54 protein-coding genes and 1 riboswitch (2 of these 55 running past the window's edge) are annotated in these 57,671 nt (G+C 36.8%); of the genes, 46 read left to right on the top strand and 8 right to left on the bottom strand.

Annotated features, from left to right (window positions below; genetic code table 11):
• The 4 genes from SLH51_RS05715 to SLH51_RS05730 form a co-directional block, all read left to right on the top strand.
• Window positions 1-7 carry the 3' end of a MetQ/NlpA family ABC transporter substrate-binding protein gene (locus tag SLH51_RS05715; protein ID WP_335959819.1) on the top strand. The gene continues 812 nt to the left of window position 1, outside the view, so only the last 7 of its 819 coding nucleotides appear in the window; the start codon falls outside the window, past its left edge; it ends in the stop codon at window positions 5-7.
• Window positions 8-74: 67 nt separating this feature from the next.
• Window positions 75-1,088: a methionine ABC transporter ATP-binding protein gene (locus SLH51_RS05720; protein ID WP_335959821.1), complete on the top strand. Its 1,014-nt coding sequence runs from the start codon at window positions 75-77 to the stop codon at window positions 1,086-1,088.
• Window position 1,089: 1 nt separating this feature from the next.
• Complete coding sequence (locus SLH51_RS05725; protein ID WP_335959822.1) at window positions 1,090-1,761, top strand: methionine ABC transporter permease; 672 nt, start codon at window positions 1,090-1,092, stop codon at window positions 1,759-1,761.
• Between the two features lie 14 nt (window positions 1,762-1,775).
• Window positions 1,776-2,885 carry an alpha-hydroxy-acid oxidizing protein gene (locus SLH51_RS05730; RefSeq protein ID WP_335959823.1) on the top strand — a complete coding sequence of 370 codons (1,110 nt, stop codon included), beginning with the start codon at window positions 1,776-1,778 and terminating at the stop codon, window positions 2,883-2,885.
• A 222-nt stretch (window positions 2,886-3,107) separates the two neighbouring features.
• Here SLH51_RS05730 and SLH51_RS05735 read toward each other — a convergent pair whose 3' ends face one another.
• Window positions 3,108-4,262 carry an acyl-CoA dehydrogenase family protein gene (locus SLH51_RS05735; RefSeq protein WP_335959825.1) on the bottom strand — a complete coding sequence of 385 codons (1,155 nt, stop codon included), beginning with the start codon at window positions 4,260-4,262 and terminating at the stop codon, window positions 3,108-3,110.
• An 81-nt stretch (window positions 4,263-4,343) separates the two neighbouring features.
• Window positions 4,344-4,838, bottom strand: coding sequence for a L,D-transpeptidase family protein (locus SLH51_RS05740; protein ID WP_335959827.1), 495 nt, complete (start codon window positions 4,836-4,838; stop codon window positions 4,344-4,346).
• Window positions 4,839-5,313: 475 nt separating this feature from the next.
• On the opposite strand from SLH51_RS05740, the gene SLH51_RS05745 reads away from it, so the two are divergent.
• The 3 genes from SLH51_RS05745 (at window position 5,314) to SLH51_RS05755 (ending at window position 8,674) form a co-directional block, all read left to right on the top strand.
• Window positions 5,314-5,460, top strand: coding sequence for a YycC family protein (locus SLH51_RS05745; protein WP_335959829.1), 147 nt, complete (start codon window positions 5,314-5,316; stop codon window positions 5,458-5,460).
• A gap of 333 nt (window positions 5,461-5,793) precedes the next feature.
• Window positions 5,794-6,486: a response regulator transcription factor gene (locus SLH51_RS05750; RefSeq protein WP_335959831.1), complete on the top strand. Its 693-nt coding sequence runs from the start codon at window positions 5,794-5,796 to the stop codon at window positions 6,484-6,486.
• Window positions 6,464-8,674: a sensor histidine kinase gene (locus tag SLH51_RS05755; protein WP_335959832.1), complete on the top strand. Its 2,211-nt coding sequence runs from the start codon at window positions 6,464-6,466 to the stop codon at window positions 8,672-8,674. Before SLH51_RS05750 ends, SLH51_RS05755 begins: the two co-directional genes overlap by 23 nt.
• 236 nt (window positions 8,675-8,910) lie before the next feature.
• Here SLH51_RS05755 and SLH51_RS05760 read toward each other — a convergent pair whose 3' ends face one another.
• The 3 genes from SLH51_RS05760 to SLH51_RS05770 all read right to left on the bottom strand — a co-directional run bounded on the left by SLH51_RS05760 (window position 8,911) and on the right by SLH51_RS05770 (window position 13,361).
• Window positions 8,911-10,728 carry a dihydroorotate dehydrogenase gene (locus SLH51_RS05760; RefSeq protein ID WP_335959833.1) on the bottom strand — a complete coding sequence of 606 codons (1,818 nt, stop codon included), beginning with the start codon at window positions 10,726-10,728 and terminating at the stop codon, window positions 8,911-8,913.
• 556 nt (window positions 10,729-11,284) lie between these two features.
• Window positions 11,285-12,247, bottom strand: a complete 963-nt coding sequence (locus SLH51_RS05765; RefSeq protein ID WP_335959834.1) for a D-2-hydroxyacid dehydrogenase — start codon at window positions 12,245-12,247, stop codon at window positions 11,285-11,287.
• Between the two features lie 253 nt (window positions 12,248-12,500).
• The gene (locus SLH51_RS05770; RefSeq protein WP_335959835.1) at window positions 12,501-13,361 is read right to left on the bottom strand and encodes an MBL fold metallo-hydrolase; all 861 of its coding nucleotides are present in this window, start codon (window positions 13,359-13,361) and stop codon (window positions 12,501-12,503) included.
• A 207-nt stretch (window positions 13,362-13,568) separates the two neighbouring features.
• Between SLH51_RS05770 and gloA2 the strand changes: the two genes are divergently transcribed.
• The 3 genes from gloA2 to SLH51_RS05785 all read left to right on the top strand — a co-directional run bounded on the left by gloA2 (window position 13,569) and on the right by SLH51_RS05785 (window position 14,893).
• The gene (gene gloA2, locus SLH51_RS05775) at window positions 13,569-13,952 is read left to right on the top strand and encodes an SMU1112c/YaeR family gloxylase I-like metalloprotein (RefSeq protein WP_335959836.1); all 384 of its coding nucleotides are present in this window, start codon (window positions 13,569-13,571) and stop codon (window positions 13,950-13,952) included.
• A gap of 184 nt (window positions 13,953-14,136) precedes the next feature.
• Window positions 14,137-14,343, top strand: a complete 207-nt coding sequence (locus SLH51_RS05780) for an alpha/beta-type small acid-soluble spore protein (protein WP_335959837.1) — start codon at window positions 14,137-14,139, stop codon at window positions 14,341-14,343.
• Window positions 14,344-14,470: 127 nt separating this feature from the next.
• Window positions 14,471-14,893, top strand: a complete 423-nt coding sequence (locus tag SLH51_RS05785; RefSeq protein ID WP_335959838.1) for an organic hydroperoxide resistance protein — start codon at window positions 14,471-14,473, stop codon at window positions 14,891-14,893.
• Between the two features lie 107 nt (window positions 14,894-15,000).
• On the opposite strand, the gene SLH51_RS05790 is transcribed toward SLH51_RS05785, so the two are convergent.
• Window positions 15,001-15,789, bottom strand: a complete 789-nt coding sequence (locus tag SLH51_RS05790; protein WP_335959840.1) for an alpha/beta hydrolase family protein — start codon at window positions 15,787-15,789, stop codon at window positions 15,001-15,003.
• 740 nt (window positions 15,790-16,529) lie between these two features.
• Here SLH51_RS05790 and SLH51_RS05795 point away from each other — a divergent pair.
• The 4 genes from SLH51_RS05795 to sigF all read left to right on the top strand — a co-directional run bounded on the left by SLH51_RS05795 (window position 16,530) and on the right by sigF (window position 19,428).
• Window positions 16,530-17,690, top strand: a complete 1,161-nt coding sequence (locus SLH51_RS05795) for a D-alanyl-D-alanine carboxypeptidase family protein (protein WP_335959841.1) — start codon at window positions 16,530-16,532, stop codon at window positions 17,688-17,690.
• A 166-nt stretch (window positions 17,691-17,856) separates the two neighbouring features.
• A complete protein-coding gene (gene spoIIAA / locus SLH51_RS05800; protein ID WP_335959842.1) occupies window positions 17,857-18,207 on the top strand; it encodes an anti-sigma F factor antagonist in 351 nt (116 codons plus the stop codon).
• A gap of 3 nt (window positions 18,208-18,210) precedes the next feature.
• Window positions 18,211-18,651, top strand: coding sequence for an anti-sigma F factor (gene spoIIAB / locus SLH51_RS05805; RefSeq protein ID WP_335959844.1), 441 nt, complete (start codon window positions 18,211-18,213; stop codon window positions 18,649-18,651).
• Window positions 18,652-18,663: 12 nt separating this feature from the next.
• Entirely contained in the window at window positions 18,664-19,428 is a 765-nt protein-coding gene (sigF, locus tag SLH51_RS05810) for an RNA polymerase sporulation sigma factor SigF (protein WP_335959846.1), read from the top strand.
• Between the two features lie 181 nt (window positions 19,429-19,609).
• On the opposite strand, the gene mtnA is transcribed toward sigF, so the two are convergent.
• Both mtnA and mtnK read right to left on the bottom strand, forming a co-directional pair.
• On the bottom strand, window positions 19,610-20,650 hold the full coding sequence (mtnA, locus tag SLH51_RS05815) for an S-methyl-5-thioribose-1-phosphate isomerase (protein WP_335959848.1): 1,041 nt from the start codon (window positions 20,648-20,650) through the stop codon (window positions 19,610-19,612).
• Window positions 20,643-21,860 carry an S-methyl-5-thioribose kinase gene (gene mtnK / locus SLH51_RS05820; protein ID WP_335959850.1) on the bottom strand — a complete coding sequence of 406 codons (1,218 nt, stop codon included), beginning with the start codon at window positions 21,858-21,860 and terminating at the stop codon, window positions 20,643-20,645. The genes mtnA and mtnK overlap by 8 nt, the downstream gene beginning before the upstream one ends.
• Window positions 21,861-21,976: 116 nt before the next feature.
• Window positions 21,977-22,086: riboswitch (SAM riboswitch) on the bottom strand.
• Window positions 22,087-22,349: 263 nt separating this feature from the next.
• Between mtnK and SLH51_RS05825 the strand changes: the two genes are divergently transcribed.
• From SLH51_RS05825 to SLH51_RS05980, 32 genes are all read left to right on the top strand, one after another.
• Window positions 22,350-23,546: a 2,3-diketo-5-methylthiopentyl-1-phosphate enolase gene (locus tag SLH51_RS05825; RefSeq protein ID WP_335959852.1), complete on the top strand. Its 1,197-nt coding sequence runs from the start codon at window positions 22,350-22,352 to the stop codon at window positions 23,544-23,546.
• Window positions 23,543-24,196 carry a 2-hydroxy-3-keto-5-methylthiopentenyl-1-phosphate phosphatase gene (locus SLH51_RS05830; protein WP_335959853.1) on the top strand — a complete coding sequence of 218 codons (654 nt, stop codon included), beginning with the start codon at window positions 23,543-23,545 and terminating at the stop codon, window positions 24,194-24,196. Before SLH51_RS05825 ends, SLH51_RS05830 begins: the two co-directional genes overlap by 4 nt.
• Window positions 24,193-24,816, top strand: a complete 624-nt coding sequence (locus SLH51_RS05835) for a methylthioribulose 1-phosphate dehydratase (RefSeq protein ID WP_335959854.1) — start codon at window positions 24,193-24,195, stop codon at window positions 24,814-24,816. Before SLH51_RS05830 ends, SLH51_RS05835 begins: the two co-directional genes overlap by 4 nt.
• Window position 24,817: 1 nt before the next feature.
• Window positions 24,818-25,357, top strand: a complete 540-nt coding sequence (locus SLH51_RS05840; RefSeq protein WP_335959855.1) for a 1,2-dihydroxy-3-keto-5-methylthiopentene dioxygenase — start codon at window positions 24,818-24,820, stop codon at window positions 25,355-25,357.
• A gap of 253 nt (window positions 25,358-25,610) precedes the next feature.
• A complete protein-coding gene (gene asnB, locus SLH51_RS05845) occupies window positions 25,611-27,521 on the top strand; it encodes an asparagine synthase (glutamine-hydrolyzing) (protein WP_335959856.1) in 1,911 nt (636 codons plus the stop codon).
• Between the two features lie 367 nt (window positions 27,522-27,888).
• Window positions 27,889-28,353, top strand: coding sequence for a stage V sporulation protein AC (spoVAC, locus tag SLH51_RS05850; RefSeq protein ID WP_335959857.1), 465 nt, complete (start codon window positions 27,889-27,891; stop codon window positions 28,351-28,353).
• Window positions 28,354-28,419: 66 nt separating this feature from the next.
• Window positions 28,420-29,424 (top strand): stage V sporulation protein AD, encoded by a 1,005-nt coding sequence (spoVAD, locus tag SLH51_RS05855; protein ID WP_335959858.1) that lies wholly within the window; start codon window positions 28,420-28,422, stop codon window positions 29,422-29,424.
• Between the two features lie 2 nt (window positions 29,425-29,426).
• A complete protein-coding gene (spoVAE, locus tag SLH51_RS05860) occupies window positions 29,427-29,780 on the top strand; it encodes a stage V sporulation protein AE (protein WP_335959859.1) in 354 nt (117 codons plus the stop codon).
• Between the two features lie 5 nt (window positions 29,781-29,785).
• The gene (gene spoVAEA / locus SLH51_RS05865) at window positions 29,786-30,361 is read left to right on the top strand and encodes a stage V sporulation protein SpoVABEA (protein ID WP_335959861.1); all 576 of its coding nucleotides are present in this window, start codon (window positions 29,786-29,788) and stop codon (window positions 30,359-30,361) included.
• Window positions 30,345-31,832 carry a spore germination protein gene (locus SLH51_RS05870; RefSeq protein ID WP_335959863.1) on the top strand — a complete coding sequence of 496 codons (1,488 nt, stop codon included), beginning with the start codon at window positions 30,345-30,347 and terminating at the stop codon, window positions 31,830-31,832. Before spoVAEA ends, SLH51_RS05870 begins: the two co-directional genes overlap by 17 nt.
• A 413-nt stretch (window positions 31,833-32,245) precedes the next feature.
• Entirely contained in the window at window positions 32,246-33,565 is a 1,320-nt protein-coding gene (lysA, locus tag SLH51_RS05875) for a diaminopimelate decarboxylase (protein WP_335959865.1), read from the top strand.
• A 130-nt stretch (window positions 33,566-33,695) separates the two neighbouring features.
• Window positions 33,696-34,547, top strand: coding sequence for an AraC family transcriptional regulator (locus tag SLH51_RS05880; protein ID WP_335959867.1), 852 nt, complete (start codon window positions 33,696-33,698; stop codon window positions 34,545-34,547).
• A 131-nt stretch (window positions 34,548-34,678) separates the two neighbouring features.
• Entirely contained in the window at window positions 34,679-36,184 is a 1,506-nt protein-coding gene (gene melA, locus SLH51_RS05885) for an alpha-glucosidase/alpha-galactosidase (RefSeq protein ID WP_335959868.1), read from the top strand.
• A gap of 187 nt (window positions 36,185-36,371) precedes the next feature.
• The gene (locus SLH51_RS05890; RefSeq protein WP_335959869.1) at window positions 36,372-37,346 is read left to right on the top strand and encodes a sugar-binding protein; all 975 of its coding nucleotides are present in this window, start codon (window positions 36,372-36,374) and stop codon (window positions 37,344-37,346) included.
• Window positions 37,336-38,799 (top strand): sensor histidine kinase, encoded by a 1,464-nt coding sequence (locus SLH51_RS05895; RefSeq protein WP_335959870.1) that lies wholly within the window; start codon window positions 37,336-37,338, stop codon window positions 38,797-38,799. The genes SLH51_RS05890 and SLH51_RS05895 overlap by 11 nt, the downstream gene beginning before the upstream one ends.
• Complete coding sequence (locus SLH51_RS05900; RefSeq protein ID WP_335959871.1) at window positions 38,792-40,354, top strand: response regulator; 1,563 nt, start codon at window positions 38,792-38,794, stop codon at window positions 40,352-40,354. The genes SLH51_RS05895 and SLH51_RS05900 overlap by 8 nt, the downstream gene beginning before the upstream one ends.
• A 242-nt stretch (window positions 40,355-40,596) precedes the next feature.
• Window positions 40,597-41,679, top strand: a complete 1,083-nt coding sequence (gene chvE, locus SLH51_RS05905; protein WP_335959873.1) for a multiple monosaccharide ABC transporter substrate-binding protein — start codon at window positions 40,597-40,599, stop codon at window positions 41,677-41,679.
• A gap of 295 nt (window positions 41,680-41,974) precedes the next feature.
• On the top strand, window positions 41,975-43,063 hold the full coding sequence (gene chvE, locus SLH51_RS05910) for a multiple monosaccharide ABC transporter substrate-binding protein (protein WP_335959875.1): 1,089 nt from the start codon (window positions 41,975-41,977) through the stop codon (window positions 43,061-43,063).
• 67 nt (window positions 43,064-43,130) lie between these two features.
• A complete protein-coding gene (gene mmsA / locus SLH51_RS05915) occupies window positions 43,131-44,660 on the top strand; it encodes a multiple monosaccharide ABC transporter ATP-binding protein (protein ID WP_335959877.1) in 1,530 nt (509 codons plus the stop codon).
• 5 nt (window positions 44,661-44,665) lie between these two features.
• Window positions 44,666-45,826 carry a multiple monosaccharide ABC transporter permease gene (gene mmsB / locus SLH51_RS05920; protein WP_335959878.1) on the top strand — a complete coding sequence of 387 codons (1,161 nt, stop codon included), beginning with the start codon at window positions 44,666-44,668 and terminating at the stop codon, window positions 45,824-45,826.
• Between the two features lie 244 nt (window positions 45,827-46,070).
• Window positions 46,071-47,114: an aldose epimerase family protein gene (locus SLH51_RS05925; RefSeq protein ID WP_335959879.1), complete on the top strand. Its 1,044-nt coding sequence runs from the start codon at window positions 46,071-46,073 to the stop codon at window positions 47,112-47,114.
• Between the two features lie 283 nt (window positions 47,115-47,397).
• A complete protein-coding gene (locus SLH51_RS05930) occupies window positions 47,398-48,501 on the top strand; it encodes a GntR family transcriptional regulator (RefSeq protein ID WP_335959881.1) in 1,104 nt (367 codons plus the stop codon).
• 99 nt (window positions 48,502-48,600) lie between these two features.
• Complete coding sequence (locus tag SLH51_RS05935) at window positions 48,601-49,809, top strand: sn-glycerol-1-phosphate dehydrogenase (RefSeq protein ID WP_335959883.1); 1,209 nt, start codon at window positions 48,601-48,603, stop codon at window positions 49,807-49,809.
• 164 nt (window positions 49,810-49,973) lie between these two features.
• A complete protein-coding gene (locus SLH51_RS05940) occupies window positions 49,974-50,747 on the top strand; it encodes a DeoR/GlpR family DNA-binding transcription regulator (protein WP_335959885.1) in 774 nt (257 codons plus the stop codon).
• A gap of 253 nt (window positions 50,748-51,000) precedes the next feature.
• On the top strand, window positions 51,001-51,762 hold the full coding sequence (gene kduD / locus SLH51_RS05945; protein ID WP_335959887.1) for a 2-dehydro-3-deoxy-D-gluconate 5-dehydrogenase KduD: 762 nt from the start codon (window positions 51,001-51,003) through the stop codon (window positions 51,760-51,762).
• Window positions 51,763-51,797: 35 nt separating this feature from the next.
• Window positions 51,798-52,628 carry a 5-dehydro-4-deoxy-D-glucuronate isomerase gene (gene kduI, locus SLH51_RS05950; RefSeq protein WP_335959889.1) on the top strand — a complete coding sequence of 277 codons (831 nt, stop codon included), beginning with the start codon at window positions 51,798-51,800 and terminating at the stop codon, window positions 52,626-52,628.
• 186 nt (window positions 52,629-52,814) lie between these two features.
• A complete protein-coding gene (gene uxaC, locus SLH51_RS05955) occupies window positions 52,815-54,233 on the top strand; it encodes a glucuronate isomerase (RefSeq protein ID WP_335959891.1) in 1,419 nt (472 codons plus the stop codon).
• Between the two features lie 144 nt (window positions 54,234-54,377).
• Entirely contained in the window at window positions 54,378-55,121 is a 744-nt protein-coding gene (locus tag SLH51_RS05960) for an NAD-dependent epimerase/dehydratase family protein (protein ID WP_335959893.1), read from the top strand.
• 205 nt (window positions 55,122-55,326) lie between these two features.
• Window positions 55,327-55,617 (top strand): SGNH/GDSL hydrolase family protein, encoded by a 291-nt coding sequence (locus SLH51_RS05965; protein ID WP_335959895.1) that lies wholly within the window; start codon window positions 55,327-55,329, stop codon window positions 55,615-55,617.
• A gap of 63 nt (window positions 55,618-55,680) precedes the next feature.
• A complete protein-coding gene (locus SLH51_RS05970) occupies window positions 55,681-55,815 on the top strand; it encodes a hypothetical protein (protein ID WP_335959896.1) in 135 nt (44 codons plus the stop codon).
• 53 nt (window positions 55,816-55,868) lie between these two features.
• Window positions 55,869-56,144 carry a hypothetical protein gene (locus SLH51_RS05975; protein WP_335959898.1) on the top strand — a complete coding sequence of 92 codons (276 nt, stop codon included), beginning with the start codon at window positions 55,869-55,871 and terminating at the stop codon, window positions 56,142-56,144.
• A gap of 245 nt (window positions 56,145-56,389) precedes the next feature.
• A protein-coding gene (locus tag SLH51_RS05980) for a helix-turn-helix domain-containing protein (protein WP_335959899.1) crosses the window boundary here: on the top strand, window positions 56,390-57,671 show its 5' portion. It continues 1,019 nt past the right edge of the window; the window shows 1,282 of its 2,301 coding nt (coding positions 1-1,282); the start codon lies at window positions 56,390-56,392; the stop codon falls past the right edge of the window.

Here is a 57,671-nt window from a genome sequence, read left to right on the forward strand (position 1 = left end):
ATGGTAAGATAAAATAAGAAGAAGAGCGGGTGACTACTAAAGTCGCCCTCTTTTCTATTAAGGAGTTGTCGAATATGATCGAATTGAAGAAGGTTTCAAAAACATTTGCATCTAAAAAATCGAATGTAAAAGCGTTAGATGATGTTTCGCTTCATGTGAAAAAAGGTGAAATTTACGGAGTAATTGGCTATAGCGGTGCAGGAAAAAGCACGCTTATCCGTTGTGTAAATATGTTAGAAAAACCGAGCGAAGGCGAAATCGTCGTTAATGGAATTACAATGACAGGTCTACCTACTAATAAATTGCGGGAAGCACGTCAAAATATTGGGATTATTTTCCAAGGATTCAATCTTTTAAAAACTGCCACAGTTTATGAAAATATTGCGATCCCTTTAAAATTAACCGGTATCGCCAAAACAGAAATAGATGAACGAGTAAAAAAATACTTAGCAGTCGTTGGATTAGAAGAGAAAGCTGATTCATATCCAGGACAATTATCAGGTGGACAAAAACAGCGAGTGGCAATTGCACGTGCTCTTTCTCATGAGCCCGATGTTTTATTAAGTGATGAAGCGACAAGTGCCCTTGATCCAGAAACGACAGAATCAATTTTAAGTTTATTGCTAAAAATTAATAAAGAGTTTGGGATCACCATCCTGCTTATTACGCATGAAATGCATGTCGTGCAGAAGATTTGTGATCGTGTTGCTGTGATGGAAAATGGACGAGTGATTGAAGAAGGCAAAGTTATTGATATTTTCTCGAAAAAAACATCGGAGACAACAAAGAAATTTATTAATAGTTTATTTCCTGAGGATATCCCAGAAGAAGTGATCAGTTCTCTAAGTGAACAAGGACCAGTCATACGGCTTTCGTTTGTCGGTGATTCTACAGGAAAGCCAGCTCTAGCAGAAGTAGCAAAGAAATATGATGTCTACACAAATATATTATCAGGGAATATCGTTCAATTAAAGAACGAACCTTATGGCCGTATGGTTATACATTTACAAGGAACAAATGATCAAACAGAGGCAGCAATTGCTTATTTAGAAGCAGAGGGCGTCCACATAGAAAGGGTGAAGTTGTAGGATGTTACAAGTAATAGAGTTTTTTGATCGTTGGGGAGATCCAATTTGGAAGGCGACAATTGAGACGTTTCAAATGGTGTCTATTTCTCTAATCATATCCATCATCATTGCACTACCATTAGGTACATTATTAGTTTTAACTAGACCGAATAAAAGTCTTGAAAATAAATATGTATATCAAGTATTAAATGTTGTTATTAATATTACTCGATCGATTCCATTCATTATTTTACTGTTCTTCATTTTACCTTTTACAAAATTTATTGTCGGCACGTCAATGGGAGTAAAGGGAGTTATTGTTCCACTTGTTGTGTATACAGCTCCATATATTGCTCGTTTAATGGAGTCTGCTTTACTTGAAGTGGATAAAGGAGTTCTAGAAGCGTACGAAGCAATGGGGATTAAAACTAGACATATCATCTGGCATGTTATGGTTCGCGAAGCACGTCCATCTCTAATTCTAGGTCTTACGATTGCGACGATTGGACTAATAGGAGCAACGGCAATGGCCGGACTTGTTGGAGCTGGTGGATTAGGGGACTTAGCCTACCGATTTGGTCACCTTCGTTATGAGCCAGAAGTGATGTATGCAACCGTCATTCTTTTAATCATTCTCGTACAAGGCATTCAATCACTTGGAAATCGTTTTGCATCTAAATTGAAAAAAGATTAAGTGAGGTGTTGAAAATGTCTCTAAACATCGGTTTTAGATCACCTGAACAATGGGAGCAATTAGCCAAGGCTCATTTAGATAAAGGTGCTTTTGATTATATTCAAACTGGTGCTGGTGCTGAGGAAACACTTCAAGCGAATATAGATGGATTTAAACAATGGAAAATTGTTCCGCGTGTCATGCGTGATGTTTCAAGTGTTGATGTTTCGACTTCTATCTTTGGAGAAAGAGCTTCTATGCCTGTATCACTTGCCCCCGTTGGCTTTCAAACAATCATTCATCCAGATGGAGAACTTGCAGCAGCTAAGGCAGCAGCTGCTCAGCAAGTTCCATATACGGTCAGCACGGTCTCGACGTATTCAATGGAAGAAATTGCAGAAGCAATGGGAAATGCTCCAAGGTTTTTTCAGCTGTATTGGCCAAGTGATGATGACATCGCCCTAAGTTTTATAAGGCGTGCTGAGCAAAATGGCTTTTCAGCAATATTTGTAACCGTTGATACGCCTATGCTAGGATGGAGAGAGCAAGATAAACAAAATCAGTATTTTCCTCTCCGTAAGGGAGAAGGACTTGGAAACTATTTGACAGACCCTATTTTCACAGAGAAAACACTCGCATCGAGAGAAGGAACAGAGCAGACTATAGCGGAGGTAGCTTCGCGTCTTTTTAACCGCTCGCTTACATGGGAAAAAATAAACTGGCTTCGTAAACAAACGAAATTACCGATTGTTGCAAAAGGTATCGTTCATCCAGAAGATGCCAAGTTAGCTGTGGAAGTTGGATTAGACGGTCTTGTTGTCTCAAACCATGGTGGAAGGCAGTTAGATGGTTCAATCAGCAGTATTGAGGCACTCCCTGCTGTGAAAGAGGCGGTTGGAAACGACATTCAAATTTTATTTGATGGCGGGATTAGAAGAGGTGCAGATATTGTAAAAGCTCTTGCTCTCGGTGCTGATAGTATCTTAATTGGGCGCCTTTATGCATATGGTCTTATAAATGGACAAGCAGGGGTAATGCATGTCATTGCTCAGCTAAAGGAAGAATTGGAGACCTCTCTTGTTCTAACAGGAGAATCCTCCCTAGCTTCACTTCAACAAGCAACTCTTGTAAGAGCACAGAAATAAATCTAGTGTGGGTACTTTCCATTTTATCTATAGATAATCATATTGAGTGTACATCCTTTGACAATATGGTTATGAAAGATTAAATGAAAAGTGCCCTTTTTTTGTTGGAGAACTTGTAAAGTTCCCTTTTAGCTAGTAAAAATATTGTCCATCAAGATCTAACAAGAGAGCATGAAAGTCGGTCAAATGAAATCAGACTTAGTCCAGACAGTAAGTCCTTAGTTACGAATTGCTATGATGGAAAGCTTGAGAGGCGAGTAAGAGCAATGTCCCATCATCCATTGGAGGGTTGTGAAGACCTGCACGAACATCACGATAATATCGCTGTATAGGATTTTGTTTAAACAAACTTTGTGCACCAACAACACGCATAGCTCGGTCGACAACTGTATTTGCTGTGTTCACAACCTGATATTTTACAGACCCGAGTTCAGGTTGTAATTGCTGCCTCTTTTGCTTAGAGCTTGTATCCCATTTTGCAGCGACACTATACAGGAAGTGTCGTGCCTGTAGCAAATCAGCTTCATTTTCACCAATTTTCATTTGAACATTTGGTAAGTCTTTAATTGGTGAAGGGAGACTATTCGGTGAATAGGTACTAGCAAATTCAATTGCAAAATTTTGAGCAGCTTGTGCAATACCTAAGTAGCAGGCAGGAATATGTAAGAGCCACCCCGCAGGGCTTTTGTTTCCGGGGGTTATCGTCTCAACAAAGTGAGCATCAGGAATTAATACGTCCTCTAAAAGAAGGTCATGGCTAGCCGTCCCTCTCATTGAAATCGAATTCCAAGTCTCTTTAATATAGACTCCTTTATCAGCGCGAGAAATTAAGAAGTTTCCAACATTCCCATCTTCCATTGTTGCTGAAACGAGAAAATAATCAAGTGCGGGTGCCATTGAGGTGAAGCTTTTACGCCCTGTAATGACCCATCCTGTTTCAACTTTTCTAGCAAGGGTCGTTGGTTTCCCTCCTCTTGTCGGACTGCCTGTTTCGGGTTCAGATGCAGCTGCATTTAGCAAAGCCCCATTTTGAACAACATCAGTGAAAACTTGATCTAGAGTTTCTTTTGGCCAGTCTTCTCTCTCTCTTAGTTGTGAAATGATACCCATATGCCAACCAATTGATAAGGCGGTTGAACCGTCAAATTCAGCGATTATTTCTTGGAGAGGCAGCCATTCAGATAAAGAAAGACCTAGTCCACCATATGTTTTTGGGACCGTAAGAGAGTGGTAGCCAATTTGCCTTAAATCATGAATGTTTTCAATTGGGAATGAATTATCTTCATCATGTTTTTCTGCACGTTGAGAAAAGGCTACAGCTATTTGTTTAACGATGTTTTGCCGTTCTTTTGTTGTAGTTGTTGTTTGGAGTTGCATAAATTGTATCCTCCAATTCATTGTTTTTTTTATTAGTTTATCATAAAGGGTGAGAGATTAAAGAATGAATGCCTAATCACGCTAAGGTCTAATGGACACAGAGGTTCCAATTGGGATGGTTCGTGCTAATTCTTCTACGTCATCATTGAACATCCGTATACATCCAAGCGATACATAGTGCCCGATGGAAGCTGGGTCATTCGTGCCGTGAATACCATAGGATTTCTTAGATAAGCTCATCCACATAGTTCCAAAAGGTCCGCCTGGATTGGGTGCTTTATTAATAATAATAAAATCACCTACAGGAGTTTCATGAAGCATTCTCCCAACACCGACTGGATACACTTTTTGAATTTGACCTTGATACATGAGTGTAAGAGTTCGATTGGCTAGTGAAATATGAATGGAATAAGGGATTGTGTTTGGAGAGGGAAGACCGGGTATAACGATTGATTGTCCTACTAAGATCATGTTTGGGTCAATATTGGGATTTGCTGTAACTAAAGCTTGAAAAGGGATACGATAATCTTCGGAAATGGAAAATAATGTTTCACCTGCTTGAACAGAATGGATCATATAAATACCTCCATTTTTATTTTGTATTAAAGTATGTAGATTCGTCTTGACTGGTTAATAAAGCATATAAGTAATGCTGTCACGCTAGTCCAGATTGCTATTATTTGAGGAGTTTCGATTTTACTATGATGAAATCGTATGTTATGAAAAGCAAATATATGGAGATAATTCTAGTAATAAGGAAAATTGCGGATAATAACTTTACTTCGAATGCTATCGAAAACAAGTTTGATAAAACGATTGGATCGGTGTTCTAATGAAAAAGTATATGATGAAAATTTTTTGTCATTGGACAATAGTGTTAGTGTTCTTCTATCTTTTAGTTGTTGGAATCATTATTTTATCAATCATATTTTTAGCGACATGAAAGAAAACATGGTGATTGTTTAGCTTTCTGAATAGACTTTATCATTATTCCCTTCATTGATTAAGTATGTTTTAATAAAAGGAGTATAAAACACTAGGGGGATTATAAATGAAACCATTGCAAATATCTGCTGAGACCGCTCAAAAACTTTCTAAATCATTAAATGTGCCGATTGAACAAATTATGCACATGCCACAGCATATTTTACTTGCTAAGCTTGCTGAACTACAAAAAGAAGAAAAGAAGGATCAGTAACTTCCTTCAAGTGTTTTGTAAGCTAACTCAAAGACTATTATAAAACCAATAGAAAAAGAGACACAAATTTGTTAATTTGCTGTCTCTTTTTCTATTGGTTGGTCGTGTGAATTTTTTGAACCGGTGAATGGGCAAGGAGTAATAAAAGCAGCGTTCGATTTTTCTTTCGTTCGAACGTTTCTTTCTCTTGTTTTGTTTTTACTAAAGGGACTAGGTGGAAATTAAGAAATTCTTAAGATTTGTGACTACTGAATGTTAAGATTTCTTGTCTACAATGAAGTTAGTTCAGCAGAGTTCTTTAATTATATATAATTTTGAAAGGGGGGAATGTTTGTGGATAATTATTATGTGTTAGTCGTTGATGATGACAAAGAAATTCGTGAAGCGATTGAAATATATTTGAGAAATGAAGGCATTACCGTAATTCAGGCGAAAGACGGAATTGAAGCGATTGAGAAGTTAAATGAGCATCAAATACATTTGATAGTTCTAGATGTCATGATGCCACGAATGGATGGGATCGCAACCACGTTTAAAATACGTGAAAATAAGAATATACCAATTATTATTCTAAGTGCTAAAAGTGAGGATACAGATAAGGTATTAGGACTACAGGTTGGAGCAGATGATTATGTAACAAAACCGTTTAACCCGCTTGAACTGATTGCAAGAGTAAAGTCACAGCTTAGAAGGTATGTGTCTCTTGGTACTTATGAAGGGGTCAAGAAAGTGATCGATTTACATGGACTAACATTAGATCAGTCAGCAAAAGAGGTAACTGCGCATGGGGAAGCGGTCAAGTTAACCCCAATTGAATACAAGATTGTAGAATTACTTATTACAAATGCAGGACGAGTTTTCTCGATCCATGAAATATATGAAAGAGTATGGAATGAACCATGTTACAACGCAGAAAATACAGTTGCCGTTCATATTCGAAAAATACGAGAAAAGATCGAAATTGATCCGAAAAATCCAAGATATTTAAAGGTGGTGTGGGGAGTTGGATACAAAATGGAAAAATAGAGCAAAAGTTCTAGGATGGCTTGTATTGTTTACTCTTGGAGTCAGTGGTCTACTATCGGGATGTAACCAAGGATTCGGTTATATGACTAAGAATTATTTTCAAACGGACCAGTTTACTTATCAATATGAGGACTTTGTTGATCAGCTAAGTGTGTTTGAATTAAATCAGATGACAATGGAAGAAGCAATCGCTGTATTAACAGTATCAGAAGATGAAGTTAATGAGCATCGATATCGCTATGGAGACCTAGGAGAACAAATAGCAAACATACAAAGGCAATACGAAGGCCGGATTCAAAATGCATTAGATGCAGAGAACGAAGAAGTTGCGGAAGCATACACTACAGAAAGAGATCAGAAAATAGATGACATTACAAAGAATTTTACAGATGATGATCACATCCGTGAGAAAATCATCGAAGAGAAAGAAAAACGAGTTGAAGAATATTTTAAAGAAAAAGAGCAGTCTCGTTCAAGTTTTATACGTACAGAATCAGGATTTTATTACTATTTAAGGGATATTCATACAGGAGAAATTTATACGAATGTGACTTTAGAGAGCGATGAAATAAATAATTTCTTTTCAAGTCGAGAGACGCTTTTTATGCAAAACTATCCATCTGAGCAGCAAGGATATCTAACAACTGATCGGTACCATATGTTTATGGATGATGAGCTAGCATATATATTATCAGAGGAGGTTCGTACGTACGAGGGGAAAATTGCTGTCCCAAAATCAGTCGAAGGAAACAACCCGATTGTGAGCTCTTACCAAGATTTTCAGCAAATAAAACGAAATTATTATCTTTATACGATAGCAGGAGGAGTTGCTTTTCTTGTCAGTTTGTTTATCTATCGACGAAACCCCATCATTAATAGAGTTAAACTATCAAAATGGAGACCGTATTATTCGAGAATCCCACTAGATGTAAAGTTATTTATATTGCTAATGAGTGTTTTTTTAACAATGAATCGATTATCCTATTTGAATCATATTCCATATCAATCAACAAACGGATTTATTCAGGTAAGAGATCTATTAATTGATCTATCTATCGCAACAATAGTTTTAACAGTCACACTTATGCAGCTGTTCTTTTTATATGACCTACTAAAGGATAAATCTCAAATCGCTACCGAATGGAATCGATCATTTACAAATCGAAGTTATCGAGCCATTCAAGAAGCTTTCTTAAATAGAAGTACAGGGTTTCAAATGTTGGTTCTCTTAGCGAGTGTATTTGTGTTTGGGGCAGGTGCCGTTTTAGTGTTGCTTAACCCAATTATTTTAATCCCATATAGTTTTAGCTTCTTTGTCGTTGGGATTCCAACGTTAATTATCATTGTGAAGAGGATTGGTTATTTTAATCGAATTGTTGAAAATACCAACGTTCTAGCAAAAGGAAGCTTCACTGAAGATTTACCGATTCAAGGAAAATCGGTGTTGGCTAATCTAGCAAGAGATATTAATACGTTAAAATATGGTGTGAAAACATCAAAGAAAGAACAAGCGAAAAGTGAAAGACTGAAAACAGAACTTATTACAAATGTAAGTCATGATCTTAGAACACCATTAACTTCCATTATTACGTATACAGAATTATTAAAAGCACCTGATATATGTGAAGGAGATAAAGAGGCTTATATTCAAATCATTGATCGAAAATCAAAACGATTAAAGGTACTTATTGATGATTTATTTGAAGCTTCTAAGATGGTAAGCGGAAACATTGAGCTTGTAAAAGAAAGAGTCGATATTGTTCAATTGCTACAACAGGCACTAGCTGAACACAATGAAAAGATAGATGAATCCACTTTGCAATTTCGTGTATCGGCACCAGAACCCCCTGTTCACGTCATTGTTGATGGGCAAAAATTGTGGCGAGTATTTGATAATTTAATTGTCAATATCCTTCACTACTCATTAGAGAATACGCGAGTGTATATCTCAGTGAAGGCAGACGAGAATAAAGTTGTTATTACTTTTAAAAATGTGACCAAATATGAGCTTGGTGATAATGTAGATGAGCTGTATGAACGATTTAAGCGTGGCGATGCTTCTCGTCATACTGAAGGGTCTGGACTCGGACTTGCTATAGCCAAATCAATAATAGATTTACATGGAGGAAGTCTAGATATAAAGGTTGATGGCGATCTATTTAAAGTCATTGTTGCGATTGAAAGATAAGGAATTGGATGTTTTACACAAGAGATTCATAGAAAGGATTAGCCGTATTCTAGTTGCTAGAATACGGCTAATCTTTATTCAGTTAAGAATCTGTAGCTTGGCCCTTACTGGTGTTCGATGTTTCGATTCTAGAATTTCTTCAGAATAGCCAATTAAAAGCAAACCTATAGCCTTTTCATTATCGGCATTACCAAGGTTTTTCTTAAATGCTTCACTGTTTATGAAACCACTCGTTTTCAGTACTTTTCTAAATGAAAATAGCGATACGATAAACTTAATCCAACTAAGTATAAGAACAAAGCAAAATAAGCTGGTAAAAGGTGAATGAATGTCGTATAACCAATAGCAAAATGTATAGCAATGCCACTTATAAAAGCAGGTAGACCTCCTAATAGCAAAGTCCACCAGACCCACTTGCTTCCTTGCTGGAATCCCCATAAAGAAACCATTAATACTAAAAGACCAACACTTAAAAGGGCACTGCCAAATCCTGCACGATCATGAGCAATGACTGGAATTAATCGCTCGTTAAATTCATCAAGCATTTCTTGTGGCATACATAAATAAAGTAAATCAGTAGCAACAAATGTAGTCGTTATTCCAATATAGGATATGACGATGCCTCCAATAACAAATGAGAACCCTAATACGACAAAGGAAAATTGCCCATACAAACTAAGTTTCCAAAACCGATGATTCGTTCTGTTTTTAGAAGACGGGGCTTCCTTCAGGTTTCTTGTTTTTATAAAACCAATTAAATAGAATGGCAATAAAATGAGCCAAAACAAGAGGTGAAGCCAGTCAAAGTACCCATATCCAATAAAGAGAAAAATTCCTAAGAAACCAATAATCGCAGCAGTATCAGTCGCTTGTTTTGTCCAAAGTATCCCTCTTCTAATACCGTAACGTGCCAAAAACATATAGATAATACCACCAGAAACCATGGTCCCAGCGAGTGTCATACGATCATGCGCCATAAAATACAGAATCCGTTCATTAAAAAGGGAAATCGCTTCTTTTCTCATATTTAAGAAGGACTCATCGTAGGGAAGGATAATCGTTGTCATGCTCAGAAAGAGAGCGATCAATCCACCTATAAAAATCGAAAATCCAAACAGCCAATACCATCCCCAGCCTTTCTTTGATACTTCACTCTCAAGATCCATCTCATCAAGCTGTGCTTCTTTAATCCGCTTTGGTAAGCCAGGACCGGAAAAGACATATCCTTGAGACAGAATGATGAGATCAGCACCCTCGTTTAGTAAGGAAAGTGCATGGCTTGGTCCTGAAACACCTCCAACTGTAACGATAGGGAGAGAGAAATGGTGTTTTTTTAAAAACTTTATGGCCTTCAGGTGTGATTGATTGATTACTGTTTCAGGTTGATTAGTGCCTTCATCCAGAACAATTCCAGCAAAGGTTGACTGAATTTCTGCCAAAGGCAGTGATGGAATGTGATCAGTTGGAATAGCAAGAAATATGGGCTTTTTGACATCTTGCATCAGCTGAAGCAAGGTCTTATGTATGGGATCGACATTTTCAAGGATGAACGCGTCTGCAAAAGGCAGGAGTGCATTCGCCATTTCGAGCTGTTCATCCATGGTGCCTGTTAACCGAATGAAAAGAGGGTGGGTGATGTTTCTATGTTTTATTTTCTGAATGGTTTGAGCTAAGCCGATAGATTCATAGTTTTCATGAAACGTAATCTGATTGGTCGAATGATTTATCCTAGGCGGCACAGCTTTTTCTTGAGTCTGCATGGTGACAGGTCCGATTTCGATAAAACCAAACCCTAAGTTGGCAAAGGCTTGAGTGCCAGATAAATGGGGGTCTAATTTACCAGAAAATCCAATGGAATTTGAAAAGTACAAAGGATCAATTTTTTTTTCTAAACGTTTGGAGGATTCTTCTCGTCCTAAGAAATTGATTACATGCGTGCCACCAGGTATTGAAGCAATCCTATTCATGTTTTTATGAATGAATTCCCGAGACATGTTCGCAGGAAGCCGTGATAAAAGTGGTTTAAATAATGCATGATAGGACCAATCTGGCATTTTGATTCCTCCTGTTTGTTTCTATAATGACTTACTTTATTTTAGCATTTTTAGAAAAAGATCTGAATGGTGATTCCAATTAAAGATGGATATAATTAATAAAATAATATATATTTTATATGATTCAGGTGAAGAATGGGGGAAGACATTGGTGCATCTATGATCTATGTTCCAGCGCTTACGGTGATTCTATTGCTAGGGCATGCTCTTGCAAGAAAAGGGAAAAATGTAACAGATGAACGGTGATATGAATGAAGAATAAAAAGGTTTAAGCTAGCAAGAAACATTAGAAGGGAATATTCCTACGAAGGGATTCAAAAGAGTGTAAGGGGGATTTCGTTATTTTCATTATGAGTGAGTCATAGATCTTATTACAACCCTTCATTGTATTTGCGTATTTTTTTTTAAAAAATTCTCTATTCCAAAAATCCAAAGCGTAAAAATAAACATAGGAAATCAAGTTATCATTGCGATATGATACTTGATTTCCTATGTTATTTTTATTGCTTCTTCAGTTATAGGATCTTAAAGTTAATCTGGATGCTAATTCCCTTTATTAGTACCCCTTCTGATAGTCAACTAAGTTAATTGAAAAAGGTTCAGCTTCTAAATAATTCTTAAGGTTGGGTATAAGTATGTCTTTTACGACTCGTTCATCGTAATACTCTGTTGAACCTGAAGTGTGAGGCGTAACAATGACGTTTTCAAGTTCCCATAAAGGACTTTCTTCTTGTAATGGTTCTGTTTCAAACACATCTAACCCTGCACCTGCTATTCGCTCGTGTTTTAGTGCACGAATTAATGCTTTCTCGTCAATTACTTCTCCTCGACTAATATTGATGAGAAAGGAAGAGGATTTCATTCGTTCGAATTGTTCAGCTCCAAATAACTGGTATGTTTGTTTGGTGAGAGGCAATGTTATCACGACGTAGTCCAATTTAGGAAGAATGTCATTCATATTCGTTGTTTTATACATTTCATCAACGTACTCTGCTGGTTTTCCCGAATGTCGAAATCCGATTACTTTCATACCGAATGCTTTGGCGATTTTGGCTGTTTCTTGCCCAATTGCGCCCACTCCAAAGATTCCAACCGTCTTCCCATGAAGTTCTAGTTTCATCCCAGAATGGTGCCACATTTTTGTTTGTTGATTTCTCACATAAGTATGTATTTTTCTTGTCAGGCTGAGCATAAGTGCAAAAATTGTTTCTGAAATAGGGTACGCATGGACACCATTCGCGCTTGTAATCTGAATGTCTTGTGCTTGTAAATCTGTTAAGGGCAGGCTGTTCACACCTGCAGACCACGTTTGCACCCAGCGAAGCGAAGATTCTCCTTGAAGAACTAATTCTTTCATTTCTTTTTTCCAGCCGGCAATCACTTCGGCTTCTTTTAGATGCTCTTCCCAAACAATTCGATCTCGCCCTACGATAAGTTCCCAATTGGGAATAAGTGATTGAATCTGTTCAATGTACCTCTTATCTAAATTTTGAGTAATAATCATTCTCCGTTGCTTCATAAAATCCCTCCATTCTTCGTTACTATTGATATTATCAGATATTTCAGGAAAAAGGGTAGCGATTTCAGTCTTAAGCAGGAGAGTATACTTATGAGCGCCAACTGTTTATTTACTTTTTGACAACATTTCGAATGCAAGTAAAGGCTTGAAGAAAAAGCATAAAATAGAATAGAAGAATGAAGAGATCATGTAAAATGATAAATGAGTTAAACCAAAAGCTGTTGAGATTCTCAACAGCTTTTGAATGTTAGGTTTAGTGAGTATTTCGATCAACATAACGGCCGTAATCAGGAATCGCGATTTTATCAAAATCTTGTGCAAGCTTGTCTAAGCTTTCCGTTAATTCAACTCCGTACATAGGTGGTCCATGTCCTGTGATTGCTACTGTAGGTTCAAGGTGTTTTATAATGCCGACTGACTCCCAGGCAGCTTCCCAATCGGTTGTTAAGTAACGAGGGGGGCCGTTAATTTCTTTTTCCTGGGTTAAGACTTTATAAAGTGAATCTTGTTTAACGGTAACAAAGGCATCCCCAGCGATGAGAACATTGTCATCAATACGAATAAATGAAACATGTCCAGGAGTGTGTCCTGGTGTATGAATCCATCTCCATCCGGGCATTTCAGGGATTCGATGGTCATTAGGAAGTTCTTTGAGCCTGCTTCCTAATTGGATAGGTTCATTTGGGAAAAAGGAAGACATTTTTGCAATAAGTCCTCCTTCAACACTAGTATCTGGTTCAGGATAACTTTGTTTTCCAGTTAAATAAGGAAATTCGGCTGAATGCGCATAAATCGGAACATCCCATTTTTCAGCTAGTTCGATAATGGCGCCAACGTGATCAAAATGACCATGTGTTAATAAAATGGCACGTGGTGCTTCAGCCGAGCCGAATTCTTCAGTTAATGCTTCGATAATATCATCGGCAGATTTAGGCATTCCTGCATCTACAAGAATCCATTCGTTTGCTTTCCCTGGATTGCCAACAAAGCACACATTGACAACTTGAATAGGTAAACAATAAACCTCTTGTGCTACGGCTTGTATAACGCCATTAGTGATTGACGTTATTGGAATGAATTTATTATCTGTACTATCATGCATTTCTTGGTCCAATTTTACCCCTCCTTTAAAAAGTTCTTCTTCCTATACATAGATAGTGTTTATCCATTTTTAGGATTTATGTAGGAAAAACGCAAAACTTAGTTAAGAGCTTTTTTAGTTCTCAGTTAAATTATGGTTATCTTTAAACAAATTTCGGGCATTTGTTCAATTAAAAGTTATAATGAATAAAGTAGAGGCTTAAATAGGAGAGTGATTCATTTGTTCAAAAAGATCCATCATGCAGCAATAATTTGTTCTAATTATCAGGTGTCTAGGAAATTTTACGTTGATGTACTAGGCTTAAAGGTAATAAATGAATTATATCGAGAAGAGCGACAATCGTATAAATTAGATTTAGCAATTGAAGGAGGTGGGCAAATTGAACTTTTCTCTTTTCCAAGCTCTCCTGAAAGACCTAGCTATCCTGAGGCAAGGGGACTCCGTCATTTGGCGTTTGAAGTCGATAATGTAGAGGCGTGTAAAAAAAGCTTGGAAGCTAAACTGGTTGAAGTAGAAGATGTACGTATCGATGAGATAACGGGTAAAAAATTCACTTTCTTCTCTGATCCAGATGGTCTGCCTTTAGAGCTCTATGAGGCATAAATAGTGGTTGCTCCCAAATGGGAAACTCCCTTAGCCCATTATGAGAATTCCACTCTTAAAAAGGCTAAAGTTTCAGCAGAGGTACTACTCTTTTCTACAAAATGTTTCCTGCTAAAAAGTTGCATATGTTTGTCTCGTTTTCACACAATAGGTACTGACAAAGAACAAAGTGAGGTGAACAGAAATGGCAAACAGCAACAGTAATAGTAACCAACTAGTAGTCCCAGGTGTTCAGCAAGCATTAGATCAAATGAAGTATGAAATTGCATCTGAATTTGGCGTGCAACTTGGAGCAGATGCTACTTCACGTGCTAACGGTTCTGTTGGCGGAGAAATCACCAAACGATTAGTTCAACAAGCTGAACAACAATTTAGCGGTTCTCAATTTTAATTAACGTCTAGCCCACAAATGTCAATGATTAAACCTACCGATTAAAGGTAGGTTTTTATGTTTAATTTGATCCATTTTAGTGAATAGTCAAAAGTGCAGGATGAAATATAGGAGAGGTGGTCTATTCATGTCAGACGTACTATTTATCGCACAAGCAAAAGCAGTAGGAGGAAGAAATGGTCATGTTACATCAAATAATGGAGTGCTTGATCATAAACTGCTAATGCCAAAGGGGAATGAATCTGATTCTGAAGGAACGAATCCGGAGCAACTTTTTGCAGCAGGGTATGCTGCGTGTTTTGATGGAGCTTTGAACTTAGTCGCATCAAACCAAAAGAAGGAAATTGATTCAGAAATAAATGTAGAAGTTAGTTTATTAAAAGACCGAGAAGACAACGGGTATAAGATTGGAGTTGCCCTATATGCATCAATAAAGGGAGTAACGCAATCCGAAGCAGAAAAATTGGTCAATCAAGCACATCAAGTATGTCCTTATTCAAAAGCAACTCGAGGCAATATTGATGTTCAATTACACGTTACAGGTGAGTAAAAGTAACTGAATGCATTGCAAAGGGAAATTTTCATTATGAATTTTGGGATATTCACTTAACTTAAAAGAAACTGTTCAGGGATAATTTTAAGATCCTTGGGGCTAATTTAGCTTCGAGGATCTCTCATGTTACCGAGCCATTGAATCGTTTTTGTAAAAAGTTGCTGCTCCCAAGCGGTGTTTGAAAACGTATGATCTGCAGCTTCAATAAAAGTGAAATCGACTAGTCTCTTAGTATCTTTTTGAGAAATTTGGTTTGCATAGGTCATTGCATTTTCTTTTGGAACATCTTGATCTTGATCACCATGAACGATTAAAACAGAGCCATTGAATAATTCGATTGTTTCAAGAGGCTGATGCTGTTTTAAATCTTCAAAGAAATCATGACTTAAAAGAAAGCCATGATAATCATAGACTCCTTCAATTTCAGCGATTTCGATTGCTTCATCACCTGCGATAGCTGTAATGTCAAAATAAGGACGGGCAACAGGAGACCACAGAACAATCTGTTTTATTTCTGGGAATTGATGCGCTGTTAACGACGTAATAGCTCCTCCAAGGCTATGTCCAATGAGGATGATTTGTTCTGGGTCGACATGATCCAATTGTGAAACATATGTAATAGCCTCTTTTAACTCATTCATCTGCTTTGAAACTGTAACATCGCGGTAATCACCATCACTTTCTCCGCAACCACCAAAATCAAACCGAAAACTAATATAACCAGCTTCGGTTAAAGCTTGTGCTGCTTTAACAAATAAACGATGAGCTCCTACTTTGCTACCGACAAATCCATGAACGAAAAGAACGGCTGGATGTTGTTTTTTGGGAAATTCAGGATAGTGTATAACTGCTGATAATGAATTTTTATAAAATCGAATATTCTTTGTAATCATTGGTTCACTCTCCATATACCACTTAGTTGTAAGTATAATTGATGAAGTTAGTTAAAACAATCAATATCCGATAAAACAGGTGGAAATTATATGTTTTTTTCTGAAGTTCATAAAAAAAGCTCGGAACCGTACTTCCGAACTTAAAATTATATGAAACAGCAAAACTGAATCTCGCCCAAACCCCAACCCGTCAATTGTAATCATACTAGAAAAATAGCAAATTTCGAAGCAACCTTTTTCAGCGCCCTCCCAATTTCCCATTTCTTTGTTTGATAATTAAATACCAGAAATACGAAAGTGCAATGCTGATAAAAGCAATTTGCAAATAATATAAAATGTTGATCAACCTCTCTAATATATATGGAGTCTTTTCCTTTAGATTCGTCTTCTATGAAATATGAATCATTATCAAGTTCATCAGTTATAAGTGCTTCTCTATAGCTCTAATAGCTCGCACAGTTTATTATACCTCCACTAAATAAAAAAGAAATTAGATAGGAAAATAACAATAAATTACTTGCAACATATTTCCTATTCTCGTTATTCTCTCATCCTATCAAATTGATTTTAAGGAATCTAGATTTTAGATTTTATTGATTAAATGTGAGTTTTTTATGTATAAACGTAGCATAAATGGAAAAAATGGGGGGTAGCCAACTTGGGTGGAGTTTCTTCTTTTTTAGGTAAGAGAAAAAGACACCTAGGGACGACTATGAAAATGAGATGGAGGTCGGATGGAGATGAGGAAAGTTCTATCCAGTATTTTAAGCATATGCCTTGTTATAAGTGTTTTGACACCGATGGCTAGTGCAGAGGAAAGAAGTGCAAAGCTAGCTGAAAAAGCATCATCAGCTATTTTAATTGAACGAGATACCGGGGAAGTGATGTTTGAGAAAAATAGTCATGAGAAACTTCCACCTGCAAGTATGACAAAGATTATGACGATGCTTTTAATAATGGAAGCGATTGATAAGGGTTCGATTGCTTACGATGATATGGTTCGTACAAGTGAATACGCTGCATCAATGGGAGGTTCACAAATTTTCTTAGAGCCGGGAGAAGAAATGAGTGTTAGTGATTTGTTAAAGGCAATTGCAGTAGCATCTGGAAACGATGCCACTGTAGCAATGGCTGAACATATTGCAGGAACAGAAGAAGAATTTGTTGCAATGATGAATGAAAAAGCTAAAGAACTTGGTCTCGAGAATACAAATTTCATGAATACGAATGGTCTCCCTGCAGACAATCATTATACAACCGCGTATGATTTAGCGATGATCTCTAAGGAATTATTAAAGTATGATGACATTACCAAATATACCGGTATTTATGAGGACTACTTACGAGCTGATACCGAAGATAAATTTTGGCTCGTCAATACGAACAAATTAGTGAAATTCTATCCAGGAGTGGATGGGTTAAAAACAGGATATACACGTGAGGCGATGTACTGTTTAACGGCAACAGCAGAAAAGAATGATATGCGTGTCATTACAGTAATAATGGGAGCACCAACCCCAAAAGAACGAAATGGACAAATTACATCGATGCTTGATTACGCGTTTAACCAATTCCAAACACATAAGCTTTATGACCGCGATCATATTTTAGCTGATGTGGAAGTAAGCAAAGGAGATAAAGACACAATTCCGGTTGTGACGTCAGAATCAGTTTCTATTCTTACGAAAAAGGGTGTGAAAGTGGATGACGTCATCGAGCGGCTCGAGATAGATGCTAGCTTACGTGCACCAGTAAAAAAAGGGGATGTAATTGGAACATTGTTTATTGAAAAAGGAGGGGAAGTTCTTAGTGAGACGCCACTTGTTGCGGGTGATGATGTGTATGAAGCATCTTGGTGGAAGTTGTTTAAACGTACGCTTGCGAAATTTGGAGCTGCCTAACGCTTCTTTTGACAACTTTTTGCGAATGGCGACTAGTTTTGTCATCTAGCAGGAAGCTGGAAGCAAAAGAGCGAAATTCTCTCTAGCAAAGCAGTATTGGGTTGTACATGATATAGGTTAAGCCCAAGTGGAAAACTAATGTGAGCTAACTAGAGGGAGTGATGAAATGAGCTTACGAATTGATTTGGAGAAAAAAGGGAGTGTCTTGCTCGTCAGATTAGAAGGCGAGCTCGACCATCATACCGCTGAAGAATTACGTGGACAAGTTGAACAGAAGTTAGCAGACGGCAAGGTGAAGCATATTGTCTTAAACTTAGAGTTACTCACATTTATGGATAGCTCGGGTCTAGGTGTTATTCTTGGCAGATATAAACAAGTAAAAGCAAATGGAGGCGAAATGGTTGTTTGTGCAATATCCTCCTCTGTTAAACGCTTGTTTGAAATGTCAGGTTTGTTTAAAATTATCCGCTTAGAAGACAGTGAACAATTTGCTTTGCAAACTTTGGGGGTGGCTTAAACGATGCAAAATGTGATGGATTTGAAGTTTTCAGCTCAGAGCCAAAACGAGTCGTTTGCGCGTGTAACTGTGGGAGCATTTATTGCTCAACTTGACCCAACGATGGATGAAATGACCGAAATTAAGACAGTCGTATCAGAGGCTGTAACCAATTCAATCATTCACGGGTACAATAATAAACCAGATGGAATGGTATATATTCATTGTACTCTTGAGAACGGAATGATCGAATTAACGATTCGAGATGAAGGTATGGGTATTCAAGATATTGAAGAAGCTCGTCAACCTCTTTTTACGACAAAACCAGAGCTAGAGCGTTCTGGAATGGGATTTACGATTATGGAAAACTTTATGGATGAGCTTCAAGTTGTATCTGAACCAATGATCGGAACGACTGTATATCTAAAAAAAACACTCACAAATAGCAAAGCTATGTGTAATTAAGGAGTTTTGCCTATGGATGTCGAGGTAAAACAACAGAAGAAAAAGCAGGCACATTTTTCCGATGCTGAAGTAAAAGCACTGATTGCCAGAAGTCAGGACGGAGACCAAGACGCGAGAGACTTAATTGTTAATCGCAATACGAGGCTTGTATGGTCAGTTGTCCAGCGGTTTATGAACCGTGGCTATGAGGCAGATGACTTATTTCAAATCGGGTGTATCGGGCTTATAAAGTCAGTTGATAAGTTTGATTTGTCCTATGATGTAAAATTTTCCACTTATGCTGTACCGATGATAATTGGTGAGATTCAGCGTTTTCTTCGTGATGATGGAACGGTAAAAGTGAGTCGTTCGATAAAAGAACTAGGTAATAAAATTAGGAAAATGAAGGATGAAATGACAAAGTCGTTAGGGAGAACCCCAACGGTTAATGAGATTGCTGAGGCATTAGAAATCTCTCCAGAAGAAGTTGTCTTTGCTGGTGAAGCGAGTCGGTCACTTTCGTCTATTCATGAGACTGTTTATGAAAATGATGGTGATCCAATCACACTATTGGATCAGATTGCTGATCAAACGGAAACAAAATGGTTTGATAAAATTGCTCTGAAAGAAGCGATTCGCGACCTTGATGAAAGGGAACGACTAATTGTCTATCTCCGTTACTACAAAGATCAAACTCAATCAGAAGTAGCGACAAGGCTTGGTATCTCGCAAGTTCAAGTCTCAAGACTAGAAAAGAAAATACTCGAGCAAATGAAGCTCGAAATGGGAGATATATGATCTTCTCCTAATGAAGAACCCACTTTGGATTTAGTGGGTTCTTTTTGTATTTACTTGAATGCTCTAAGTAACATGTTAATAGTTTAAGAAATGTTTCCTTCATGAAATGACGTTAGCGATTCGTGGAGTGTTTACATAAACAAAGAAATCCTATTTTGTAATAGGATTTCTTTGTTTCACTCTATTGAAAAAGAATAGCAATCTCTTTTTGGTAGTCGCCTTTAATGATGCCTTTTTCCGTGATAATACCAGTGATTAACTCTGCTGGTGTAACGTCAAAGGCTGGATTAAAGACGTTAATATCAGCTGGTGAAATAAGGTGCCCATTGATGGTACGTACCTCATCAGGATGGCGTTCTTCAATCTCGATATCTGCCCCTGAAAGCGTGTCTACGTCAATTGTTGATAATGGTGCTGCGACATAAAACGGTATTCCTAATGATTTGGCAATGAGAGCCAGACCGTACGTTCCAATTTTGTTAGCAGCATCGCCATTGGCTGCAATACGGTCAGCTCCAACAATGACTGCATTAATGCCTTTTGATTGAATTGTATGAGCTACCATGTTATCAGTAATTAACGTCACATCAACGCCAAGTTGTTGTAGCTCCCAAGCTGTAAGTCTTGCTCCTTGTAAGACCGGACGGGTTTCTGATGCAAAAGCCCTCAAGGTGATGCCACGCTCTTTTGCAATATAAAACGGGGCAAGAGCTGTACCATAACGAGCAGTTGCAATTCCACCTGCATTACAATGGGTAAGCAATGTGTCTTCATCTTGAAATAAGCTAAGGGCATATTCTCCGATTGATCTGCAAATATCTTCATCTTCTTTTTCAATTAAAAGAGCTTCTGCTAAAATAGCTTCTTTTGCTTCTTGAACAGATGTAATATTTTCGACAACCGATAGGATTCGCTTGATGGCCCAAAATAAATTAACAGCCGTTGGTCTAGAAGTCTCTAAATAGGCAGCTTCTTTTTTCAGCTCTAAACGAAATTCATCAAAATTAGAAATCGTTGATTGTTGTGTTGAAAGAGCTAGTCCGAAAGCGGCAGCAATTCCAATGGCTGGGGCACCACGTACTTTTAATTCAAAGATAGCATCCCAAATATCTTCTATTGAAGAAAGTGTGAGATATTCTATCTTTTGTGGCAGCAATCGTTGATCGAGTAAGGTAATTTTGTCTTTATTCCATTGCACGGATCGAATAGGGGTATTAAGCATGTTCACTCACAACCTTTACTAATTCATTTATTGTTGCAATCTGACTTCGTTCGACGATTAATTTTTTTCCAAGCGTTAGTGCTGCCTTTTTTACTTTATTTCGATCTGCTTGATTTGAAATGCACTCAACATCTTCAACTCCTGCAAGACCGATCATGCGACGAATCACTTTACAACCAGCAAATCCGATTGTATCTTTAAATATCTCTTGTAATGTTTGCTCGAGATAGCCATCAATGTTCATGAAGACATCTTGAGGATATTGATTCCAGAGGCTGGTGAACTCTTCGCTAAACGCATTCCAGCTCTCGTCAATGATATTTAGTAAGTATTGTTGGTATTCTTGCCTTTGGAACTGATTTCTTAAATGAACTTGTTGAGACAAATAATTCAGAATAATGTTAGCAATAAATGCACCTATATCAAATCCCATTGGACCATAAAAGGCAAATTCAGGGTCAATTACTACCGTATCTTCTTCACGAACAAAAATACTTCCTGTATGAAGATCACCGTGAACGAGTGTTTCTCCTTTGGTGAGAAAAGCTTTTTTTAATGTAGCGACTTCCAGTTTTAGAGACTGATCTTCCCAAAGCATGGTCGAAACAAATGGCTTAAGGTCCTCATCTATATTGTTTGTGCCATGATCATAGAAAGGATCTGTAAATACAAGATCCTCTGTAATTTTGCACAGTTCAGGGTTTATAAAGCGACTACTCTGAACCTTCTTTTCTTGTTGATTAAGTCCAAAATCTGAATTGAAAAAGAGTGTATGTGCAAGAAAGTGTCCGATATCTTTTGCTAAATTAGGATAAATGTTTCCGGCAATTAACCCTTTACGTAAAATAGTGAAATCAGATAAATCATCCATGACTGTAACAGCAAGGTTTGTATTGCTAAAATATACCTTTGGAGTAAACTTTGGAACGAGCTGATATGTTCGTTTTAATGATTCACTTTCAATACGAGCGCGGTCTAAAGTCAGTGGCCAACTTGATCCGACTACTTTGGCGTATGGAAGTGCTTGTTTAATGATGACTGATTTACCAGAGTGTTCATTCTTGACCCGGAAAACCAAATTTAAATTTCCGTCACCAATTTCTTCAGAGGTGAGGTGGTCATCATGGTCAAATAATTGCAAATTTTTACTTAATTCTATTGCTGTTTCAATGTTTAAAGGCTCATAGATTTCTTGTTCTACTGTTGTCATATGTGCAACCTCCTAAAAAACGTGCGATTCTTAATCAAATAAAATGGAATTAGTATTTATCATAAAAAAATCCTCTTGAATTATAATTCAAGAGGATTGAAACATCGTGTTCGTTCCTCTTATCTGTCAGAATGTTCATCATTCCGTTGGAAGTAGCACCATTGCTTGGTTAAGCCGGTTGCCGGGCGTCATCGGTCCAATTCCCTCAGCCTTCTCGTAATAAGAGTTGATATGAATTTTTTACAAATCTTTAGTATTTGAGTGTCATCTTACACCGAGTGAAAGGGAACTGTCAATCAGATTTTGAAAATTGCGAGAACATTTAGCTTGATAAAGTGATAAAATTAAGATAATACTAAGATAGTCAAATTCTGCTAGGATTGACGAAATAAAAGTATACTGGCATAATTCAAAACTATCATTAGATACCAATTAAATAATTATTCGCAATGTAATAGGAGAAGTAGTTACAATGGAGGTTTTAGTATAGTGAGTGAAGTAATAGCAACGTACCTTCTTGAAGCAAAACCAGAAAGTTTAGAAAAAAAGGCAGAGGCAATTGCTGTAGGGTTAACTGTAGGTTCTTGGACTAATTTACCTGCAGTGGAACAAGCTCAGCTCGAACGACATAAAGGAAGAGTCGTTGAAGCAAAAATGGAAACAAATAATAAAGCTCGTATTTCTGTGGAATATCCAAATCTCAATTTTTCAAATGATTTACCGGCGATTTTGACGACAACATTTGGGAAATTTTCATTAGATGGCAAGGTGAGGCTCATTGACTTAGCTTTTTCTAATGAAGTAAAAAAAGGGTATCCCGGTCCTAAGTTTGGAATAGAAGGTATTAGGGAATTAACGAATGCATATAATCGTCCGTTATTAATGAGTATTTTTAAAGGTGTCATCGGACGAAATTTATCGTCGCTTAAAGAGCAAATGAAAGCTCAGGCCCTTGGCGGAATTGACATCGTTAAAGATGATGAAATTCTTTTTGAGAATGATCAAACTCCACTTGAAAAAAGAATTCCAGTTTGCCAAGAGGCTTTACGTGAGAGCTATGAAGAAACTGGAAAACGAACGCTTCATGCAGTCAACTTAACGGGAAAAACAATGGAGTTAAAAGATAACGCCTATAAGGCTGTGGAATTAGGCGCCGATCTATTGCTTTTTAATACATTCGCTTATGGTTTAGATGTGATGCAAGCTCTTGCAGAAGATCCGAATATTCCATTGCCAATTATGGCTCACCCGGCATTTTCAGGAACGATGATTTCTTCACCAGATTACGGAGTTTCACCAGGCTTGCTACTTGGGAAGTTAGCTCGTATGGCTGGAGCTGATCTTGTGTTATTTCCGTCACCGTATGGTTCTGTTGCGATGGCGAAAGAAGAAACGCAAGCGATAGCTCAGAACTTAACAAGTGAAGAGCCTGTCTTTAAAAAGGCGTTTCCTGTTCCATCTGCAGGGATCCATCCTGGCTTGACGCCTAAGCTGATCGCTGATTTTGGAATCGATAGTATCATTAATGCTGGCGGTGGAATTCACGGACATCCTGGTGGTGCTGCTGCCGGAGGAAAAGCGTTTGTTCAGGCAATTGATGCTGTACTTAATCATAAATCATTAATAGAGGCGGCGGCCGAGTATCAGGAGTTGGCTCAAGCTATCGAATTATGGGGAGGGGAATGACACTGAATCCGATGATCTTTTGTGATTTTGACGGAACGATTACCGATAATGATAATATTGTCGCGATCATGAAGAAATTTGCCCCACCTGAATGGGAAGCGATTAAAGATGATATTTTAAGTCAGCATATTTCAATTAAAGAAGGTGTTGGTCACTTTTTTCGTCTTCTTCCTTCCGAATTAAAAGAGGCCATGACAACCTTTATTTTAAAAGATGCAAAAATTCGTGCAGGATTCGATGAATTTGTATCATATACAAAGAGAAATAGATTAGATTTAGTCGTTGTAAGTGGAGGAATGGATTTTTTTGTTTATCCACTCTTAAAAGGATACGACTTACCTATTTATTGTAATGAAGCGAAGTTTAATGAAGAGACAATCCGGGTTGAATGGCCTCATACCTGTGATGAACAATGTACAAATGAATGTGGATGTTGTAAGCCGTCAATTTTGCGTGAAATTGGAGAAGGGCGATATAAAATTGTAATAGGTGATTCGATTACTGATTTACAAGCGGCAAAGCAAGCTGATTTAGTGTTTGCACGTGATTTATTACAGCAAAAGTGTGAACAATTAGGTCTGCCATATTACCCGTTTGAAACGTTTCATGATGTTATTTCGCTCTTAGAACAAAATGAGGTGAAAGTATGATATCAGCTTGGAATGAACTTGCCTGTGTAAAACGTGAACTTGCGGCTAGAGATTGGTTTCCAGGAACGAGTGGGAATCTTTCAATTAAGGTAAGTAATAAGCCTCTTACTTGTCTTGTTACTGTTAGTGGCAAGGACAAGTATAAAGAAACAGAAGAAGACTTTGTTCTCGTTGATCAGGATGGAAAAGCTCTAACTGAACAAGGGAAACCATCAGCAGAAACGGTGATCCACTTAGAAGTGTATAAGAGAACAGATGCTGGTTGCAGTCTTCATGTCCATACACTTGATAATAATTTGATCTCTGAGCTATATGCAGAGAAAGGCTCCATTACATTTCGGAATGTGGAGTTAATAAAGGCATTTGGGGTCTTGGATGCAGACGGGGAACTAACAATTCCGATCGTTGAGAATTTTGCGGACTTGCCAACATTAGGAAAGGTTGTGGGCGAACAAATTTCAGCTGATACAAAAGCGATTTTAATACGAAACCATGGTATTACAGTATGGGGGAAAAATGCATTTGAGGCAAAAAGACATCTAGAAGCTTGTGAGTTTCTATTTTCCTATCAAATGAAATTATTACATGCAAAAGCATTAAATCTAAAGGAGGTTTTATAACATGGCAATTATTAAAGTGAGAAACAGTGGCGAAGTCGTTGAAGGTCAAGAGAATGTTCATGCATTTCTTGAAGCACAAGGTGTATTTTTTGAAAGATGGGATATGAGTAAGTTGCCTAAAAAGCTAGTTGAGAAATTTGACCTAACGGATGATAACAAATCAGAAATTTTACAAGCATATGATTCAGATATTCGTTCATTAGTTGAGAGACGTGGCTATCAAAATTGGGATATTGTCGCCCTATCAGAACAAACACCAAACTTAGAAGAGTTATTAAAGAAGTTTGAACAAGTTCATACACATACAGAAGATGAAGTTCGAGCGATTACGGCAGGTCATGGGATTTTCATTGTAAAAGGTGATGAGGCGACAGGCTATTTTGATATTGAACTTGAAGCAGGCGATGTCATCTCGGTGCCTGAAAATACACCTCATTTCTTCACGCTTATGGAAGATAAACAAGTCGTTGCAGTTCGCTTGTTTATTGAAACAGAAGGATGGGTAGCACATTCGTATGAAGAAAAAGAACATCAGTTGTAGGTAGAATATATTGGAGGAGGCAACTCAATCGTGGGTTGTCTTTTTTTGGGGGGGAGAGTAAGTATTGGGTGAAGATTGTGCACGGTTTAACCCAATTTTCTCACACGTCAATTAAATTGACAGTCGTTCAAAAAATTGATTAAATAGCGTAGTGAATCCTTTCTCCCTTTTAGTACGTCAAATGAATATGAAGTATGCTTTACCACATACTAAAAGAAGGACAATATGAACGTAGAAAAGTAGGTGCAAGATTATGTGTGGGTTTGTAACATATTTGTTCGATATGCCTCAAAAATATGATCAATATAATAAAATACAAGAAATGAATAAAATGATTCCGCATAGGGGACCGGATCAAGAAGGGTATATGCATGGAGAGCATGTTCAATTAGGATTCAGTCGCTTAAGTATTATTGATTTAGAAAGTGGAAATCAGCCGTTATCATACGAAGATGGGCGGTATTGGATCGTTTTTAATGGTGAAATTTATAATTATGTTGAATTACGAAAGGAATTACTTGATAAAGGGAAAGAGTTTCAAACTGAATCGGATACGGAAGTGATTCTTGCGCTTTATAGTGAAGTAGGAGCAAATGTTGTCCAACATCTGCGCGGAATGTTTGCTTTCGTCATCTGGGATAATGTTGAGAAACGAGCTTTTGCTGCACGAGATCATTTTGGGATAAAACCATTATTCTATAAAGAGGGATCAGATGGTCTGATGTTGGCATCAGAAAAGAAAAGCTTGCTAACGGCTACTCCACAGCAGCAATTGAGTGAACAAGCTCTTCATCATTATATGTCTTTTCAATATGTTCCTGAACCACATTCAATGACCAAGGATATATATAAGCTTGAGCCGGGTCATTCACTTGAAAAAGAACTTGGCCAAAAGGCTAAAATCAAGCAATACTTTAAACCAGTATTTAGCCCTGTTAACAAAAGTGAATTTGATTGGGTCAAACAAATTAGAGAGACTTTGTACGACTCAGTGGACAAGCATATGCGTAGTGATGTTCCGGTTGGCGCTTTTTTATCTGGAGGCATTGATTCAACAATCATTGCAACAATTGCCAAAGAGCTGAAGCCTGATCTTGAAACTTATTCTGTTGGGTTTGAACATAATGGATACAGTGAAATCGATGTTGCAAAGGAAAGTGCAGACAAGCTTAATATAAAAAACTATAGCAAAATCATTACAGCAGAGGAATACCAAGATGCATTGCCGAAAATCATGTGGCACATGGACGACCCACTTGCAGACCCTGCATGTGTTCCACTTTATTTTGTTGCAAAAGAAGCGAGCCAACGAGTGAAAGTGGTGTTATCAGGTGAAGGGGCAGATGAGTTATTTGGAGGATATAATATTTACCGAGAACCACAAAGTTTAGCTTTCTTTCAACATGTACCAGACATCTTGAGCAAGAATGTAAGGAGACTAGCAGCTATATTGCCAGAAGGGATGAAGGGAAAGAGCTTCTTAGAGCGTGGTACAACACCGCTAGAAGAACGGTATATTGGAAATGCAAAGATGTTTTCAGAAGTAGAAAAAGAACAATTGTTATTAATGTATAAGAAACAATACTCGAATGACATTATCACAAAGCCGATTTTTCAGGATACAAAGAATCAACATGATGTGAATCGGATGCAACATTTAGATATGTGTACATGGTTGCGCGGAGATATTTTAGTGAAGGCAGATAAAATGACAATGGCTCATTCCTTGGAGTTACGTGTTCCATTTCTTGATAAGAATGTGTTCGAGCTGGCTTCGCTAATTCCTGCAGAATGGAAAACAACAAATGGTACAACTAAATACATTCTCCGAAAAGCATTTGAAGGCATTGTGCCAGATCACGTATTTATGCGAAAGAAGCTCGGTTTCCCTGTTCCAATGCGTCATTGGTTGAAAAATGAATGGTACGACTGGGCTACAACATTAATCAATGAAAGTGAAACAGACGAGTATATTAACAAAAATTATGTATTGAAATTACTTGAAGAACACAGTCTAAATAAGGCTGACCGTAGTCGGAAACTCTGGACTGTTCTAACCTTTATGATTTGGCATCAAGTATATGTGGAGGGCAAATACGATTCTAAGCAATGGTTAACTGAACGCAAGGAAGAGGATCAAGAAATTAGTAAGATTGTTATTTAGAAACATGGATGATTCATTGAGGAACAATCATTAATTAGCAGAAGACTAAGAAGCTATTCTAGACTCTTAGTCTTTTTTTGTTTTCTAAAAGACCAAAAAGTAAATAAATATAAGTGAATTGAAAGCAATATGAAGGTACTAAAGGGTTTTAAGTTGCAGCGCTTCAGAAAAAATAGAAAGCCACTAAAGTGTTTGGCTTGAATAAGGCAGCAGTTCTACTCATTGCTTATAATAAAAAACGCTTTGTGCTCTTTCTAAAAAAACGTACCATAACTGGAATGAACCTACGTAACTTCAGTCATACTAACGTTACATGTTTTTAATAGCTTCATTACATAAAATTATGAATAGTGAGTGAGGTGTAAGAGTGGTTACAGATGAAAAACAAAAAAAACTGTACCAGAAAAATATAAAGCTTTATCAACCGAAAAGACATATTTTGAAAAATGGTATAAAAGCATTTGTAATCGGAGGACTGATATGCGCGATTGGACAAGGAATTAGTCGAGTCTATATGACATTTTTACCTATTACTCAAGAAGAGGCAATGAGTCCGACACTTGCAACGCTTATTTTACTAGCAGCATTAGCAACAGGCTTTGGTGTTTATGATAAGCTAGGGCAATTTGCTGGAGCAGGTTCTTTAGTGCCTGTCACTGGGTTCTCTAATGCGATGACAAGTGCGGCACTTGAACATAAAAGTGAAGGACTTGTATTTGGAATTGGAGCCAATATGTTCAAGTTAACGGGTGCTGTTATTGCATTTGGAGTTTTATCTGCATACTTAGTCGGCTTAACGAGGATGCTTGTTGAGATGCTAATTACTTCTTAATCACTCCCCATTGGCTTCGCTTGAAGTGGGCTACCTCGGTTAAATATGATAAAGGAAGTGTTAGTTATGGAGAGAAGAGGGAAGCAAACGTGGCATTTTCAAAACCATATCTATATACAGGGAACAGGGACTGCTGTGGGACCAGAAGAATCAAAAGGCCCTCTAGGGGATACATTCGACGTTTGTTATGACAATTTGTATGCCGGGGAAGAGAATTGGGAGCTTGCAGAGCGACGTTTAATGAAAGATGCTGTTGAAATGGCTTTGAAACATGCTGAGAAAAAAAGTGAGGAAATGGATTACTTTTTTGCTGGAGATTTGCTCAACCAAATTGTCACTTCTAATTATTATGCACGAGAGATTGATGTTCCTTATTTTGGATTGTTTTCTGCATGTGCAACAGTCATGGAAGGTTTAGCACTTGCTTCATTATTAGTAGATACAAGAGCAGCGGGGCTCGTTTTAACTGCAGTCAGTAGCCATAATGCAACTGCGGAACGTCAATTCCGCTATCCTACTGAATTTGGAGGGCAAAGACCTGAATCTTCTACTTTTACGGTAACAGGTGCAGGGGCAATTGTAATTGGAACGAAAAAGACTGAGATAAAAATTACAGATGCAACAATTGGCAAAGTTAAAGACTTTGGGATTAAGCAACCATTTGATATGGGATCGGCGATGGCACCAGCTGCCGCAGATACGATTGTGGCACATTTAAAAGAAACAAAGAGGGACCCGTCTTATTATGACGTAATCGTAACAGGTGATTTATCTCGTGTAGGAAGTGGAATTTTGCGCAAGCTAGTACAAGAACAGGGAATTACATTAGAACGGTATGAAGATTGTGGTGTCATGATCTATCATCAAGAACAACCAGTCTTTGCAGGAGGAAGTGGTGCAGCTTGTCCAGCTGTTGTTACTTTTGGACATTTAGTTAAGGAAATGAAAGCAGGACGGATTAAACGGATGTTAGTTGTAGCGACTGGAGCACTACTCAGTCCATTGATGATTCAACAAAAAGAGTCGATTCCTTGTATCGCTCATGCGGTGTCATTTGAACGGGAGGAGTAGGCATGTTTGAATATGTGGCAGCCTTTATTGTAGGAGGATTAATTTGCTTTATCGGTCAAATGCTAATGGATATTGGCAAATTGTCACCAACGCATACATTAAGCACACTTGTTGTTGGAGGAGCATTGCTAGATGGTTTTCATTTGTATGATCGACTAATTGATTTTGCTGGTGCAGGGGCAACAGTACCAATTACAAGCTTTGGTCACGCTCTAGTTCATGGTGCAATGTCTGAAGGAGATCGATATGGATTTTTTGGAATTGGTATGGGGGTGTTTGAAGTCACATCAGTCGGAATATCTTCAACCATTCTATTTAGTTTTCTAGTGGCCATTTTTTTTAAACCGAAGGGGTGATCAAATTGGAGAGACGAAACGTAATCCTTGTTACTGATGGAGATGAATCAGCAAAAAAAGCAGTTGAGCTAGCTGCGAAAGAGATAGGTGGAAGGTGTATTAGTTACTCTTGGGGTAACCCAACACCGATAAGCGGTGAAGAGATCGTCTCTCTTATTTTGGATACTCCATACGATCCAGTTCTCGTTATGTTTGATGACTGTGGCTACCGTGAAAATGGAACAGGAGAAAAAGCAATGCAGTATGTTGCAACACACCCAAAAATTGAGGTATTAGGCGCGATTGCTGTTGCGTCAGCTACCCATTCAAGTGAGTGGACACATGTCGACGTTAGCATTGATCGCTATGGGCATTTGACGGAATATGGAGTTGATAAAGAAGGAATACCAGATTTAGAAATAGGAAGAATAAATGGAGATACTGTTTATATATTGGATGAATTACAGATCCCTATCGTAATTGGTGTTGGAGATATTGGGAAAATGGCGGGGTTTGATTCGATAAAAAAAGGTGCCCCGATCACACGGAAAGCAGTTGAAATAATTTTGGAACGGAGCGGATATCATGAGTCAAGTACCTAAAAACGAACAGACGCCGATATCACGAAATATAGTTGAAAATGAAGCAGAACTAAAAAAGAGGCTTGGATTTGGTACGTCATTTGATGTTGGGGTCAGAACATTAACGGTTCTTGAAAAGCATATTCAAATGTATTTTGTCAACGGATTATGTGATATACAATACATTATTGAAATACTTAGGGAATTAATGGTACTTGATGCGCGTGGCCGTAAGACAGAGTCAACTAATGTCAAACAAGCGATTATTAATCATTTACCACATGTACAAGTGGAATTTGTCAATACGTTAGAAGATGCGACAACGCAAATGCTCTCAGGTCTCGTTTTCATTCTTGTTGAGGGTGAAGAGCAAGCCATTGTTATTGATGTAAGAAGTTATCCTACACGTGGCCCGGAAGAACCTGATACTGAAAGAGTCGTTCGTGGGTCGCGTGATGGTTACACCGAAAATATTATTATTAATACCGCTCTTACCCGAAGACGGATTCGCGATGATAGAATGCGAAATGAGATCATGCGTGTAGGGGCTCGATCAGAAACAGATATTTGTATATCCTATATTGATGGGATAGCAGATCCTAAAATGATTGAGATATTAAAAAAGGAACTCGAGGCCATAAATATTGATGGTATAACAATGGCAGATAAAATTGTCGAAGAGTATATAGTCAAACAAGGGATGAATCCTTTTCCACTCGTTAGATATACGGAACGTCCAGATGTAGCAGCAACTCATTTACTTGAAGGACATGTATTAATTATGGTTGATACGTCTCCAAGTGTAATCATTACACCAACAACATTTTTCCACCATGTACAGCATGCGGAAGAATATCGTCAGGCGCCATTTATTGGAACAGTGCTACGTTGGACACGTTTTATTGGAATTCTATTTTCTTTACTTGTTTTGCCATTTTGGTTGTTGCTCACGATGAATCCTAACTTACTTCCACCAGCATTAGACTTTATTGGTCCTAATGAAACAACGAATATTCCCGTTTTCTTGCAAATTCTTTTTGCGGAACTAGGGATTGAATTGCTCCGAATGGCAGCAATTCATACACCTTCGCCACTAGCAACAGCACTCGGTTTAGTTGCTGCTCTCTTAATTGGCGAAATTGCCATACAAGTTGGTTATTTTACACCTGAAGTTATTCTGTATGTAGCGATAGGTGCTATTGGGATGTTTGCGACACCAAGTTATGAGTTAGGAATAGCATTACGCGTTGTAAGAGTACTCCTCATTGTAGCGGTTGCAGCTTTTAAGGCACCTGGTTTTATAATAGGCATGACATTGTTTATTTTATTGCTTGCGGCTATAAAAACATTTGGAAAGCCTTATTTATGGCCATTTCTACCATTTGATCCACCGGCTGTTTGGCATATTCTTGTTCGATCGTCCGTTCCATCTTTACGCTTTCGACCAAGTATTGTACACCCACAGGATCCGATTAAACAAAAGTCAGAGTAATGCTAGAGAGGGACTTAAAGGTTGCTTTTACCTTAAAGTCCCTCTCTTGGTAATGAGATGGATCCAGTTGGATTTATAGCCTTTAAAATCACTGATCTAACGCAATGACACGTCTTGAACAAATGTAGCAAATATGATAAAGTTAACACATTATTTTATGCATTTTATCGGTAAATCAAAAAGTGGTTTTCTACTTTCTGATTACTACTATAAATAAATATTAGAAGCAAATGGAATTATCTCTGTAGGTGAAAAGACCATTTGAACGATGACTATAGAGGTATCATTGGGGTGAAAAGATTACTTCTTAGTTTCGCAGTAGCTAGTGTAGTAGCATTAGCTACTTTTTTAAGTGTGCGAACAAGTCGTTGGGGGTTCTTGCTTCTTAAATTGGAGAAAAGGAGAGACAATAGATGTATACACATGGAACAAGTCAAATAAATAAGCAAGGCCACTTAGAAATTGGTGGCGTGAATACAGTGGACCTAGCTAACAAATATGGAACACCTTTATTTGTTTATGATGTAGCATTGATTCGTGAACGAGCTATACAGTTTCAAGAAGCGTTTAAAAGTGAGAACGTACCGTTTCAAGTAGCCTATGCTAGTAAAGCGTTTAGCTGTATGGCTATGTTTCAACTAGCTGATGAACTTGGATTAAGCTTAGATGTTGTTTCTGGTGGAGAGCTTTATACAGCAATCGAAGCAGGATTCCCTATGGAACGCGTTCACTTTCACGGAAATAACAAAAGTTTAGCAGAACTTGAAATGGCAGTTGAAGCTGGAATTGGCTGTATTGTTGTGGATAATTTTTACGAACTGAGTGAACTAAGTCGAATTTGTAAAGAGCGCGAGCATACAATGGATATTCTCCTTCGAATTACACCTGGAGTCGAAGCGCATACGCATGAGTATATCTCGACTGGACAAGAAGATTCAAAGTTTGGATTTGACCTTATTAGTGGACAAGTGCATGAAGCGGTTCAGTTGGCACATAATGATGCATTCTTGAAGCTATTAGGCGTTCATAGCCATATCGGATCTCAAATCTTTGAAACAACTGGTTTTGTGATGGCAGTTGAGAAAATGTTTGAACTTATTATGGAATGGAAAGAGAGATTTCATTTTACTCCAACTGTCTTAAATCTCGGTGGTGGATTTGGAATTCGTTATATTGAAGGAGATACACCTCTTCCAGTTGGGGACTACGTTATAAAAATGATCGAAGTGGTAAAGGCAAAGGCAGCAGACTTAAATCTTGAGATGCCAGAGATTTGGATTGAGCCAGGTCGTTCGCTTGTTGGTGATGCTGGAACAACCCTTTATTCGATCGGATCACACAAGCATATTCCTAATGTTCGTGATTACTTATCCGTTGATGGTGGAATGAGTGATAATTTACGTCCAGCGCTATACCAAGCTGAGTATGAGGGTGTTTTAGCTAATCGTGCGAATGATGAAGCAACTGAAACTTTTTCTATCGCTGGGAAGTGCTGTGAAAGTGGTGATATGTTAATTTGGGACCTACCTTTACCAAAAGCAAATCATGAAGACATCTTAGCTGTTTTCTGTACGGGGGCCTATGGCTATGCTATGGCAAATAATTACAACCGTATCCCACGTCCGGCTGTTGTGTTTGTTGAAGACGGAGAAGCATTTGAAGTGATTAAGCGTGAGCGATATGAAGATTTAATTAGACTAGATCTTCCGCTTGCTAAGAAAGTCGTGAAATAATAAATGAGGGTATTTCTCAAGGGTGAAAACTTGGGAGGTACCCTTTTAATGTAAAAAAATGATTGAATAGAAATGTACCAAGGAATAAGATTATATTTAATATACTAATTAACAGGGGAAGTGGCTACTGGTGAATAGTAGTTTATATAACGAAGATTTGCTGAAATATCATTACCATCCTTCAGTCGTTTTCTACTATTTTAAGCAATGGAATCAATATCAGATGGACTTTCATTCACACCCTGCAGTTGAGATTATGTATGTGATCTCGGGTGAATGTATTGTTGAATTTGAAGAGGGGATTGTAGTGATGAAAAAAGGGCAATTTATTATCATTGATTCTAATGTTTTCCATAGGTTAATAGTGGACAAACAATGCAGAATGCTAAATATTGAATTTTCATTTGTTAAAAAAGTAGGAGTATTTCCCTCTATAAAAGAATTAGCATTAGAAAACAAATCTTTAACTTGTTTACTTCATTTAAAGAAAAAGTATATTTTGATTCATGATCCAAGTGAAGTGTATCAGACATTGAAAAGCCTAGTGTTAGAACTAGACAATTCAAAAAAAGATAATAAACTTTTAATAAACTTACTTATCTCTGAATTGCTCATTCGGATTGGAACAATGGTTCTTGAAGCAGAGGGTACGAACAAGCAAATGAATATCTCGATCAAAAAGGCGATTGAATATATTCATCACCATTACGATTGTGATATTCAAGTGGGGGATGTTGCAGCTAATGTACATCTACATCCAAGTTATTTACAAAGACTTTTCAAGGCGCAAATGGGTTGTTCAATTATGGAATATGTAGCGATTCACCGGATCAGTAAAGCTAAAGCTCTTTTAGTGCAGACAGACATGCCTATTACGGATGTTTCCAGTTATATTGGGATGAATAGTGCACAGTATTTCAGTACACTATTTAAAAAGTATACACAGATGACTCCATTGGAATTTAGAAGTCGAAGAGAGTAAGATAGTATCGTGTTGGATGAATAATAGGTTAGGATCTTAAACATCAGTGGTAACGATAAGTCATTTTATTGAAAGCGCTTAATATAGCAGGAGTGTTATGATTTATGAAACGCTTCTAGGGGGGAATAACAATGGCTTTTAAAGTTACTTTTATTGGTGCAGGAAGTATTGGTTTTACGAGAGGGCTTTTACGAGATTTATTAGCAGTTAAAGAGTTTAGCAATATCGAGGTAGCATTTACAGATATTAATGAAAAAAACTTAGAGATGGTTACAGCGTTATGCCAACGTGATATTAACGAAAATGGTCTAAATATTACGATTCAATCATCAACAAATCGTCGTAAGGCTCTAGAAGGTGCCCGATACATTTTCACTGTTGTTCGGATTGGAGGGCTAGAAGCCTTTACACATGATGTCGAAATCCCATTAAAATACGGAGTCGATCAATGTGTAGGAGACACTCTGAGCGCCGGTGGAATTATGTATGGGCAACGTGGGATTGCAGAAATGTTGAATATTTGCAAAGATATTCGCGAAGTAGCCGAAAAGGATTGTTTGCAACTAAACTATGCCAACCCAATGGCTATGCTAACTTGGGCTTGTAATAAATATGGTGGAGTCAAAACAATTGGCTTATGTCATGGTGTACAAGGTGGTCACAAACAAATTGCAAAAGCATTTGGGTTAAAAAAAGAAGAAGTTGATATCGTTTGTGCTGGTATTAATCATCAAACATGGTATATCCAAATCAAGCATAAAGGCGATGATCTGACTAAAAAAGTATTAGAAGCATTTGAGAATCACCCAGAGTTTAGTAAAACTGAGAAGGTTCGTATTGATATGCTTCGCCGGTTCGGATATTACAGTACTGAATCAAATGGACATCTAAGTGAATATGTACCTTGGTACCGAAAAAGACCTGAAGAAATAAAAGAATGGATTGATCTTGGTACATGGATTAATGGTGAAACAGGTGGGTATTTACGGGTTTGTACAGAAGGAAGAAACTGGTTTGAAACTGATTTTCCAAACTGGCTGAAGGAGCCGGCTTTAATGTACTCTGAAGAAAACCGTGGAGAAGAGCATGGCTCCTATATCATTGAAGGGCTTGAAACAGGACGTGTGTATCGAGGTCATTTTAATGTCGTTAACAATGGTGTGATAACAAATCTTCCAGGAGATGCCATTATTGAAGCACCAGGCTATGTTGATCGAAATGGGATCAGTACTCCTCATGTTGGGGATCTCCCGCTTGGTTGTGCAGCTGTATGTAATGTGAGTATTTCTGTTCAAAGATTAGCTGTGGAAGCAGCAATTCATGGGAATGACACACTCCTTCGCCAAGCCTTTATGATGGATCCACTCGTTGGGGCTGTGTGTAATCCACCTGAAATTTGGCAAATGGTTGATGAAATGCTTGTCGCTCAGGCAGAGTGGTTACCACAATACAAGGATGCGATTCTTGCAGCTAACGCTCGTCAGGCATCTGGAAATCTGATCCCTACACGAAATTATAAAGGGGCAGCAAGACTAAAAACGAAGACGATTGAAGAGATGCAACAAGATCGAGAAGCTGCAAATGAAAATGCAAGAGAATCTGATAAAGCGAAGGAACGTCCTTCTGTTAAACGTTAATAGGTAAGAGTTGTAGGTCTGCCCAAGAATATTTAGGGCAGACCTTTTTGCAGGTTATAAATTATATACTCAAATAGAACCGAATGAAAAAAAGTTGATAACATAATATTCTAAAAACTTTTTCTGTAGTATAATATGAAAACGCATACAGATAATGAGAGATGCAAGTAGAAAGAAGTGGTGGATAATGAAAGATAATTATTATATTCATGTTTTTTTTGCTGTAGTTATTGGTATTTCGCTTATTTTCACTTATCATTTTTTTATGAAGACAGTTGATTTTGATGTGTCAATACAAGCAAGTGAAAATGTTAGGAATTCTGATTACCACTTTGTATTAATCGTTCAAGAATTAGAAAATCCATATTTACAGGAGCTTTATAAAGGGGCGCAAGATGCAGCGAATAAAAAAGGCGTAACAATTGAATACATGGGGACAAAACAGACGAATATTAATGATCATATAAAGTTAATTGAAATGGCAATCGCTGCAAAAGTAGATGGGATTTTAACTCAAGGTTTGTCAAATGAGTTTTTGCCTGTTATTGAAAAGGCAAAAGAAAAGGAAATTCCATTAATAATGGTTGATTCGGATCTGAAAAATAATGAACTTATTCCTTATGTTGGGACGAATAACTATCAGGCTGGTTATGATATTGGAGCAACTGTATTAAATGAAACAATAGGAAAAACAAAGATAGGCATATTAACGGGAAGTTTAATCGCTAATAATTTAAAAGAAAGAGTTCAAGGGTTCCTTGATGCTATTGAACAAGAAGAAAGACTACAAGTGGTAGCAATTGAAAGTTCTAATCTTAGTAAAATTCAAGGAGCTGAAAAAACGTATCAAATGATAAAAAATGATTCTGATATTTCCATTTTTTTCGGAACGAGTGCTCTTGATAGCTTAGGAATTGCTGAAGGTATTAAGAAAACAAATCCCTCTACTGCTATAAGAGTCTATGCATTTGATATGTTAGAGGAAACAATAGAACTATTTAAGAATGATCATATCCATGCTACTCTGAAGCAAGAACCATATGAAATGGGAAGGACTGGAGTGCATTTATTATTCGATTCTTTACAAGGAATAGAAGTTAAGAGAGAGTATCATACTCCAACGACCATTATAAGGAAAGAAGATGTAGAAGATGAATTTTAAAAAAAGTTTAATGTTGCCAATAAGAACCAAATTGATGATTTTTTTTATTGTTTTATTTTTCATCTTAAGTAGTTTGTCCTTATTTATTTATTACAACTATAAACAAACGGTACAGCAATATGATCATATTCAAGAACGATTCTTTTTATTGAATGATGTTTCGCAAAAATCAACGAAAACTTACGAAGCGATGGATTCATTTTTAAATAAACAACAAACAAGTGATCAAAAGCAGTATGAGAAAAGTCGTCAAGAGTTATTAGATGCCAAGGAAGTCGTAAAGGATAAGTTTCAAAATGATAACAATTATATTAGTACTAGAAATTACCAAAATATGATTGATAGTTTAATTGAGGAAAGTGATCTGGCAGTTGCTGCTTTTATAGAGGATGACTTAGAAGTATATTCTGCTAAACAAAAAGAAGCGTTTATGCTGGTAGGGTTTATACAGGATCAAACATTATCTCTTCTTAATCATGACTTAGCAATGTTTCATACCTATTATGGGGCGATAACGAAGAGGAACGAAAATATGCAGATAACATTACTTTTCATGTTTTTTGCTACGTTTTTTACTGGGGTGTTCATCGCTTATTTGTTTAGTAATAGTATAACAAAGCCTATTCATCAATTAACAAAATCTGCCCGTGAAGTGGCTGTTGGAAAGTTAGATGGACAAAAGCTTCCTGAATCAAATGATGAGATTGGTTTCTTATCAAAAACCTTTAATCAGATGAGAACCGACTTGATGTATTTTGTTAAAGAAATAAAAAATAAATCAGAACAGGATAAACTGCTAAAGGAAATGGAACTAAGAAGTTTACAAAATCAAATCAATCCCCACTTCTTATTTAATACTCTGAACACTATTTCAAAATGTGCGCTTATTGAGGGGTCAGATCAAGTTTATCGGTTAATTAACTCTATCTCAAAGTTGCTTCGTTATAACTTAGGAGTTATGGAGAAACCTGTTTCGTTGTCAGAAGAAATTAGTGTTGTTCAAGAATACTTCTATATTCAAAAAACACGATTTGAAGACCGAGTAAACTTTAATGTAAATATTTCAAAAGAATGTCTGAGTTTACAAATTCCTATTCTTACCCTTCAGCCGTTGGTTGAAAACGCTTTTATACATGGGATCGAACCATATGAACAAAAGGGCATGATTGAAATTGAAGGATATAGTGAAGGGGAATTTATTATTCTTAAAATTCGCGACAACGGGATTGGAATGGAGAAACAAATCAGTCAGGCGTTAATAGATAAATCATCTAATCGACCTTCGAAACCGAGTGGTCACTCGACAGGACTAGGAGTGAAGAATGTGCTAAGAAGGCTTGAATTATTTTATCATTCAAAAGAGGTCATTACCATTGATTCAGAGGTTGGTCGAGGTACTACGATTGAATTGAAATTACCTAAGATAATAGAAGAGGAGGTTGCTTATGTATAAAGTACTTATTGTAGATGATGAGGCAATAGAGAGAAGGGGCCTCCGTAAAATAATTAATGATGCTTTTTCAACTATTGTGATTGAAGAAGCTGAAAATGGTAGAACGGCAATCTTGAAATCAGAAGAGTTTCGACCAGATGTTGTCTTCATGGATATAAAAATGCCAGGTATTGATGGTGTCGAAGCCGCCAAAGAAATAAAGAAAATGAACCGTGCAGTACAAATCATTATGGTTACAGCGTTTGATACATTTGAATATGCAAGACAAGTTATGAAAATTGGGGTGAAAGATTACATTTTGAAGCCAAGTACGAAAGAAGAAATCATATCACCGTTAAAAAAATTATTAGCTGAAATCGAGATTGAGAGAGAGAAAAGGACAGAAGAAATTATTTTAAAAGATAATTATCGGCGTGCTCTGTCAATTGTACAATCAAGAGTCATCACATCCATGCTACTAGACTCTTCTAATGCACGGAATGTTGTTGAATTTGAATGGGAAGAGACCTTTCAAAAAGAAAGTTTTGTCATGGTGTTTGAGTTTAAGAAAAGAAATCAAAAAACAACATATAAAGAGACAAATGAATATATCTTATTCTTACAATCTGAACTAAGTCATTTTTTTCATGAGAATTTTATTGGGGAAGAAGTGATGGGACGACTCCCTGTACTAGTTCAATTAGAGGATAAAGACGTAAGTAAACGTAATCAAATAAGAGATCGTGCGATGACATGCGGGAAAAAAATTATAATAAAATCACGTAATTATTATCCTGATTATGATTTGTCAGTTGGAATTGGCAGAACCTATGATGAAATGGAGAAGTTTATACAATCATATCACGAAGCACTATTTTCCCTGTCTTCCTTAAAATATCCGTATTTATGTCAGTATTATAATCATCATGTGAGAGAAGCGGGGGAAGGTGATAATGTTGGTTATCCCTACGGTTTAGAAAAAAAGTTGCTAGAAGCTGTTACTACTGGAGTGGTCGAAGAAGTTCCACTTCAATTTAGAAAATATATGGATGTTCTTATTCGTTATTGTGAGATGAGCAAGGAAACTGTTGAGGGGAGAATTTCGGAATTGTACGTTTTATTAAGTAGGCAGGTAGTTGATAGCGGTATACCTATAATCGTTAATCAACCCGCAAGAGAAACAAACTCTCCATCAGTACTTCAAGAAGAATTAACGAAAATTGCAAGTCATATTCAATCTATGTATTACTCTCAAAATAAAGATATCCTTTTAATCGCAAAGGAGTATATTTCTAAACACTATGAAAAAGCTCTTACACTTGAAGAAGTAGCAGATGTAGTTGAATTGAGTCCACAGTACTTCAGTAAGATATTTAAGGAACGCTCTGGTAGTTCTTTTATAGACTATTTGACGAAAATAAGGGTCGATCAAGCAAAAGAGTTAATGCGTACAAAGGGAAGAAGCGTAAAGGAAGTTTGTTTTGAAGTTGGATATAAAGACCCTAATTATTTCAGTCGTGTGTTTAAAAAATATACCGGGGTTTCTCCAAGTGATTATCGTCATACTTTAGTATAATGTTGAAACAAAACGTTCTCTCTAATACGAGAGAGCGTTTTTCCTTTGCAACGAAAAAATATGCTAGATGGCTAAAAAAATGCTACATATGCATTTCACTTATCGAACTAGTTTTATAGTAACTAATAATAGTAAGAAAGACGTATGAATGTGCTATAATTTCCAATGTTTATTTTTAGCAAATGCAATTAATATAAAATTGAAAGCGTATTCAATAAAACTATAAATGAGGGGGAGATTAAATGAAGAAACTAGGAGTCCTATTTATTACCTTACTGGTTGCGGCGGTAATGACAGCTTGTGGAGGCAGTGAATCTACCGGAGGGCAAAGTGGAAATGGAAGTGGGGAAGCTGGCTTTGTTGGCGTATCTATGCCAACAAAATCATTAGAAAGATGGGTACATGATGGAGACAATATGGTAAAGGAACTTGAAGACTTAGATTACAAAGTAGTCTTACAATATGCAGAAGATGTCGTTGAAACACAAGTCTCCCAAATTGAAAACATGATTACACAAGGAGTAGATGTTCTTGTCATTGCGGCAATTGACGGAGAAGCGTTGACAAATGTCTTACAAATGGCTGCAGATTCAGACATTCCTGTTATTGCGTATGACCGTCTGATCAGAGGGTCTGAATACGTCACCTATTATGCTACATTCGATAACTTTAAAGTAGGCGTTCAACAAGGAACATATCTTGTTGAAGCATTAGATTTAGACAATCAAGCAGGGCCGTTTACTATTGAATTGTTTGGTGGTTCTCCTGATGATAACAATGCTTACTTTTTCTATGATGGAGCAATGTCAGTTATACAACCGTACATTGATGAAGGAAAGCTAGTGGTGAAAAGCGGACAAATGGGAATGGACAAAGTCGCAACGATGAACTGGAGTGCGGCTAATTCACAATCGAGAATGGATAATCTGTTAAGCACTTATTATACAGATGAAGAAGTGGATGCGGTATTATCTCCAAATGATGGATTAGCCATCGGGATCATTTCTGCACTAAAAAACATTGGTTACTCTGACTTACCTGTTATTACAGGTCAAGATGCCGAGTTACAATCGTTAAAAGCCATCATTGCTGGAGACCAGTCTATGACAGTATTTAAAGATACAAGAGAACTTGCAAAAAAAGTTGTTGAAATGGTGTCGGCTGTTATTGAGGGAGAAGAAGCAGAAGTAAATGATAATGAAACATACGATAACGGTTTGAAAATTGTTCCTGCCTACTTACTTGAACCTATACCAGTCGATAGTAGTAACTACAATGAAGTCATTATTGAAAGTGGATATTACACAGAAGAGCAAGTTAAATAAAGCAAGTTTATGCTGAAGTAGGAAATTAAGATCTCCTTAACTTGTTGTGTTGTTAGGGGGATTTTCTGAATGCTTTTTTCAATTAGGAAAGATATAGAAAAAACGGAATACTAAAATAATGCTATTTAAACAAAAAAATACTAGATGCATAGTAAATGCTTTCTTAGAGGGGTACGTAAAATAAATTTATACAGAAAGCCGTATTTTTTTCCTGCAGTTCGTGATGTTATTCGTGATTGTAATGAATTAAGATCGTATTGTAAGCGGATTCAACAAATAAAAGGGGGAGTTATTTTTGAAAAAGGTATCGTTAATAGTAATGGCAATTGTTGTTGCATTTATGGTGACAGCGTGTGGAGGAAGTGAACCAACAGGAGGAAGTGAATCATCAGATGGTGGGAGTGGGGAAGCTGGCTTTGTTGGGATTGCAATGCCAACTAAGTCGTCTGAAAGATGGGTACATGATGGCGATAACATGGTTAAACAATTTGAAGATTTAGGTTACAAAACAGTTTTACAATATGCTGAAGATGTAGTGGAAAACCAAATCTCTCAAATTGAGAACATGATTACACAAGGAGTAGATGTTCTTGTAATCGCTTCAATTGATGGTGAAGCATTAACAAACGTTCTTGAAAGTGCAAGTGCAGCAGGTATTCCTGTTATTTCTTATGACCGTCTTATTAAAGGGTCAGAGCATGTATCCTATTATGCAACTTTTGATAACTTTCAAGTTGGTGTACTCCAAGGGTCATACATTATCGAAGCATTAGATCTAGAAAATGAACAAGGTTCATTTAATATTGAATTGTTTGGTGGGTCACCTGACGATAACAATGCTTACTTTTTCTACGACGGTGCCATGTCAGTTCTTCAACCATACATTGATGAAGGTAAGCTAATTGTGAAAAGTGAACAATTTGGAATGGACAAAGTGTCAACATTACGTTGGGACGCTGCTCTAGCACAATCTAGAATGGATAATCTTCTAAGCACCTACTACACAGACGAAGAAGTAGATGCAGTATTGTCTCCTTATGATGGAATTAGTATTGGAATCATTTCAGCACTTAAGAACATTGGATATTCGGAATTACCAGTTGTAACTGGTCAAGACGCTGAACTAGCTTCAGTTAAGTCAATTGCAGCTGGAGAACAAACAATGACTGTCTTTAAAGATACAAGGGAATTAGCAAAAAAAGCAGTGGAGATGGCTGATGCTGTATTAAAAGGCGAAGAAGCAGAAGTGAATGATACCGAAACGTACGACAATGGAAAGACAATTGTTCGTTCTTATTTACTAGAGCCAGTTAAAGTTGATCGTGACAATTACGAAGACATTATTATCGGCGGTGGATATTACACTGCAGAAGAAGTTCAATAACTAAGAGTAAAAAGATTTAGTGGTCATACGCATCACTAAATCTTTTATTACAGGGGGGTGTGGTGAAATGTCAGTACCGAGAACAATATTAGAGATGAAAAACATCACAAAAGAATTTCCTGGGGTAAAGGCGCTAGATACGGTTAATTTAAAGGTAATTGAAGGAGAAATTCATGCGATTTGTGGTGAAAATGGTGCTGGGAAATCAACTTTAATGAAAGTGTTAAGTGGCGTTTATCCACACGGCACTTATGATGGGGATATCCTATTTAAGGACCAAGTTTGTGAGTTTAAAGGTATTAAGCAAAGTGAAAATTTAGGAATTGTCATTATTCATCAAGAATTAGCTTTGATTCCGGAACTATCAATTGCGGAAAATATTTTTTTAGGAAATGAACAAGCTGCTAAAGGTGTCATAAATTGGAATGATACGACAAGAAATGCACGAGATCTATTAGAAAAAGTTGGATTAAGTGAATCGCCGAGTACATTAATTAAAGATATTGGTGTTGGGAAACAACAATTAGTTGAAATTGCAAAAGCGTTATCTAAAAATGTGAAACTACTAATCTTAGATGAACCGACTGCAGCACTTAATGAAAATGATAGTGAAAATTTATTACAACTATTAATGGAGTTAAGAAGCCAGGGGATGTCAGCTATTATTATTTCTCATAAATTAAATGAAATTAAAAAAGTTGCAAACTCTGTAACGATTATTCGTGATGGTCAATCGATTGAAACTTTAGATACAGCTGATATAACCGAAGATAGAATTATTAAAGGAATGGTTGGCCGTAGCTTGACAAACCGTTATCCAGATCGTGAGCTTAAAATCGGAAAGACTTTTTTTGAGGTTAAAAATTGGAGTACCTACCACCCTCTACAGAGTGAACGGCAAATTGTTAAAAAGGTTAATCTTCACATTCGTCAAGGTGAAATTGTCGGAATCGCTGGATTGATGGGGGCAGGTAGAACAGAATTGGCGATGAGTATATTCGGCAAATCATATGGGAAGAAAACAACTGGTGAGATTTTAAAACATGGAAAGCCACTAGATCTAACTAATGTAACCAAGGCAATTGATGAAGGAATTGCTTATGTTAGTGAGGACCGAAAAGAATATGGGTTAATTTTGATGGATGATATTAAGCAGAATATAACACTTGCAAGCCTTGAGAAAATTGCAAAGCAGCGTGTAGTAAATGAAAGTGAAGAATTTGTTGTTGCTGAAGAATATCGAAAAAAAATGAATATAAAAACACCAAGTGTTATGCAAACCGTTGGGAACCTAAGCGGTGGAAATCAGCAAAAAGTAGTGTTGAGCAAATGGATGTTTTCAGAGCCCGACCTTCTCATATTAGATGAACCTACAAGAGGAATAGATGTAGGAGCGAAGTTTGAGATTTATACAATTATGAATCAATTAGCAAATCAAGGAAAAGGAATATTAGTTATTTCATCAGAGTTACCAGAAATTATTGGAATGTGTGATCGAATATACGTGATGAATGAGGGCGAAATTACAGGTGAAGTAGAAAGGTCAGTAGCTACACAAGAAACACTAATGAAGTATATGACTAAGAGCAGGGGGTAGTTACAATGAATACACTAAATAAACTATTAAAAAATAATATGAGACAATATAGTATGATTATTGCATTACTACTAATAGTTATTTTGTTCCAAATTCTTACAAATGGGACATTGTTAAAACCATTAAACATCACCAATCTCATCTTGCAAAATAGTTACATCTTAGTACTTGCAGTTGGAATGGTTCTTGTTATTATCACGGGTCATATTGACTTATCAGTGGGATCGATAGCGGCCTTTGTAGGGGCGATCTCTGCAATCTTCATGGTTAATATGCAGATGAACCCTGTGCTTGCTGTGATCATTTGTTTGTCAATTGGAGCTTTAATTGGAGCATGGCAAGGATTTTGGGTTGCTTATGTCGGAATACCAGCGTTTATTGTTACGCTTGCAGGAATGCTTTTATTTAGAGGTCTAACACTAGTTGTGTTAAAGGGACAGTCCATTGCACCTTACCCTGAATCATTCCAAAAAATTAGTAATGGATTTCTCCCTGACCTTTTTGGTGGAGACAGTCTTCATATCTTCTCGATTGTTATCGGTCTATTTATCTCACTTATCTTGATTGCAATGGAAATAAGAACAAGAAACAATCAAGTGAAATATCAATTTGACGTTCTTCCGAAAGGCTTATTTTTTGCAAAACTAATAGCGATTTTTGTGGTTATTAACTTATTCACGTATGTTCTAGCAACTTATAGAGGGATACCTAACATCCTAATTATTTTATTTGTTATTATTGCAGCTTATACTTTTATTATGAAAAAGACGATTATTGGTCGGCATATTTATGCAGTTGGTGGAAACTTAAAAGCAGCTTCTCTTTCAGGTGTGAAAACAAAGCAAGTTACATTTGGTGTATTTGTTAACATGGGTGTTTTGTCTGCTTTGTCTGGACTTATTTTTGCAGCGCGTTTAAATGCAGCAACCCCAAGAGCAGGGAATCTATTTGAACTAGATGCGATTGCAGCGGTCTTTATCGGTGGTGCATCGGCTTATGGTGGGGTCGGAACGGTAATTGGAGCTGTTGTTGGTGGTCTTGTCATGGGAGTAATGAATAATGGGATGTCCATTTTAGGGCTAGGAATTGACTGGCAACAAGCAATTAAAGGCTTGGTTCTACTAGCCGCAGTTGCTTTTGATATTATTAATAAAAAGAAATCTTAGAGATCTATGTAAAATCTAAAAGGAGTTTATCTAGCTGTTGGGCAATTTGCTTAACAGCTTTTGATATTAATAGAAGATAATAAATCTCAAAACACCAAAAACCTTTTGCTTAGTCAGAACATTTTTTTTATAATTGATGTAACTCATGCGTACAAGCTTTATAGTTTTAGCATGTTTTAATTCAAAATGAGTATTATCTCTCTTTTGAGTTATAAAATCATTCGGACGAAAAGGAGTTTTATTTATGCGCATAACGAAAGAACCATTTGGTCAGCTTCAAGGAACTAATGTAAACGCTTATACTTTAATGAATAATCAAGGTTTTCAAGTTACGGCACTTGACTATGGGTGCATTATCACGAAAATAATTGCGCCAGATAAAGATGGAAATTTAGAAAATGTAGTTCTTGGCTTCGATAGCTTAGGAGAATATCAAGAACACTCGCCATACTTTGGAGCAGTTATTGGACGTGTTGCTGGTAGAATCAATAAGGGTGAGTTTGAGTTAAATGGGAAATCGTACACTCTTCCTCAAAACGATGGGAAAAACCACCTTCATGGTGGAAATGTTGGATTTGATAAAGTGATTTGGAATACGCAAATCATTGAACGAGAAGATGAGGTAGGTTTAAAGTTCAATTATCGTAGTCCAGATGGAGAAGAGGGGTACCCAGGAACTGTTGATATGAAAGTAACGTATTTGTTGAATAACGAAAATGAACTAACGATTTCATATGATGGAGTTTCGGATCAAGATACACTCTTAAACGTAACAAACCATACATATTTTAATTTAAGTGGGGATTTAAAAACGACGATAACTGATCACGTGTTAACGATGAAAAGCCACCAGTACTTAGCGTTAGGTGATGATCTCATTCCAACTGGTGAGATGGTTGATGTAGAGAACACCGTATTCGATTTCCAAAATGGTAGAGAAATAGTAGACGGGATTGAATCACGACATAGGCAAAACCGACTAGCTAGCAATGGATATGATCACCCATTTTTATTAGATGAGAATTATAATAAGGAAATTCAATTAAAAGACCGTACAAGTGGAAGATCACTAATCATTGAAACAAATGAACCATGTGTTGTGCTTTATACAGGAAATATGATCGGCAGCAATTATAAGATACGAGGTGTAAATGCATCTAATTATTTAGGTCTTTGTTTAGAAACACAAGGTCTTCCTGATGCGATAAATCATCCGCACTTTCCAACTGTTATTTTAAAACAGGGAGAAACATACAGCAGGTCAACTAAATACACATTCTTAGCTTAAAAAGCTAGGGATCTCCATCTTATATGCTAGAAGTTTGCTCAACAATTATTTGATTGGTCAATTATGGCCGATGTTGAATGTGTTTTTATTAATGAGTCAACGAATGTAATGACGTTTCAAAATGAATTAAAATGGAATGATATTGCCCGTAGATTGTAAATAAGATCTAGTTAAAAAGGGGTGATTCCCCTTTTTAACATCCCTACTATACGCAGTTGATTTTGCCGAAATGTATTATTTTTGATAACATGTACGTATAAGAGGGTGAGTAGAATCGAGGTTTGTGAATGTGACAAAATATGGAAAAGTGAAGCAAGAGATAAAGTCGAAAATTTTAGATGGTTCCTATGTTCCGCATCAAAAGATTAGTTCTGAAAATGAGCTTATGAAAGAGTTTGGCGTAAGTCGTCATACGATACGTGTAGCAATAGGAGAATTAGTGAATGAAGGCTGGTTGTATCGTGAACAAGGAGCTGGAACGTTTTGTGCCGTTCGAAATAAGCCTGAAGCAATCATTCAAAAAAGTACGAAAACGATTGCGATCATTACGACCTATATTTCAAATTATATTTTCCCAACGATTATTCGAGGCGCTGAGTCTTACTTAAGTGAACGTGGGTATCAAGTCGTATTGTATAGTACAAACAATACGATTGAAAATGAGAAACGTATTTTAGAAACGATCATTTCGCAACCAGTTGATGGATTAATCATAGAACCAACAAAAAGTGCTTATTCCAATCCGAACATTAACTATTATTTTAACCTTGAACGTTTGCAAGTCCCCTATATTATGATGAATGCGTTCTATGATGAACTTGAGCCGGTTTGTTTAGTACTGAATGACGAAAAAGGTGGATTTCTTCAGACTGATCATTTAATAAAGAAGGGCCATAAAAACATTATAGGCTTCTTTAAAACAGATGATCTTCAAGGTGTGAAACGAATGAAAGGGTATGTGAAGGCACATCGAGCAAGTAACATTCCCATCAATCCAACGAATATTATTAGTTATAATTCGGAGGAGAAAGATACAAAACCAATAAAGGAGTTAGCTAATTTGCTATCAGCACAAACGGAGTTTCCGACAGGATTAGTTTGTTATAATGACGAACTAGCAATCAAGTTATTGGATGTTTTAAGAGAGAGAAAGCTGAATGTGCCAGAAGATATATCGATTGTCGGTTATGATAATTCGTTTTTAGCGCTAGCATCTGAAGTGAAATTAACAACGGTCAATCACCCGAAAAATGATATGGGTGAAAGGGCGGCTCAAATGATTGTTGATTTAATTGAAAGTAAAGTAGAAATGAAAAATCTAGAATCGGTCATTTATGAACCTGAACTGGTCATAAGGAACTCAACAAAAGAACTCGAAAGTGAATAGATACATGCGACCGTACCTACTAGATTAAGGTAATGGTCGTTTTTTCTAAATAAATTGAATGATGGTCTCGTCATTGATAATAATGAACGGAGGAATTTTATGAATAAGAGTTTCATTAAGTTTTCAAACCAAGCAAAACAGTGTCATTGTGGAAATCGGCACTACGAATTAACCATTGATAGGGTTGAGATAAAAAAGGGAGCATTGGAGGATGCCGTTTCTTATGTAATATCAAAACAGCTTCACCACGTCGTGATTGTAGCTGATGAAATTACGTATAAAGTTGCAGGTGAAAAGTTACAAAGTTTACTAGAGGCCGGAACCATTCATTCAACCGTTTCGATTGTGAGAGTGGACGATCAAAATGATGTCGTAGCTAATGAAACATCAATTGGTCAAGTACTATTAGAGGTACCGAAGCAAACAGATGTGTTACTTGCTGTGGGATCAGGTACCATTCATGATATTACAAGAATGGTAAGCTATAAAATGGATAAACCATTTATTTCAGTTCCGACTGCGCCATCAGTTGATGGGTTTAATTCAATGGGAGCACCTGTTGTTATAAACGGAGTAAAAACGACATTTCAAACGCATGCTCCAATCGCGGTCTTTGCTGATATGAATATATTAGTACAAGCACCACGGGATATGATAGCTGCAGGATTTGGGGATGTCCTAGGAAAAGTAACCTCATTGGTTGACTGGCGCTTTGGGCATATCATTGGGGATGAGCCGTTTTGTCCGTTGGTGTATAGAATGACTGAGGATGCGTTGCACACATGTATTAATAATGTAGAGAGGATCTCTACATTAACTGAAGAAGGTATAAAAATACTGATGGAAGCATTAATAAATTCTGGATTAGCGATGTTACTTTTTGGTCGCTCACACCCTGCATCGGGTGCAGAACATCATTTGTCGCACTACTGGGAAATGGAACTTTTGCGTACGAATAGGAAACAAATATTACATGGTGCAAAAGTGGGAGTTTCAACACAAATTATTGCTGATTTATATAAGGAATTCGTGTTTGCAATCGTCGACTATGCTAAAGGAAACAAAGAATCAACCAATCAATCATTAAAGAATAAAGTACTAGAAAATGAAGTGGAAATTACAAATCTCATTGGGCAGATGATCGATTCGCATCAAGTAAAAGAAATGATTGACCTAGTTGGTGGGAAGACAACCTATGAAGAATTAGCAATTGAGCAACCTCTATTGGAGGAAAGTGTAAAAGAGGCTCATAATTTAAGAGAGAGATTTACTTTGTTATATATTTATAACAAATATGTTAGGAGCTAAATGGATTGCTCTTCCTTAATTAAATTCATTAGCCGAATGAAGGACTATGTCTATATTCATTCGGTTTTTTGTATGGAATAAAAAATATAGGTTTACAAATGTTCGTTTGAGTTTGATAATGAATTATATAGACAGTTATCAAAGTCCACTTGGAGGAATTTCTTATGCTCTCAGTAGAACGTTATGAAAAGATCTTAGATGAGTTAGATAAAAGTAAAGTTGTGAAGGTTTCTGAACTAAGTATAAATTTAGGTGTTACAGAAAAAACAATCAGAATTGATTTAGAATCTTTAGAGAAAAAGGGTCTCCTGAAAAGGATCCATGGTGGTGCGGTATTGCTAGAGGAAGAAGATCGGATTTTTCCAATTAATGAAAGGCAATTGAGCAACAACGAAAGAAAGGTAGCGATTGCTAAAAAGGCAATCAAACTTATTAATGATCAAGATACAATTTTATTGGATGGTGGGAGCACTACTCTACAAATTGCAAGTTTATTAGGTGATTTTCCTGTAACGGTCATTACTAATGATATCAAAATTGCAAATGAATTACTTAACAAGGAAAAGGTTCAGTTGATGGTACTGGGAGGATCAAGAATGGGGACATCCTCGTCTTTATTTGGTGTAGAAGCGTCAGACTTATTAAAACGTATACGTGTGAATCGGTTGTTTTTTGGGGCAACAGGTGTCTCGGTTGAGCATGGTTTAACGGTATTAAATAGTTTTCATGTGGAGTGGAAAAGACAGATTATTGGGTGTGCAGATCGCGTTACTCTTCTTGCAGACTCTACCAAGTTTGAAAAAGTAGGTTTGATTCAATTTGCTACGTTGGATGATGTGGATGAAGTGATTACTGATGACTTGTTGGATAAGCATATTTTGAAGGTGCTGAAAGAAAAGTCGATTTCTATTACTTTAAGTGTATGTTCAAAAAAGTAGTAGGAAACTGTATAGTGTTATATTTGGTTCCGCAATTATTAGGGGGAAACCGGAAGCAAGGAAGCTCTCAACACTGAATAAAGGCGAACAAAGGACTCGAAATAGTTTGATTTTACCTAGTTCACTTCAGACGTTTTTATGAATCATTCTATTAAAAGAATGTTGCTATCCATTATTTACAATGCTATAATCAAACTATAACGAACTAAAACGAACATAAAAGGCGCATGAGGTGAACAAAAGGGGAGGTGCGATGATGACACAATTGCCTTTTAGATTAGATGGAAAAGTTGCTTTAGTTACCGGAGCAAGTCGTGGACTTGGTCAAGGCATGGCTGTTGGGCTTGCTGAGGCAGGTGCTGATGTGATCGGTGCAGGTATTAGTGATATGAGTGAAACAAGAAAGCAAATAGAGGCATGTGATCGTAAGTTTTACGAGATAAAAGCAGACTTATCCCAGTCAGGTGCAGCAAAACAATTAGTGTTGGATGCGGTGAGAGAAACTGGGAAGATTGATATTCTAGTAAACAATGCAGGGATTATTAGACGAAACGCGGCAGAGCATTTTTCAGACGAAGATTGGAATGCGGTGATTAATGTTAATTTAAACTCAGTATTCCAATTGTGTAGAGAAGTAGGAAATCATATGCTAGAAAATGGTTCAGGTAAGATTATTAACATTGCTTCCATGCTGTCCTTCCAAGGTGGACTTCGAGTGCCGGCCTATACAGCGAGTAAACACGCTGTAGCGGGTATAACGAAGGCATTAGCAAATGAGTGGGTTAGTAGAGGAATAAATGTAAACGCTATCGCTCCTGGGTATATGGAAACAGATAACACAGAAGCGTTGCGTGCAAGTGAAGAAAGAAATGCATACATTACGTCTCGTATTCCAAAAGGAGAATGGGGAAAGCCAGAAGACCTTAAAGGGCCAGTAGTATTCCTAGCGTCAGAAGCTTCTAGTTATGTTAATGGTCATGTATTATGTGTTGATGGTGGATGGATGAGCTCGTAATTTAATTCATAGGATGATAGGGAGGGGAAATAAAAATGGAAATTAGACACGCAACAAACCCAGTTGATAGTAAACAATATACGACAGAGAAATTGAGAAACGAATTTTTAATTGAGTCCTTGTTTGTATCAGGTGAAATTAACATGGTCTATTCACATTATGATCGTGTTGTTGTTGGGGGGGCGATCCCGACAAGTCAAGCTCTTACATTGGATGCAGGTGATGCATTAAAAACTGATTATTTTCTTGAAAGAAGAGAAATTGGAATCGTCAATATTGGACCTAAAGGGAAGGTTGTAGTTGATGGTGAAGAGTTTGAGTTGAACAAACGTGATTGTTTGTATGTCGGTCTTGGAAAAAAAGAGGTTACATTCCACAGTGTGGACCCGTCTAACCCAGCTCGCTTTTACTTAGTTTCCACAAACGCACATAAAGAGTATCCGACAAAGGTATTGCCTATCGCAGACGCAGAGCCAACAAAATTAGGATCAGATAGTGAATCTAATAACCGTACCATTTATAAATACGTTCATGCGGATGGTCTTCAAAGTTGTCAATTAATGATGGGAATGACATTACTTGAACCGAATAATATGTGGAACACGATGCCTGCACATGTTCATGATCGTCGAATGGAAGTTTACCTGTACTTTGATATGGATGAAGAGTCACGTGTGTTCCATTTTATGGGAGAACCAAATGAAACACGTCATATTGTTGTGAAAAATGAAGATGCAGTCCTTTCTCCACCATGGTCGATTCATTCAGGAGTAGGAACAAACAATTATACATTCATTTGGGCGATGGCCGGTGAGAATTACACGTTTACAGATATGGATTTTGTGAAAATGGAAGATTTGAAGTAATAAATGTAAAGATAACGAATACCCGAATATCTAAATCTTTCGGGTATTTGAATATTCCAAAAAAATATTGAAGGAATAATGAGATTCCAGTAGAATAGAATCTATAGCAAGAATTTAAAGAGACTTTTACTTACCGATAAATAACAACGTTGTTATAAAAGGTCTCATATTAAGGGAGGACTATCTATGACGAAATCTATAACAAAACCATTTATTCATGAGGATTTTTTGTTACGAAATGATGCTGCGAAAGTACTTTATCATGATTATGCAAAGAATATGCCGATTTACGATTATCATTGTCACATAAGTCCAAAAGAAATCGCAGAAAATAAAGCGTTTACAAATCTATCAGAAATCTGGCTTCACGGTGATCATTACAAATGGAGAGCAATGAGAACTCTAGGCATAGACGAAAAATATATAACGGGTGATAGTGATGACAGAGAGAAATTCCAGCAATGGGCTAAAGCTGTTCCCCATACGATAGGTAACCCTCTTTATCATTGGACTCATTTAGAGTTGAAAAGATATTTTGGTGTTGACGTTCTGCTGAATGAATATACAGCTGATGACATTTGGGTTCATTGCAATACACTTCTTCAAAGCGGAGAACTTACAACACAAAAGATTATTGAAAAGTTTCAAGTCAATGCGATTTGCACGACAGATGATCCAGTTGATACACTAGAGCACCATCAGTCGATTTTACAAAATGATGCTGTTCAAACTAAGGTTCTACCTGCATTTCGTCCGGATAAAGCTGTTGAAATTGGAAGACCTGAGTTTAATCAGTATATAGCAAAGTTGGCAGAAGCTGCTGATATCGAGATTGAAACGTATGAAGACTTACTTGCTGCCATTGAAAATCGCGCAAATTATTTCCATGAAAATGGTTGTCGTATTTCTGACCACGGAATTGAAACGGTCCCATTTGAAGAATGTACATTTGAAGAAGCTTCAAAAATCTTTCAAAAAGTAAAAACCGGAGAGTCCATTTCAAAATCAGAGGAGATGAAATACAAAACATTTACAATGTTGTTCTTGGGAAGACTGTATCATTCACTAGGTTGGGCGATGCAATTGCACATTGGTGCAATACGAAACAATAATCAACGTATGTTCGCAACACTTGGTGCCGATACAGGATTTGATTCAATTCATGATCTAGAAGTGGCAAGACCACTGAATGGATTTTTGAATGCGCTAGATAAAGAGAATGAACTCCCGAAAACAATTCTTTACAATCTAAATCCAAATGACAATTATGTCCTTGCAACAGCGATTGGAAACTTCCAATCTAGTGGAATAAACGGCAAAATGCAATTTGGTTCAGGGTGGTGGTATAACGATCAAAAAGAAGGAATGAGACGACAAATGACCGATCTTGCAAACATCGGACTATTAAGTAGCTTTGTTGGGATGTTGACAGATTCAAGAAGTTTTCTTTCCTATCCAAGACACGAGTATTTCAGAAGAGTGCTTTGTGATTTAGTTGGAGAATGGGTTGAAAATGGCGAAGCTCCACGCGATTATCAATTATTAGGAACGATGATAGAAAATATTTGTTATCATAATGCCAATCAATATTTTCAAATTAAATAAATTATAAGCAAAAGTCCTCTTTCAAACAATCAGTTTGATGTGAGGGCTTTTCAATTGGTTAGAAGTACATATTTAGATGAAATGAAGTGAAATATAATCAATAGTGTAATTTGACTTTTTAAGGGAAAGGAAGTTCAACCACTCATGAAAAAGATAGTCATTATAGGTGGGGCGGGTACAGTAGGAAACATACTAACAAACGGTCTATTAGAAAAGCATAAGGTCGTTGTGCTTGACCGAAATGAAAATCAAAATAACCAAGCTAAGTTCATTCAAGTTGATGCAACGAATTTGCAAGACCTTATTGCAAAAGTACCAAAAGCGGATGTGCTCATTAATTTGCTGAATACAAATACAAAACATGCTCTTGAAGACGTAGAAACGTTTGAAAAAATGACAGAAATTTTTTTGAAAGCTACGTACTACATATTATTTACTGCTAAGAAAAAGAAAATCCCAAAAGTCATTTTTGCTAGTACGAATCATGTGACTGATTGTTATGAAGAAGAAGGAAATTCCCTCCTTGGACGGGAGATCAATGTAGGGGACTACCCTTGCTCAAAAGGCTTATACGGCGTGTTGAAGTTTGCCTCTGAACAAGTTGGTTCTCTTTTTTCAAACGAGAAAAATTTATCTGTTATTAACATTCGGATTGGGTCTGTTCCAAAAGAGATCTCTAAAGAAGTTATGGAAGAAAATCCTCGACTTAAAAAGACATTATTGACAGATACAGATCTTATTGATTTGTTTACAGCTGCTCTTGAAGCAGATATCAAGTTTGGGACTTATTACGGTGTATCGGATAATCCAGGAAAACCATGGGATATGGCAAATGCAAAAAAGGAACTCGGATACAAACCGAATGAGAATACAACTGACCTTCTATAGCAGGTGACTCAAAGGGCTATTTATCCCAGTCACCTTTATTTAAATGATTTGATGGATTTATTTAACATCTTAAATGTTGATTATTCTACCGAAATGCAAGTGTTGCCAATTGGTTGAGATGACCTAATTAAATGATTATATACGTAACTTATCCTTAAATTTATAATCAATAATCAGACACTACGATTTTTTGCGGAGGGAAATTATGTCACGTATAAACGTTTATTTGGCAGGTGATTCAACTATGTCCTATTACGATGAGACAAAGTCACCTAGAGCAGGTTGGGGGCAAATGCTTGAGAGCTTCATGAGTGAGGGGGTAAAAGTTCATAACGAAGCAGCTTCAGGTAGGAGTTCAAAAAGTTTTTTTCATGAGGGAAGATTAGCGAATATAGCTAAACGTATTCAAGCAGGAGATTACTTACTCATTCAGTTTGGGCATAATGATTCAAAAAGTGATGAAGAAAGACATACGGTACGCAAAGCTCGTGATTGAAGGAATAAAAGAACAGAATATTCAATTGCGTGATTATCTCAACTAAAAAGGGAGGTTCCTCATATGCCTATAATGAAAAAAGGATTAAACATCATATTACCTGAAATTCCAAGTAGGAGTTTTTATATTACTGATTTCGGAGCAGTTGGAGATGGAATATATGACAATACTAATGCATTTCAACGTGACCAAATTTAGTAAGTCTACGAAACTGTAAATAGATTCTTCTCATTTTCATTGACAAAATAAGAATGATTAATATAAAAGGTGATGCAATTGTATTCCATATGTACTGTGAACGAGCTGACGATGAAGTAATCGCCGAAGAGATTTCTGAAAAAACACCGACCTTCCGTAACATAAAAATGCGTAATATCGTCTGTAGAAGAGCAAAAACAGCTGTGCTTTTAAAAGGTCTACCTGAAATGCCGCTGAAAGACTTGTATTTGAGAAAGTATCAATTGTTTCAGAACGAGGTGTTATTGGACCGATTGTCAAGATGTCATTTTTTCAAACGAACTACTTAAGGGACAGGAGGTAAGAATGTTCATATATGATCTAGAGAGTAATATGTACGTAATCAAACTGTAATATTTTGAACTTTAAATGAATTGTTATGATATAATTGAGAATATCAATTTTTGACATAATACTTTAAAATTTTCTACAATTATTAGCGCAATACAATTAGAATTGGGACAACGGTTCGAATCGTTTTTTATTTATAGTTATTGTTAAGCGCTTTCATGATAGTAAGGAGGGGAGGTAACAGATGCGAAGTCAAAGCTTATTAACTAAGCTAATTGTATTTGGTTGTATTATCAGTATCATCCCTGTCGTTATTGTCGGTGTATTTTCGTATGTGCAGTCTTCGAAACACATTCAAGAGAAGGTGAATGATGAAAAGCTACAAACGATTCGACAAATACATTCAAACATTGAACAAGTGTTAGTGACGGTTCATCACAGTGTAAATAATACAATTGATTCACCTTTAATGGAGGAAGCAATAAGGCGTCCCCTTGTTGGTGAAGATTTTCGCATTTACAGAGAACTAAGACAAGCAAGAAGTAATCTACAGTCTTACGATACGAAAGTGAGAGAAGTGATTCTTTTAAACTTTCAGGAAAATTGGATTATTAATAACCAAGGATTGTATCGTTTACATGATCATCCAGACAAAAGTAATTATATGTCGTATCTCAATCTGGAACATGATTCTACTTGGTTGTTATTAAATAATGAAGACTTTTCATATCCACTTACAAATCGAAAGTGTAATTACACAATTAGTTTAGTAAAGAAGCTTCCAGTTAAATTGAGTAATAAATATGGCCTTGCTTTTACGAACATTCCTACCTGCAGTCTTTCAGAAATGATTAATGTAGATGAGCATTCGGATAAAGTGATGATTACAGATGAAAATTATCGCATTATTGTTCATCGTGACCAATCAATGATTGGAAAAACTCTGATAGAAGCTGGTTACGTTGACACTCTTGATCATTTCTCTGAGAAAAGTGGACAGTTCAATACATCGTCTAACGATCCACATACTGTGACTTACTATACCTCTGATTTTAATAATTGGCATTATATTTCTTTTAGTTCGATCGATTTGCTTACAGCTGAGAGTAAAAAAATTGGCTGGCTTACCTTTTTTATCGTTACATTCATTATTTTGTCTTGTGTGCTATATATTTGGATCATTAGCCGAAAATTATATTCCCCAGTAAATAAACTGATTCATTTAATTGAGGATAACTGGCCAGATCAAAATAGAGAGAAGAAAAATGAATTAGAAATGATTGAAGAGCACATTAATGACTTGTTTTCATCTAACTCTAATTTAGAAAATGAGTTAATGGAACATAGGCAACAGGTCAAATCTTTATTTATTAATCGTTTGTATACAGGGAATTACAAAACGAGTGAAATTGCTGAAAAATTAGAGTATTTTCAATTAAGCCAAATTGTTGAAGAATGGAATCATATGGTTGTATTTACATTACATGTCGATACCTATGATAAGAACAAGTATGAATCACCAGCAA

It is taken from the genome of Halalkalibacter kiskunsagensis (assembly GCF_037027555.1).
GTDB lineage: Bacteria > Bacillota > Bacilli > Bacillales > Bacillaceae_D > Halalkalibacter > Halalkalibacter kiskunsagensis.

Bases quoted from the DNA above. Each gene is read 5' to 3' on its own strand.
- SLH51_RS05760 (WP_335959833.1), bottom strand. From the start codon at position 10,728: ATGCCAGATTGGTCCTATCATGCATTATTTAAACCACTTTTATCACGG.
- SLH51_RS05835 (WP_335959854.1), top strand. From the start codon at position 24,193: ATGATATCAGCTTGGAATGAACTTGCCTGTGTAAAACGTGAACTTGCG.
- SLH51_RS05790 (WP_335959840.1), bottom strand. From the start codon at position 15,789: ATGATTACAAAGAATATTCGATTTTATAAAAATTCATTATCAGCAGTT.
- SLH51_RS05745 (WP_335959829.1), top strand. From the start codon at position 5,314: ATGAAACCATTGCAAATATCTGCTGAGACCGCTCAAAAACTTTCTAAA.
- SLH51_RS05940 (WP_335959885.1), top strand. From the start codon at position 49,974: ATGCTCTCAGTAGAACGTTATGAAAAGATCTTAGATGAGTTAGATAAA.
- SLH51_RS05735 (WP_335959825.1), bottom strand. From the start codon at position 4,262: ATGCAACTCCAAACAACAACTACAACAAAAGAACGGCAAAACATCGTT.
- asnB (WP_335959856.1), top strand. From the start codon at position 25,611: ATGTGTGGGTTTGTAACATATTTGTTCGATATGCCTCAAAAATATGAT.
- SLH51_RS05960 (WP_335959893.1), top strand. From the start codon at position 54,378: ATGAAAAAGATAGTCATTATAGGTGGGGCGGGTACAGTAGGAAACATA.
- SLH51_RS05970 (WP_335959896.1), top strand. From the start codon at position 55,681: ATGCCTATAATGAAAAAAGGATTAAACATCATATTACCTGAAATTCCA.
- spoIIAA (WP_335959842.1), top strand. From the start codon at position 17,857: ATGAGCTTACGAATTGATTTGGAGAAAAAAGGGAGTGTCTTGCTCGTC.
- mmsB (WP_335959878.1), top strand. From the start codon at position 44,666: ATGAATACACTAAATAAACTATTAAAAAATAATATGAGACAATATAGT.
- SLH51_RS05785 (WP_335959838.1), top strand. From the start codon at position 14,471: ATGTCAGACGTACTATTTATCGCACAAGCAAAAGCAGTAGGAGGAAGA.
- SLH51_RS05830 (WP_335959853.1), top strand. From the start codon at position 23,543: ATGACACTGAATCCGATGATCTTTTGTGATTTTGACGGAACGATTACC.
- kduD (WP_335959887.1), top strand. From the start codon at position 51,001: ATGATGACACAATTGCCTTTTAGATTAGATGGAAAAGTTGCTTTAGTT.
- SLH51_RS05975 (WP_335959898.1), top strand. From the start codon at position 55,869: ATGATTAATATAAAAGGTGATGCAATTGTATTCCATATGTACTGTGAA.
- SLH51_RS05925 (WP_335959879.1), top strand. From the start codon at position 46,071: ATGCGCATAACGAAAGAACCATTTGGTCAGCTTCAAGGAACTAATGTA.
- SLH51_RS05765 (WP_335959834.1), bottom strand. From the start codon at position 12,247: ATGAAGCAACGGAGAATGATTATTACTCAAAATTTAGATAAGAGGTAC.
- melA (WP_335959868.1), top strand. From the start codon at position 34,679: ATGGCTTTTAAAGTTACTTTTATTGGTGCAGGAAGTATTGGTTTTACG.
- SLH51_RS05720 (WP_335959821.1), top strand. From the start codon at position 75: ATGATCGAATTGAAGAAGGTTTCAAAAACATTTGCATCTAAAAAATCG.
- SLH51_RS05965 (WP_335959895.1), top strand. From the start codon at position 55,327: ATGTCACGTATAAACGTTTATTTGGCAGGTGATTCAACTATGTCCTAT.
- uxaC (WP_335959891.1), top strand. From the start codon at position 52,815: ATGACGAAATCTATAACAAAACCATTTATTCATGAGGATTTTTTGTTA.
- SLH51_RS05840 (WP_335959855.1), top strand. From the start codon at position 24,818: ATGGCAATTATTAAAGTGAGAAACAGTGGCGAAGTCGTTGAAGGTCAA.
- SLH51_RS05870 (WP_335959863.1), top strand. From the start codon at position 30,345: ATGAGTCAAGTACCTAAAAACGAACAGACGCCGATATCACGAAATATA.
- SLH51_RS05740 (WP_335959827.1), bottom strand. From the start codon at position 4,838: ATGATCCATTCTGTTCAAGCAGGTGAAACATTATTTTCCATTTCCGAA.
- mtnK (WP_335959850.1), bottom strand. From the start codon at position 21,860: ATGACAACAGTAGAACAAGAAATCTATGAGCCTTTAAACATTGAAACA.
- SLH51_RS05725 (WP_335959822.1), top strand. From the start codon at position 1,090: ATGTTACAAGTAATAGAGTTTTTTGATCGTTGGGGAGATCCAATTTGG.
- SLH51_RS05795 (WP_335959841.1), top strand. From the start codon at position 16,530: ATGAGGAAAGTTCTATCCAGTATTTTAAGCATATGCCTTGTTATAAGT.
- spoIIAB (WP_335959844.1), top strand. From the start codon at position 18,211: ATGCAAAATGTGATGGATTTGAAGTTTTCAGCTCAGAGCCAAAACGAG.
- spoVAD (WP_335959858.1), top strand. From the start codon at position 28,420: ATGGAGAGAAGAGGGAAGCAAACGTGGCATTTTCAAAACCATATCTAT.
- lysA (WP_335959865.1), top strand. From the start codon at position 32,246: ATGTATACACATGGAACAAGTCAAATAAATAAGCAAGGCCACTTAGAA.
- SLH51_RS05900 (WP_335959871.1), top strand. From the start codon at position 38,792: ATGTATAAAGTACTTATTGTAGATGATGAGGCAATAGAGAGAAGGGGC.
- kduI (WP_335959889.1), top strand. From the start codon at position 51,798: ATGGAAATTAGACACGCAACAAACCCAGTTGATAGTAAACAATATACG.
- SLH51_RS05895 (WP_335959870.1), top strand. From the start codon at position 37,336: ATGAATTTTAAAAAAAGTTTAATGTTGCCAATAAGAACCAAATTGATG.
- SLH51_RS05730 (WP_335959823.1), top strand. From the start codon at position 1,776: ATGTCTCTAAACATCGGTTTTAGATCACCTGAACAATGGGAGCAATTA.
- SLH51_RS05780 (WP_335959837.1), top strand. From the start codon at position 14,137: ATGGCAAACAGCAACAGTAATAGTAACCAACTAGTAGTCCCAGGTGTT.
- chvE (WP_335959873.1), top strand. From the start codon at position 40,597: ATGAAGAAACTAGGAGTCCTATTTATTACCTTACTGGTTGCGGCGGTA.
- mmsA (WP_335959877.1), top strand. From the start codon at position 43,131: ATGTCAGTACCGAGAACAATATTAGAGATGAAAAACATCACAAAAGAA.
- SLH51_RS05935 (WP_335959883.1), top strand. From the start codon at position 48,601: ATGAATAAGAGTTTCATTAAGTTTTCAAACCAAGCAAAACAGTGTCAT.
- sigF (WP_335959846.1), top strand. From the start codon at position 18,664: ATGGATGTCGAGGTAAAACAACAGAAGAAAAAGCAGGCACATTTTTCC.
- SLH51_RS05890 (WP_335959869.1), top strand. From the start codon at position 36,372: ATGAAAGATAATTATTATATTCATGTTTTTTTTGCTGTAGTTATTGGT.
- spoVAE (WP_335959859.1), top strand. From the start codon at position 29,427: ATGTTTGAATATGTGGCAGCCTTTATTGTAGGAGGATTAATTTGCTTT.
- mtnA (WP_335959848.1), bottom strand. From the start codon at position 20,650: ATGCTTAATACCCCTATTCGATCCGTGCAATGGAATAAAGACAAAATT.